Raw genomic sequence first — 57,118 nt, 5'->3', positions numbered from 1 at the left:
CCGATGCGCGCCTCACCCGCTCTCGCCGCTTTCATCAGCCTGCTGGATGGCGCTTTGCCGGTGGCGCTCCTCTTCTCGGCAGCGCTCGCCTTCGTCTCATCGTCCAGCCTGGCGGTTGTGGTGCTCATCCTGTCGCTCGCCTCGGCCGGCTTGATCTCAGCCGAACTCGTGATCGTGCTCGTGCTCGGCGCCAATCTCGGCGGCGCAATACCCCCTGTCGTCGCGACGATGTCCGGGCCGGTTTCGGCGCGACGCGTCACGTTCGGCAACCTTGCTGTCCGTACGCTCGGCTGCATCATCGCCTTACCGCTCGCCGGCTACGGCGCGGAATTCATCCAGATGCTGCCCTTCGGACCGTCAAAGCTGCCCGTCGACGCGCATCTGCTCTTCAACGTTCTGCTCGCCGCCCTCGCCTGGCCCTTCTCCCGACCGCTCGCCACGCTGATGACCCGTCTGGTTCCGGATCAGGCCGAGCCGGACACCGCGCCCAAATATCTGGACGCCCATGAGCTTTCGACGCCCGTCATTGCTCTAACCAGCGCTACCCGCGAAGTGCTCGGCATCGGCGATCTCATCGAGCGCATGCTGATCCGGGTCTCCGAGGCCTTCGAAGGCAATGACTCTTCCAAGCTTTCCGAGATCGCGACCCTCGAAGAGCGCGTCGACAAGCTGCAGCAGGCGGTGAAGGTTTATCTCTCGAAGCTCGGCCGCGAGGGGCTCAGCGACGAAAACGCCCGCCGCTCGATCGTCGTCATCGATTATGCCATCAATCTCGAACATATGGGCGATATCATCGAGAAAGGCTTGCTGGAGCAGGTATCGAAGAAGATCTCGCTCGGGCTGAGGTTTTCCGACGACGGTCATCAGGAATTGCGTAAGCTGTTCGACCTGACGATCGACAATCTCCGTGTCGCCCAGACGATCTTCGTCACTCGCGATTTCAATCTTGCGCGTCAGATGATGGAGACGAAGGTGGAGGTCCGGCGCATGGAGAAACAGTCGGCCGAACACCATCTGGAGCGCCTGCGTGACGGACGCGCCGACAGTCTGCAGACAAGCTCGCTGCATCTCGATATGCTGCGTGACCTGAAGAGGATCAACGCACACATCGTCTCGGTGGCGCATCCGATCCTGGATGAAAGCGGCCTTCTGATCGAAAGCCGCGTGCGCGCCGTCGCGGAGTGACGGTCAGTCGGCCGAAGGCAGGCGGCGCATGGTGAATTCGATTTGGTCACCGTCGAGCTGACGCCAGCTTTCCACCTCGGTCCAATAGGCGGCTTTCGGATATTCGTCGAACCATTCGCGCGCCTTGGCGCGGGCGTCGAGGAGGCCGAGGCAATATGTCTCACGCACGAAATGGTCTTTCTTACGGGCAGGATTTTCCGCCCGGTGTCTCGCCATTCTGCGTTTCAGACCGTCGAAGGACGGAGGTCCTGGAATTTTTGCCATCAACCCTACCTCTGTCGAAAAGATAGTATCGAAACCCTTGTTTTGCGAGTCGAATCTCGATGCCTTGGCCGCAGCTTGGCGAGGGGCGGCGTCGCCTGCTAGATGTGGCGGGTAACAAGGAATGAGCGAGTCGCATCCTCAACGGATGCCGGCCGCGGAGGCGTGACATGGAAAGACCGGAACTGCCAATCGGCTTGCCTGAGAATATCGAAGAGAAGAAGACGGCCGCCCGCAACTGGTTCGAAGGGCTGCGCGATACGATCTGCGCCTCCTTCGAAGCTCTCGAAGACGAGTTGCAAGGCCCCCTCTCCGATCATGAGCCAGGCCGCTTCGTCGCCAAGGAGTGGTCGCGTGAAGAAGGCGCCGGCGGCGGTGGCCGCATGTCGATGATGGAAGGCCGCGTCTTTGAAAAGGTCGGTGTCCATACATCAACGGTCCATGGCGAATTCTCTCCGGAGTTCCGGGCGCAGATACCGGGCGCCAAGGACGACCCGCGCTTCTGGGCCTCGGGCATCTCGCTGATCGCCCATCCCGTCAACCCCAACGTTCCGGCTGTCCATATGAACACGCGCATGGTGGTCACGACAAGCCGCTGGTTCGGGGGTGGCGCCGATCTGACGCCGGTGCTGTCGCGCCGCCGCACCCAGGAGGACGAGGACAGCCAGCTCTTCCACAAGGCCATGGAGATCGCCTGCCGCAATCACGCCGTCGCCGATTACGGCGCCTACAAGGCCTGGTGCGACGACTACTTCTTCCTGAAGCACCGCAACGAGCCCCGCGGCATCGGCGGCATCTTCTATGACTGGCTGCATTCGAGCGAGGAAGCCGGCGGCTGGGACGCCGATTTCGCCTTCACGCGCGATGTCGGCAGGGCTTTCGCCATGGTCTATCCGAAGATCGTTCGCTCCAACTTCAACAAGCCATGGACGGAAGCCGATCGTGACGAACAGTTGATCCGCCGAGGCCGTTACGTCGAATTCAATCTGCTGTATGATCGCGGCACGATCTTCGGCCTGAAGACCGGCGGCAACGTGGAATCCATTCTCTCGTCGTTGCCGCCTGTCGTGCGCTGGCCGTGAGACTGTAAAATCTCATCGATAATTCGAGCTGAGGGACCTTCATAAAAATTCAGTGAGTCCTAACTTTATATGTACGTGCGTAACAATCGGAGGAGGATTGTCATGACGACAAAAAGCGGCTCGCCTGCGTCCACGGATGCCCAGGAAACATTCCGTGCCATCGACACACCCGAGTTCCTGATCCGCATTGCCGAGAAACTGCGGGCCAAGAGTGGCTCCGATCTGCCGCTGTGCTGCTTCATCGAGCAGGTCAAGCTGCAGCTGGCCGGCGGAAAGTCGCCGGAGGATCTGCAGAATGACGCAGCCAACAGCAACACGCCCGGCCATCTCTCGGAAACCTACAAAGCTTGGGCAATGCCCGACTGAACCGCCTTGTCCGGTCGCCACCTCCTGCCGACCGGAACCTTCTCTTCGCACGTACATTTCATCAATCGCGTGAAAGCGCGATGGCCGTTGCGTCCCAGACAGAGGAGAAAACCATGCGACTTTTCGAATGCGGCACGCTCGTTCCCGGCTGTGCCTGGCACACCCGGGCGGATAATGACGCAGAGGTGGTTCGCCGCGCAGTCGAGCACCTGAAGACTGCTCACGGTGAAACGATCATACGCGAAAACATGGTTGATAACATCAAGGCACGCATCCGCGACGAAGCCACCGCCGCCTGACGGCCGGTCACCGAGTGCTGGCAACAACGATCGAAGCCGCGCCCGCATCCATCCGATGCGACGCGATGTCGACTATTGCGCGCGTTCCTGCAGCCGGGCGAGCAGCGCCGTCCGATCCGAGATGAAATTTTCCTCCACCCACTGATTTTCCAGCACCGCAAGCAGTTCGCCGACGCGAGGGCCGGATGCGACGCCCGCCGCAAGCACGTCGCCGCCATTCAGAGGAAACTGCGGCTTCTTCCAGTTCGCGGCCTGATCCATGAGCTTGCCGAGCCGCGCCGAACGCGCCATTTCGCCAAGATCGCCCTCAGCCTTGCCGCGTGCAACGGCAAGGGCAAGCTTCAGTCGGGTCACGATGCCGTCGAGGCCGTTACGGTAAAGCAGCCGTTCGAAAGCAGCCGGCGAGATTTCATCGTTGATCGGCGCCGCCATCGCCCAGGCCTTGAGAGTGGCCGCTTCCGCATTGGAGAGTTTCAGCCGGGCCGCAAGCGCCTCCAACCGCGCCGCATCGGGCGGCACGATGGCCATAAGGCGCAGCAGCGGATCAGGCGTCCAGCCGAGCGCCTTCTCGGTGGCGACAAGCGAAGGGATGGCATCGATCCCCCAACGTTCCGATTCCGGCAGAATTTCCGTCAACACCGCCACCTGCCGCATCCAGAGAAGTGCCCGGCCGGGATCGGCAGCACCGAGCAGTTTTCTGAGCTCCGACCAGACGCGTTCGGCCGACAGCGTCTTGAGTTTCGACCGCGCCGCCGCACAGGCCTTCAAGCCCTCCGCATCGGGCCGCCCGGAGCCGTAATAGGCAAAAAAACGGAAGAAGCGCAGAATGCGCAGATGGTCCTCGGCAATACGCCTTGCCGCATCGCCGATGAAGCGGATGTTGCGCGTTTCGATATCGGCAAGTCCGCCGACGAGATCAACCACTTCGCCCTCGGCATCGGCATAGAGCGCGTTGATTGTCAGATCTCGCCGTTCGGCATCGGCCTTCCAGTCGGTGCTGAAAGCGACCTTGGCGTGGCGCCCATCGGTTTCCACGTCGGTACGCAGCGTCGTCACCTCGAAAGGCTTGCCATCGATGACGAGCGTCACCGTGCCGTGCTGCAGTCCTGTCGGCACCGCCTTGATGCCGGCCGCCACCGCCCGCTCCATGACGATCTCAGGCCTCAGCGTGGTGGCGATGTCGATATCACTGACCGGCAGGCCCATCAGGCTGTTGCGCACCGCGCCGCCGACCACTCGCCCTTCCCCCGCATCGGCATTGGTAAGCGCAAGGACCCGGCCGAGAGCCGGGTCGCGGAACCATGCTTGGTCGGCAATGCCGGTCATGCATAAAGCCTTTCGTAGAGCGTGCGGACGATGCCGGCGGTGATGCCCCAGATCATCCTGGTTTCATAGGGCATGCGGTAGAAATGCCGGTCGATGCCGTCGATGACGCGCCTGTCGCGGCGGTGATTGGCCGGATTCATCAGGAAGGAAAGCGGCACCTCGAACACGTCGTCCACCTCGGCCGGATTGAGCCTCAACGCGAAACCCCGCTTGACGACGCCGAGTACGGGAGTAATGCGGAAACCGGTCGAGGCGAGATAGTTCGGCAGCCTGCCGACCGTCTCGACGAAGGAACCGGCCAGGCCGATCTCCTCCTCCGTCTCGCGGATCGCCGCCATTTCGGGCGAGATATCGGCCGGATCGATCGAGCCGCCGGGAAAGGCGATCTGGCCGGAATGTTTGCGCAGCGTCGTCGTGCGCTTGGTGAAAATCACACGCGCTTCCTGGCCATCGTCGACGACAGGCACGAGCACCGCGGCGTCGCGCAGCTTGAAGGTCGCCACCTCCTCCACGATATCAGGATTGAGGACATGGTCGCCGTGATCGCGCCAGGCATGATCCACCGGCCCGCCGTTCTGGTTGAGCGCGCGGCGGCGGAATTCGGCTGCTGAGAACAGCGGATAACGTTGGGTGATCGCATCGTTCATCGGCTAAGCGCATCCAGTTCATCGGCCGGCATGACGGGGAAGACCCCTCCGGCGGAGCGAACGGCAAACATCGCCTGCCCCTCCACCTCGAGCGTCTCGCCGAGCGCGACCAGTTCATACATCACCGCGCGTGACACCAGCGCCTCCAGCCGCCCGCGCACATGCAGATAGGGTTTCAATTCGGCATTGCCGCCCGCAATTGCAAAGCGCAGCCGATGCTCTCCTCCCGCCTCGACGACATCACCGACATTGGTGCGGAATGTGAGCACCTGGCGGCCCTCGCGCACAGTCACGCTCATCTCCACAGCGATGAACGGCGCGTCGATGACCCTGATCCCGACCTTTTCCACAGGAGTTACGAGATAAGTCTTTTCGTCCTCGTCTTTGCGCAGGACCGTCGAAAACAGCCGCACCAGCGCCGGTCGGCCGATCGGCGTACCCATGTAGAACCAGGTGCCGTCGGCCCTGATCTCCATGTCGATATCACCGCAGAAAGGCGGATTCCACCGCTCGACCGGTGGTAGCCCGCGTTTTTTACCGCTGTTTTCGGCAGACGCGCGCGAGATGAGCGCGGCAAGCCCCGCCGCATCCGCCTGTCCGCTGATTTCTTCGGCTGCCATTCTTCCGTCCCGGTTTGTCCTTAACGAAGTGAAGTCACGAGATAGTCATTCGTAACGAACTTGTCAGCCCGTCGCATCTCCATAACTCTATCGAGTATGAGGCAGATGTATAAGTCCGCCGATTCGCTGCCGAATGATTTCAGCCGTTGGAGATGCCCGTGGGTATGATGAAGACCGAAGCCAGCCTCGATGAAAAGGCGATCGTCGCCGCCGCCGAAAGGGCGCTCTCCGATATCGCCGCCATCCGCGGGGAAGTCTCGAAAGTGATCTTCGGTCAGGAAAGCGTCGTCGAGAACACCATTCTTGCTGTGCTGTCAGGCGGTCATGCCCTGCTCGTCGGCGTCCCCGGCCTTGCCAAGACCAGGCTGGTGACGACGCTCGGCGAGGTGCTGGGCCTTGCTGCCAACCGCATCCAGTTCACACCCGACCTGATGCCTTCGGATATTCTCGGCTCCGAGGTGATGGATCAGGACGACAGCGGCCGCCGTTCCTTCCGTTTCATCAAAGGCCCGGTCTTCGCCCAGCTCCTGATGGCCGACGAAATCAACCGCGCCTCTCCGCGCACACAGTCGGCACTTCTGCAGGCGATGCAGGAATATCACATCACCATCGCCGGCCAGCGCTATGACCTGCCGGCTCCCTTCCACGTGCTCGCCACCCAGAATCCGCTGGAGCAGGAAGGCACCTATCCCCTGCCCGAGGCCCAGCTCGATCGCTTCCTGCTGCAGGTCGACGTCAACTATCCCGAGCTCGCCGCCGAGCGACAGATCCTGCTCGAGACCACAGGCCTTGGCGAAACCCGGCCGGAAGCCATCATCGATGCGCAGCGGCTGATCGAAATCCAGACGCTGGTGCGTCAGATGCCGGTGAGCGAGACGGTCGTCGACGCCATCCTTTCGCTGGTGCGATCCGCCCGCCCCGGCCAGGGGAATGCCTCGACCGACAAGAACGTCGCCTGGGGTCCGGGCCCGCGCGCCGGCCAGGCGATGATGCTCTGCGCGCGCGCCCGCGCGCTCTACGAGGGCCGCCTCGCCCCGTCCCTCGATGATATCTTCGCGCTTGCCGAACCGATTCTTCAGCACCGCATGGCGCTGACTTTCGCCGCCCGCGCCGAAGGCATGTCGGTGCGCGACGTCATCGCCGGACTGGTCAGGCAGGCAAAGGGATAAGGAAGCCGGACGCGTGGCATCTATCGGACAGACCGTCAACCCGACGTCAGGCAGCGATGCCCTTTCCCGCGCCAGGCAGCGGGCCTCGCTGATGCCGGACTGCCTGGTGGAGGCCAAGCGCATCGCCAATACGGTGATTGCCGGCTGGCACGGCCGCCGCAAGCGCGGCATCGGCGAGAATTTCTGGCAGTTCCGACCCTATGCCGAGGGCGAGAGCCTGTCGCGCATCGATTGGCGCCGCTCAGCCCGCGACGACCACACCTATGTGCGTGAGCGCGAATGGGAGGCGGCGCACACGATCTGGCTCTGGTGCGACATGTCGCCCTCGATGATGTACAAGTCGAGCTACGGTAGCGTCTCCAAGGAAAGCCGGGCGCTGGTCGTGATGCTGGCGCTTGCGGAAATCCTCGCCCGCTCCGGCGAGCGCATCGGCTGCCCCGGCATCATGGAACCCGTCTCTACCCGCAACGCCGCCGAACGCCTGGCATCGGCGCTCATGCACGCGCCGCTGACCGGCGGACTGCCGGAAACGGGAATGATCCGCGGCTGGAGCGACCTCGTGCTCATCGGCGATTTCCTCGACGACGCTCCTGTTATCATGGAGCGGCTCGGCCCGCTTGCCCGCCGCGGCCTGCACGGCCATGTGGTCGAGATAGCAGATCCCGCCGAAGAGATCTTTCCCTATAGCGGCCGCACCGAATTCATCGATCCGGAGACCGGCGCCAAGCTCATCTCCGGCCGCGCCGAACACATCCGCGATACCTATCGTAACGCCTACCTCGCCCGCAGGGACAGCCTCGGCCAGTCGCTGCGCCATCTCGGCTGGACCTTTACGACCCACCGCACCGATCATCTTGCCTCGGAGGCGTTGGTTGCGGTCCACATGTACCTGTCCGGCATGCCGGCCAAGGCAACGCATGGGGGGCTGCTATGAACGCCCTTCCCTTCGCTTTCGCCTATCCCGCCATTCTCGGCGCCCTGATCGCCTTGCCGGTCATCTGGTGGCTGTTGCGGCTGACACCGCCCCGTCCGAAAACGGAGGTCTTTCCACCGCTGAAGATCCTTGCGTCGGTGCTGAAACGCGAGGAAACGCCGGCGCAAAGCCCCTGGTGGCTGACGCTTCTGCGCATGCTGCTCGCCGCCATCATCATCTTTGCGATTGCCGATCCGGTCTTCAATCCGCGCACCAATTCTCTGGCATCGGGCGGCCCGCTCGTCCTCTTCGTCGACAACGGCTGGGCGGCATCGCCCGATTGGGAGCAGCGCGTCCAGACCGCCGACGCGCTGGTGGACGATGCCGAATCCGCCGGCACGCCGGTAGCGATCGCCTTCACCGCCGATCCCACAAACGATGCCGTGCCCGGCACGGCAGCGATTGCCCGCGACAAGCTGCGGGCTGCCGAGCCGCGGCCGCTGGTCCCCGATCGCGAGCGCGCCTTCCAGGCGCTGCGCGCGGCGCTCAACGGCGTCAAGCCCGGCACCCTCGCCTTCCTGACCGACGGCGCCGCCGCCAAAGCCGATGATCCGACGGTGCGCAGGCTCGCAGAGCTCCAGCCCGCTGATCTGCGCCTGATCGAGGGCGATGCCACGAAGACGGTTGCCGTCACTGCGGCCAGCAATGCGGCCGATGCCATGACCGTCAAGGTCACGCGGCTCGATAGTTCGCGCGCCGCATCTGTTGCGCTGAACGCCGTCGATGCCCAGGGCCGCTCGATTGCCAACGGCAGGGTGGATTTCCGTCCCGGCCAGAGCGTCGCCACGAGTTCGATCACCGCTCCCTTCGAGATGCGCAACGATTTCGCCCGCATCAGCGTCGACAACGGCGCGACGGCGGGCGCGGTCCACCTTCTCGACGACGCATTCAAGCGCCGCCGCGTCGTCCTGCTGTCCGGTACCGGAGCCGATGAATTCCAGCCGCTGCTCTCGCCGCTCTACTATATCCAGCGGGCGCTGCAGCCCTATGCGGACATCATCCAGCCCAGCGATTCCGATCTGGCGGTCGCGATACCGAAACTTCTCGCCAGCAACCCTTCGATCATCATCATGGCCGATATCGGCCGCCTGCCGGAGGAGACCTACGAACCTCTGACACGCTGGATATCGAATGGTGGCATGCTCCTGCGTTTCGCCGGCCCGCGCATGGCGGCGGCACCTGCCGACGATCCGCTTATTCCCGTCATCCTCCGCCAGGGAGAACGGGCGCTGGGCGGAACCTTGTCCTGGAGCGAACCGCAGTCGCTGGCCGAATTTCCGAGCATCGGCCCCTTCGCGGGCATACCGCGTCCCGCCGATGTAGTCGTCAAACGGCAGGTGCTCGCCGAGCCGACACCCGACCTTGCCGAACGCACCTGGGCGAGCCTCGCCGACGGCACGCCGCTGGTGACGATGAAGCAGCTGGCATCCGGCCAGATCGTCCTCTTCCACGTGACCGCGGAAGCGACCTGGTCCGATCTGCCGATCTCGGGCACTTTCGTCGATATGCTGCGTCACCTCCTGCAGATATCGCGCTCAGGCGGTGTGACGTCCGAGGCGCGCAGCAGCGCGCGTGTCTCCGAGACCCTTCCGCCCTACCGCATGCTGACGGCCAAGGGCGTGCTCGTCTCCGAGACTGGCTCGGCGCGACCTCTGATCCCCAGGGCCGGAGCCGAACCGACGGCGGATTTCGACAATCCGCCCGGCCTCTACGGTTCGGAAGATGGTTTCACCTCATTGAACGTGCTGCCCGAGAACGCCGAACTGAAGCCGCTCGATACCGCTGGAACCAATGCCGTGCGCGAAGGCTTGATCGGCGGCGAAAGCTGGTCGGCAAAGCCGGCTCTTTTCCTGGTCGCCTTTCTGCTGCTGCTCGCCGACAGCCTGGTCGTCCTCTTCATGAACGGCGCTTTCTCGCGATTGCGCCCGGCCGCTCGCACCATGGGCGTGATCGCAGTCATAGTCGGCGCAGGCTTCCTGCTGCAGCCCGGCGCACTTCAAGCCAACGACTCCCGGCCCGATGACGACCTCATTCTGCAGAGGCTTGACAACACGCATCTCGCCTATGTCGTCACCGGCGAGCAGGAAGTCGACAATATATCCGAGCGCGGCCTTGAGGGTTTGACCCAGTTCCTTACCTTCCGCACGACGCTGGAGCCGGCGCCGCCCGTCGGCCTTGACCTCACCAGGGACGAACTCACCTTCTATCCGATCATCTATTGGCCGGTTTCGGCAACGGCGCCCATGCCGTCATCGGCCGCGATCAGCCGCATCGACGCCTACATGCGCAACGGCGGCACCGTGCTCTTCGATACGCGCGACCAGATAAGCGCTTTGGACAATGGCGGCAATGTTAGCTCCAACGGTCAGAGGCTGCAGGAAATCCTCGCCAATCTCGATATCCCGCCGCTCGAACCGGTACCCTCAGATCACGTGCTGACGAAATCCTTTTATCTCCTGTCGAGCTTTCCCGGCCGCTATGCCGGCAGCCCGCTTTGGATCGAGGCCCGGCAAGGTGGCCGCGAAACGACCGAAAAATCGGCGGCGACGGCCGATGGGGTTTCGCCGATCCTGATCACCGGCAATGATTTCGCCGGCGCCTGGGCAGTCGACGAAAACGGCACGCCGATGCTGCCGACTGTGCCCTCGGATGAAGGACAGCGTGAATATGCCTACCGGGCCGGCGTCAACATCATGATGTACATGCTGACCGGCAACTACAAGACCGACCAGGTTCACGTTCCCGACCTCCTCGAACGGTTAGGGCAATGAGATGACCTTCGATTTTTCACCCTTCCTGCCCTGGCCGATTCTGGCCGCACTGGCCGTCGTCAGTGCTCTCATCGCCGCCTTTGCGATCTGGCGCGGCATTCGCGGTGCCTGGATCAGGACACTGGCCGCCCTCGCCCTGCTGACCGCCCTTGCCAATCCGGTACTGCTGCAGGAGGATCGAGATCAGCTATCGACGATTGTCCCCGTCATCGTCGACCGTAGCCAGAGCCAGCAGACGCCCGAGCGCACGAAGATGACCGATGACGCGCTTGCGGCATTGAAAGGGCAGCTTGCCCGCTTCCCCCAGATAGAACCCCGCTTCGTCGATGTCGAAGGCGACGTCAACTCCGACGTTCCGTCCACCCGCCTGTTCGATGCGCTGGCAGCCAACATCGCCGATGTCCCGGCCGCCCGCATCGGCGGCGCCATCATGCTGACCGACGGCGAAGTCCATGATGTCCCGGCCGCTAATCAGGCGCTCGGCTTCGATGCGCCGATCCATGGTCTCGTCACCGGCAAGCCCAAGGAATTCGACCGTCGGATCGAAGTCATCAAGGGACCGCGCTTCGGCATCGTCAACGAGGAGCAGCAGGTCGTCCTGCGCGTCTTCGACGATGGTCCAAGCCCCGGCGGCACGGCCGACGTCACGGTGAAGCTGAACGGCGACGAGATCGCTACCTTGCAGGCAACGCCCGGTCAGGATACGCCCTTCTCCTTCAAGGTGCCGGCTGGCGGCAGCAACGTGCTCGAATTCTCCGTCGCCGCGCTTCCCGGCGAAGTCACCACCGCCAACAACCGCGCCGTCCACGTCATTGACGGCATTCGCCAGAATCTGCGCGTCCTGCTCGTCTCCGGCGAGCCGCATGCCGGCGAGCGCGCTTGGCGCAACCTCCTGAAATCCGACGCCTCGGTCGATCTCGTTCACTTCACCATTCTGCGTCCGCCGGAAAAGCAGGACGGCACGCCGATCAACGAGCTGTCGCTGATCGCCTTCCCGACGCGTGAGCTCTTCATCGATAAGATCAAGGATTTCGACCTGATCATCTTCGACCGCTATCAGGACCGCGCCAACGTGCTGCCGATGCTTTACTATGACAACATCGCCCAGTACGTGGAGAACGGCGGCGCGCTGCTGATCGCCGCCGGTCCGGAACATGCGAGCCCAGAGTCGATCGCGATGACGCCGCTCGCCTCCGTGCTGCCGGCAGAGCCGACGGGCCGGATGATCGAAAAGGCCTTCTATCCTCGCCTCTCGGAGGAAGGGCGCAAGCATCCAGTCACGCGCGGCTTGGACGGCTCCGGCGAGGACCCGCCGCATTGGGGCCGCTGGTTCCGCAGCGTCGATGTCGAACGACCGCAGGGCGAAACGATCATGGTTGGCGCCGACAACCATCCGCTGCTGGTGCTGAACCGCGCCGGCCAGGGCCGCGTCGCCATGCTGCTCTCCGATCAGGGCTGGCTCTGGGCGCGCGGCTTCGAAGGCGGCGGTCCAAATGTCTCGCTGTATCGCCGCATCGCTCATTGGCTGATGAAGGAACCAGCGCTCGAGGAAGAAGCGTTGACGGCGCGCGCCTCCGGCCGAACGCTTGAAGTCACGCGCCAGACGATCGGCGACAATCCTGGTAACGCCACCGTGCGTTATCCCTCCGGCAAGACCGAAACCCTGCCGCTCACCCAGACAGAACCCGGGCTCTACAAGGCCGAGAAACGCATGAACGAGGTCGGCCTCTTCGAAATCCGTAACGGCAAGTTATCGACGCTTGTGCATATCGGCGCCGTCGATGCGCCGGAATTCAAGGCGATGATCTCGACCACCGACGTGCTGAAGCCTGTCGTCGACAGGAGCAAAGGTCTCGTGACCCGTGTCGCCAGCGAAAAGGGCGCGATCAGCGTTCCGCCGATCCTGCCGGTGCGCGGTCAGGTCCGCGTCTCCGATAACGAGCGTATGATGATTCGCATGACCAACGAAACGGTCCTGAAGGGAATCAACACGCTGCCGCTCTTTGCCGGCTTCGCCGGCGTCGGCATCCTGCTGCTCGCTTTCGGCGCCATGTGGTGGCGCGAAGGGCGATAGTCGCATGCCGGAATTCGAGCTCACGGCATCGCCTTCGGCTGTGGAACTCGCGGTAATCACCGATGCGCTCTCGGCCTTCAATAACAGCGATGTCGGCCCTTCGGACCGCCAGCCGCTGGCCGTCCTCATCCGCGACACCGACGGGAAGGTGACCGGCGGCCTGTCGGGCTTTACCGCCTGGGGCTGGCTCTTCACCCAAATGCTTTATATTCCCGATACGCTGCGCGGAACGGGCATAGCCGGCAAGATCCTCGCAAAAGCGGAAGACGAGGCCAAGGCGCGAGGATGTCGTGGCGCCTGGATCGATACCTTCAACCCGCAGGCTCTCCGCGCCTATCTGCGCCAGGGTTATGAAATCTTCGGCGAGCTTGAGGATTTCCCGGAAGGCCGCACCCGCAGCTTCCTCCGGAAAAATCTCTGATCATCCGCGCCAAGCGATTATGCCTTTCAGCCGCTCGTGCACGCCTTCGGCGATCGGAACGACCAGCACCCGGCCGGGATCGACGGGACCTGGAAAGGCAAGTGCGTTATAGGCCACCTTCTCAAAGCCGAGCGGACCGTAATAGGGCGGATCGCCGACGAGGATAACGGCTTCCGAACCCTTGTGCCGCGCAGCTTCCACTGCGATCCGCACCAGTTCCCGGCCGATACCTATATTTTTGTGCGAGGGTCGAACGGCAAGCGGGCCAAGAAGATGTCCCTTCACCGTGCCGGCCAGCACCGGCGTCATGCGCACGGAGGCGATGGTCTCGCCGTCGTCAGCGCAGATGAAGGAGAGCGACAGGTCATGCGGCCCCTGCTCGCGGATACGCGCGGCCGCCCGCGCGAAGCGGCCCGGACCGAAGGCTTCTTCATTGATGTGTTCGATGGCGGCGTCGTGGGACGCGTCTTCGGTGAGATAGACGAGATCGTGCTTGTACATGATGACAGAAACCGGTTGGACAGATTGATGGGTCTCGAACACGCCTTCGGCGTTCGGGAGCATCAGCGTCGTCGCGGGTTTCTGGAAATGAACATCAGGCAAGCGTTCCTCAAATCGTGAAAAGGCCGATAGCAGGAAAAATTTCCGGCGTCCAACGCAAAATGCACACCCGATCCTGCTCGCGTGGGAGCGTGACGCACTGTTCAATCTTTACCGCCTGCAAAGCCCGACTATCTCAGCTAACTTCGATTCCAACACGCCAATCAAGGGAATGAAGATCATGGGAATGCTTGTGGACGGCGTCTGGCATGACGTCTGGTACGACACGAAGGAGAGCAAGGGCCAATTCAAACGGCAGCCCTCGCAATTTCGCAACTGGGTGACGGCAGACGGCGAGGCCGGGCCTTCCGGAAGCGGCGGCTTCAAGGCCGAGGCCGGGCGGTATCATCTCTATGTCTCTCTCGCCTGCCCTTGGGCTCATCGCACCTTGATCTTCCGCAAGCTGAAGAAGCTGGAGGAGCTAATTTCGGTTTCTGTCGTGGATCCGCTGATGCTCGAGAATGGCTGGGAGTTCAAGATCGGTGACGGCGCTACCGGCGATCATCTCTTTGGCGCTGGGACGCTCTGGCAGATCTACGTCAAGGCGGATCCGCACTATTCCGGCCGTGTCACCGTTCCCGTCCTCTGGGACAACCAGACCGGCACGATCGTCAATAACGAGTCGGCCGAGATCATCCGCATGTTCAACAGCGCCTTCGACGGGTTGACGGGTTCAAAGGCCGATTTCTATCCGGAGGATCTGCGTGCCGAGATCGACACGCTGAACGCCACAGTCTACGACACCGTCAACAACGGCGTCTACAAGGCGGGCTTCGCCACAACGCAAGAAGCTTACGAGGAAAATGTCGGCAAACTGTTCGAAACACTCGACATTCTCGACCAACGCCTGGGCAAGGGCCGCTACCTTTTCGGCGACAGATTGACCGAGGCCGATTGGCGCCTCTTCACCACACTGGTGCGTTTCGACCCGGTCTATGTCGGCCACTTCAAGTGCAACATCCGCCGCATCGCCGATTATCGCAATCTGCCGGGCTATCTCAGGGACCTCTATCAGACGACAGGCGTTGCCGAGACGGTAAACCTGCAGCACATCAAGCAGCACTACTACCGCAGTCACAAGACGATCAATCCGACCGGCATTGTCCCGGTCGGCCCGGCGCTCGATCTCGACAGCCCGCATGGCCGCGCTACAACGCCGCGCGTCTTTTTAGACGCGCAAAGGACGCTGTAGAACTTTAAATTGCTGAATGCAGCCTGAAGCTTCTCACCAGCGGTGGTCGGGCTCCTGCTCGCCCCGAAGCTCGGCGAGGCGGCGATACGTCGCCTCGGTCGTGCCCTCGGGCAGGCTGTCGAGCGAAAAGAACCCGCTGTCGGAAATCTCCCAATCCGGCGGCCGCGGTGCCGTCTGCTCGACGGTTACGCGATAGAATACGACATGGTCGCGCCGCGTGGTCGTGGTATTGAAATAGACTTGGACCAGCTGCGGTTTTCCGATGATTCTGAGGTTGCCCTCCTCGCGCAGTTCCTTGACCAGCGCTTCTTCCGCCGTCTCGTTGCGCTCCAGCCCGCCGCCGGGCATATGCCAGCCGCCGATATAGCTGTGGCGCACGAGAAAGATCCGGCCGTCCGCATCGAAGCAGGCGGCCCTGACGCCCATCGTCATGCCGCGGGCGAAGGAGAAATAGACATGCAGGAGGCGCAGGGCCAGCCGGATGTGAGGGGGCCGCTTCTCTTTATCCACCATCGTTCCGTTACGGCTCTTCATCGCGCCGGATGTGTTTGATTTGTCAATAAGCTGGTCTATGTCTCGTAGCATGTTCAAGCTCGCGCATATTTCCGACGTCCACCTCGGACCACTGCCCCGTCTTTCCATTCAAGAGCTGTTTTCCAAACGCATAACCGGCTTTGTGAACTGGCATCGAAATCGACGCAAGCACCTTTTCGCCAGCACCCTGGATCTGCTGCTCGATGACATCCGCGCCCATCAGGCCGATCATTTGGCCGTCACCGGCGACCTCGTCAACCTGGCGAGCGGCATCGAGATCCGCGCCGCCGCCGCCTGGCTGCGCGCGCTCGGCGATCCCGCCGAAACCTCGGTCGTTCCCGGCAATCACGACGCTTATGTGCCGGGTGCCTATGAGAAATCCATGCGCGCCTGGTACGATTATGTCCGCGGCGATCTCGCCTCGCCGCAATGGCAGGAAGACCGCCGTATCTTTCCCTATCTGCGTGTCCGCGACAAAGTTGCGATCGTCGGCTGCTCCACGGCCGTCGCCACGCCCCCCTTCGCCGCCTCCGGCTTTTTCAGCGCCCGCCAGGCCCGCGACACGGTGAACATGCTGCGCGCGGCCGGCGAAGCCGGTCTCTTCCGCGTGGTCATGATCCATCATCCGCCGATCCGCGGCGCCACCGCCTTCCACAAACGCATGATTGGCATCCGTCGCTTCGCGGCCGTGATCTCAACCGGCGGCGCCGAGCTCGTGCTGCACGGCCACACGCATCTGAATACGCTGCATTGGCTGCGCGGACAGGTGCAGCCGGTGCCTGTCGTCGGCATCGCGTCGGCCTCGCAGGGGCCGGGCAGCATAAAGCCGCCGGCGGCCTACAACCTCTTCTCCATCGATGGCTCTCCGGGCGCCTGGGAGCTCACCGGCGAGCGCTTCAGCCTGAACAGGACAGGCGATGCGATGATGCCGGAAAGCATCGATATTTTCGCGCCTTAGCGCTGACTTCGGACTCTGTTTATGCGGCACTTGAATCAATCTCGGAAAGCGCTTCGCCACCGTCGCAACATTTGTCATGGAGGCGGCCTACCCTCTTGGTATTTTTACCGGTAAGCGTACAATCCAACCGACTGCATCGCCTCAGAACGGAGCCGCCAATGACTTCCCCCTTCCACCGCCTGTGCAGAACAACACTTGCCGCCGGCTTTGTCTTCGGCATGGCGAGCGCCGCCTTCGCGGTCGGCGACAGCAACGACGACACCAATCCGCCGCCGAAGACGCAGACGACCAAGACCTGCACCGGCGGCAAGGTCTGGGACAAGGCCAAGAAGGAATGCGTCACCCCGAAGAAGAACAGCTTCAACGACGACGATCTCTATAAGTTCGCCCGCGAATTCGCCTATGCCGGCCAGTATGAGAATGCCATCGCCGTGCTCAATCTTGCCCTTAATCAGAACGACCCCCGCATTCTGAACTATCTCGGCTATGCCAACCGCAAGGCCGGTCGCATGGAGCTCGGCATGTCCTATTACCGCAAGGCATTGCAGGCGGATGAGAATTATATTCTCGCCCGCTCCTACATGGGCATGGCACTGGTGGAACAAGGAGACATCCAGGGCGCGCGCGTCCAGCTCGTCGAAATTCGCGACCGCGGCGGCGAAGACACCTGGGCCTACCGCGCTCTGCTGCAAAGCTTGCACGGTTACAAGACATATTGACGCAAGCTTTGCGGGCTAGATTGGGAAAACCCCTTGGGAAAGGGGATAAGATGACCGAATGCTTGCGAAGTGCAGTGGATTTGCTTCATAAAGCATCTGCATCTCCGGTGCCGACAAAGCCGGTTTCGCGTCCGATGGCGAAGCTTTCGTCCGCGAAACCATTGTGAATGCTTCTTGGATAGACAATGCGTCAGCCCGCAACGACCATCGACCTCCGGCGTGATCTCGTCGGCCTTCTGCCCCACCTTCGCCGCTTCGCGATCACGCTCGCGGGCGAAGCTGGTGTGGCCGACGAACTTGTCCAAGCCGTTTGTCTGCGCGCCATTGCCAGGGGGCATCAGTGGAATGGCGAGGGCCGACTGGAAAGCTGGATCTACACGCTTGCCCGCCAGCAGTGGACGGAGGACAGCCGCAAGCGGAAGCCGAAGGCGTCGGCACGCGGCAACGTCACCGATATCAGAGAGGCTGCGCGTGAACGCTCGGCCTCGGTCGATCCCGACGCTATCCATCGCATGATCGCCGAAATGCCGGACGGTGTTTCCTCGATCTTCCTGCTCGTCGATGTCGAAGGTCACAGCTATCAGCAAGCGGCCGACATCATGGGCATTTCGACGGCAAGCGTCGTCTCCCAGCTGGCCACCGCAAGGCTGCATTTCGCCGGACTTGCCGGCACCCACCCCATCCACAGGTACTGAATTGCTCGATCTTAGGAAATTGCCGCTCGAAGCCCAGCTCACCGCCCTTCTCGACGGCGAGGTCTCTCCCGAACAGCGGCATGAACTGGAACAGCGCCTGGCTAGCGACGAGAATGCGCGTCGTCTGCATGAAAAGCTGCGCCATGGCGCCGATTTCGGCCGCCGCCGCCTGGACGATGTCTTGAAGGAGCCGGTGCCGCTCGCCCTCGTCCGCTCGATCAAGAGCACGCAGCCGCCAAAGACTCCGATCACTCAGCGCGCCATGCGCCCCCAGGTGAAACTGGCTCCCAGCGGCCCACAGGCGCTGGCAGCCGCTCTTATCCTCTTCGTCGTCGGTTGCGGCATCGGCTATTTTGCCGGCACCACCCCGGATGCCGACGAGATCGCCACCACGACCGCTACGGCGCCCGCCAATACCAACGACTGGCTCGGCGACGTCACCGCCTATCAACGCCTGCTGATCCGTCAGCCCCGTCACCTCGTCGAAGTGCCGGCCTCACAGGCCGAAGAAATCTCCAGCTGGCTGACGACCGCCATCGGCGTGCCTTTCCGTGTGCCGGATCTCAGCACCGAATCCTGGACCTTCCAGGGTGCCCGCGTCATTCTCGGCGACAATCGCCCCGTCGGTCAGCTCGTCTATTCCAACAGCGACGGCGACATCATCTCCATCTGCTTCCGGAAGGACGCGCAGCCGCCTGAGACCGACGACTTCAAGGAAACGATCAAGGACGAGATTGGACTGGTCACCTGGCACAATGCCGGCACCTCCTACGTTCTCGCCGGCCCCTCCGCCGAAGCCACCCTCGGCCAGCTCGCCATGAAGATCGCCACCGCGATCTGATCGGCAAGTCGACGATTTGACGCGATAGGAAAATTGACGATCAGCGCCAGCCGCCCCCTCATCCGCCTGCCGGCACCTTTCCCCGCTGGGGAGAAGGTGGCCCGCAGGTCGGATGAGCCGCACGGCACGCCTTTCATTGCTTTCGCGTACGCTCAGCGAAGACGCAACGAAGTCAACCCGATCGTCAGGCCGCGCCGCACCGAGACGATCACGGCCTGAACCTATTCGATCAGGCCTTGCCGGCCTTCACCTCGAGCACCCGGTTGGCAGCCGAGACGATCGCCTCCAGCGATGCCGCGACGATGTTGGTATTGATGCCGGCGCCGAAGAGTTTGCCGCCGGGATAGGAGGTCTCGACATAGGAGATCGCCGCCGCATTCGAGCCGTGCTGCAGCGAATGCTCGGAATAGTCCTCGACCGACATCTCGATGCCGAGATAATGCGACAGTGCGTTGATGAAGCCGTCGATCGGGCCGTTGCCGCGCCCTTCGATGCGCTTGATCTCGCCATTGTCGGTGATTTCAGCTGCTACGATCCGCTGGCCCTTGTGCTCGGTGTCGGGATAGGTGTGGTGGTCGACGAACTTGAGGCGCGCCTCCGGCTGCGTCACGTAACGCTCGATGAAGCGATCGTAGATGCGCTTCGAGGGAAGCTCCTTGCCCTCGACGTCGGTGATGCGCTGGATGTCCTCGCGGAATTCGACCTGCAGGTTGCGCGGCAGGTTGAGCCCGTAATCCTGCTGCAGGATATAGGCGATGCCGCCCTTGCCCGATTGTGAATTGATGCGGATGATGGCCTCGTAGGAACGGCCGACGTCACGCGGATCGATCGGCAGGTACGGCACTTCCCAAACCGGGTGGTTGGCGACCTGTGCTGCCTTCATGCCCTTGTTGATCGCATCCTGATGCGAGCCGGAGAATGCGGTATAGACCAGCTCGCCGACATAAGGGTGACGCTCGGCAATCGCCATCTGGTTCGAATATTCGAACACTTCCTTGATGCGCTCGATGTTCGAGCAGTCGATCCCGGGATCGACGCCCTGCGTGAACATGTTGAGCGCCATCGTCACGACGTCGACATTGCCGGTGCGCTCGCCATTGCCGAACAGCGTGCCTTCGACCCGGTCGGCGCCTGCCAGCAAGGCCAGCTCGGCGGCGGCGATGCCGGTGCCACGGTCGTTATGCGGATGCAGCGAGACGATCAGGTTCTCGCGATTGTCGAGATTGCGGCACATCCATTCGATCTGGTCGGCATAGACGTTCGGCGTCGCCATCTCGACGGTGGACGGCAGGTTGATGATGAGCTTGTTGTCCGGCGTCGGCTTGACCACCTCGATGACGGCGTTGCAGATCTCCAGCGCCACCTCCAGCTCGGTGCCGGTGAAGCTCTCGGGCGAATATTCGAAACGATAGCCGCCGCCGGCCTTGGCGGCCATGTCGGTGATCATCTTGGCGGCGTCGACGGCGATCTGCTTGATGCCCTGCACATCCTTGGCGAAAACAACGCGGCGCTGCAGCTCGCTGGTCGAGTTATAGAAATGCACGATCGGCCGGTTTGCGCCTTCCAGCGCTTCGAAGGTGCGGGTGATGAGCTCCGGGCGGCACTGTACCAGCACCTGCAGCGAGACATCGGCGGGCACGTTGCCCTCTTCCACGCACCAGCGGGCGAAATCGAAATCCGTCTGCGAGGCGGAGGGGAAACCGATCTCGATTTCCTTGAAGCCCATCTCGAGCAGCAGATGGAACATCCGGGCCTTGCGATCGTGGCCCATCGGGTCGACCAGCGCCTGGTTGCCGTCGCGCAGATCGACCGAGCACCACACAGGCGCCTTGGTGATGGTCCTGGTCGGCCAGGTGCGGTCGGGAATATTCACCTGCGGATAGGGCCGGTATTTCATCGCGGCATCGGGCATGCCCTTCGCGGAGGATCGGCTGTTGGTATTGTCCATTGTCTTCTCTCCTCGTCCCGGCATTTGCCCCGCCTCATAGCCGATCGCGTCGGACTTGGCGATAAACAAATGCGGACCTTCGTCGGTCGTTCGGTCAATTTTGAAAGTGAATCGCGAGGAGCGATGCCGGGCGGGCTTTCGGCCGCCGGGCGCTCCTCAACGGACCCGGCAACCGCGCGTAAGGCCGAGGAGAAGAAGCGAGGTCACGGCGCTCGAGACGTCACGCAGGGCGATGCGGCCGCGTGCAATCGTATCGGAAATCTTAGCGCCAGAGGTCTTCATGGCCGCGCTTATAACCTTGGGCGGTGAAGCTGGCAAGCCCTCGCGGTCCGCCGGCTCTCCGTTACTTCTGCCGAGCGCGATCTTTCGACATCTTCACCAGCCGCGACAGCGCCAGCATCAGCCCGCCGGCGATCAATCCCCAGAAGGCGCCTGAGATGCCGCCGAAGGAAACGCCGGATGCGGTGACGAGGAAGGTGATCGCAGCCGCTTCGCGCGAGTCCTGCGCCTGGAAAGCCGACATCGCCGAGGATGAGAAGGCCCCGACGAGCGCCAGCCCCGCCACCGCCTCGATCAGAATGGGCGGCGCCAAAGCGACGAAGGCCGTCACCGCGCCGGCGAGCAACCCGAGGATCACATAACCGACGCCGGCGATCAGCGATGCCCAATAGCGCCGCTTGGGATCGGCATGGGCGTCATGCCCGGCGCACATGGCCGCGGTGATGGCCGCCAGGTTGACGGCGTGGCCGCCGAAAGGCGCCGACAGCAACGAAAAGAAGCCGGTGACGGCAAAGAGCGGACCTGGCTTCGGATCGTAGTGATTGACCTTTAGGACGGCGATGCCGGGAATGTTCTGCGAGGCCATGGTGACGATGAAAAGCGGCAGCGCGATCGAGATGAAGGCGGCGAGGTTGAACACCGGCCGGACGAATTCCGCAGCCGGCACCAGCGATCGTTCGAGCGAGGCGAAGGCGCCCTCGGGAATGTCGACGCCGAAGGCGAGCACCAGCACGAAGGCTGCGAGCGCGGCCGGCACCGCCCAGAGCCGCTTGAAGGCGCCGACGACGATCCAGGAAATGACGATCGGCAGACCGAGCAGCGGATTGAAGCCGATCGCCTTCACCGGCGCAAAGCAGAGACCGATCAGCACACCTGATAGCATCGCATTGGCGAGCGGCGCGGGAATGGCGGCCACAGCCCGGCCGAGCGGCTTAAACAGCCCGGCAATGATGATCAGCACGGCGCAGACGAGGAATGCGCCGACCGCCGCATTGAAGCCGCCCTCGATTGCGCCTGTGCTTGCGAGCAGCGCCGCCCCCGGCGTCGACCAGGCGATGCTGATCGGCAATCGAGTCACGGCGCTGAGCACGATCGCGCAGACGCCCATGGAGATCGACAAGGCCATCAGCCCCGAAGCGGCCTGCGCATCCGTCGCGCCCACCGCCTGCAGCCCGTGCAGCACGACGGCGAAGGAGCTGGCGGAGCCGACAAAAGCGGTAAGCAGCCCCATGAACAGGGCCTGGACGGAAAAATCTTTGAGCATGGCGGACTCTGAGCTGCGGGAATTGCGCATGGAGCATGATGGTTGCCGCCCGCGCAAGTCCAGATTGAGAGCTTTCCGCCCAGCTCTGCCGGTCGATGACCGCAAGCGCCGTCCGAAAGCAAAAACGCCCCTGCCTGCGGTCGGCAGGCAAGGGCGTTTCGAAGATTTCGGCCGAGAAAACTCAGATGTCGGCTTGCGACGTCACGATGCGCGAGACAAGGCCGTAGTCCTTCGCCTCTTCGGCCGAGAGCCAATAGTCGCGATCCGTGTCCTTGGCGATCTTCTCGAGCGGCTGGCCGGTGGCCTCCGCCATGATCTTGTTCAGGCGCTCGTTCATCTTGATGATCTCACGTGCCTGGATCTCGATGTCGGATGCCATGCCGCGCGTGCCGCCCGACGGTTGGTGCAGCAGGAAGCGCGTGTTCGGCAGGCACAGGCGCCTTTCCCTGGGAGCCGCGACATAGATCAGCGCGCCGGCCGAAGCGACCCAGCCGGTGCCGATCATCCAGACCTTCGGCTTGATGAACTTGACCATGTCATGGATGGAATCGCCGGATTCGACGTGACCGCCGGGCGAATTGACATAGATGCGAATGTCTTCGTCGCTCGCCGCGGCAAGTGCGACGAGCTGCGAGCAGACCTTCTGCGCCAGTTCCTGGTTGATCGGTCCATAGATGAAGATCGAACGCGACTTGAAAAGATTCGCCTCCGTTTCCTTGCCGAGCGGCAGTTCCTTCGTCTTGTCGTCCTGTTCTTCGTCGTTCATTCGAACCTCTCGGAGATGAATTCGGGTTCCTCGCACATAGTGCGACTCAATGCCTAAAACAATGCGGGAAAAACACAAGGCACCGAAGCGGTGGAGATATCCTTAAGAAGCCGCGCACCGTTCCGCAAGCCTTACTGAAATGTAACGGTGGAAGGCTTTGAAAAGCCGGAATCGGTTCCTACCTCACGTCTCACATGGCAACCGCCAAACGAGATCAACAGGAGACCGGACATGTCACCGGAAGAACGCCAATTGCTGACCGCCCTCTTCGACCGCGTGCGCACGGCGCAAGCCCAGCCGCGCGACCGCGAGGCCGAAGCCCTGATCGACCAGGCGACGCGCGAGCAGCCGTCCGCCACTTATTATCTCGCCCAGGCCGTCATCGTGCAGGAAAAGGGATTGGAAGCGGCCGCCAACCACATCAAGGAACTCGAGGAGCGCGTCCGGCAGTTTGAAGCCGGAGCCAGCGAGCACCACCAAGCCGAACAGGGCGGCGGCTTCCTGAGCTCGATCTTCGGCAATACCCAGACACAGCAGCCCGCGCCTGTCCCCTCCAACCCCGGCCCCTGGGGGCAGCCGTCCCGCGCCTATGACGAGCCGCGCGCCCACGATCGCCAGGCGCAACAGCAGCCCACCGGCCCCTGGAGCCAGCAGGCCTATGCGCCGTCTGCCGGCGGCAGTTTCCTGCGCGGCGCGCTCGGCACGGCAGCCGGCGTTGCCGGCGGCATGCTGCTTGCCAACTCGCTGAGCGGCATCTTCGGCAACCATATGTCTTCGCTCGGTTGGGGCTCGCCCTTCGGCGCCAACCCGTTCGGCAATGTGGCCGCGCCAACCGAAGAAACAACCGTCATCAACAATTATTATGGCGATGACGACGTCCGCCAGGCTTCGGACAATGCCGGCCACGATGACGACGACAACCTGCAGCAGGCCGATTACGACGATGGCGACGATTACAGCGATGACTCGTCCGGCGACGTTACGGATGTGTGAACTCTAACAGGCAGAAAAGGGCGGCAGCTGCTATTCAGTTGCCGCACCGTTGCCCAGCCCTTTGCTTTGGCTCAGGGCGTTCGCCGCTGCAATCGATTCACTGGATCGATTGCTGCCGCCTTTGGCGGCACCGCGGCTCACCCACGTCCACGATAGGTGGCGACGCCCTGCTCCGGCAGCCACACACCTTCCGGCGGCTTGCCCGTCTGCCAGAAGACGTCGATCGGAATGCCGCCACGCGGATACCAGTAAGCGCCGATCCTCAGCCATTTGGGGTCGAGCAGTTCGACGATGCGCTTGGCGATGTAAATCGAGCAATCCTCGTGGAAGGCGCCGTGATTGCGGAAGGAAAACAGGAAGAGTTTCAGCGACTTCGATTCCACCAGCCATTCGCCGGGGATGTAGTCGATGACGATATGGGCGAAATCCGGCTGCCCCGTCATCGGGCAGAGCGAGGTGAATTCCGGTGCGGTGAAGCGCACGACATAGTCGGTGCCGGCATGATTGGACGGCACTTTTTCCAGCACCGCCTCTTCCGGCGATTTCGCGGTTTCGGTTTGCTGACCCAGCATCGACAGGCTGGAAACATCGGTATTCGGCATCATGCCTCCTTGACGACTTTGACGCGGATGCCATGGGCCTTTTCGCCCTCCGGCTCCACATGAATGGCTATCTTGGCGCCCTCATGCACCGCTCTGATGGCATCCTCAAGGCGATCGCATATATCATGCGCCTGCCGCACGGACATAGTGCCGGGCACCACCATGTGAAAATCGATGAAAGTGACGGCGCCCGCCCGCCTCGTCTTCAGGTCGTGCACGCCGATCGAACCCGCCGCATGGGTGGCGATCGCCTGCTTGATCGCTTCCTCCTCCTGCGGCTCGACCGCCTGATCCATCAGGCCGCTGATCGATTGCGAAATCACCTTCCAGCCTTGATAGAGAATGTTGATGGCAACGAGGATGGCAAGCACCGGGTCGAAAATCGCGTAACCCGTCGCCAGCGCCAGCAGCAGCCCGGCGAGCACGCCGACGGATGTCACCACATCCGACATGATATGCTGCCCATCCGCCGCCAGTGCCGCCGAGCGGTGTGTGCGCCCGGCGCGGATCAAAAGCCGCGCCCACACCGCATTGATGACGCCAGCCGCCAGATTGAGCGCAAGGCCGAGCACCGGTGCATCGAGCATGCGCGGCGCAGCGAGATAGCCGACCGCCTCGTTGACGATCAGCAGCGCGGCGACGACGATCAGTACGCCCTCGGTGACGGCAGAGAGATATTCCGCCTTGTGATGGCCGAAGGGGTGGTCGTGATCGGCCGGCTTCTGCGCATAGCGGATGACGAAAAAAGCGATGAAAGCGGCAACGACGTTGACCGTCGATTCGAGCCCGTCCGACAACAGCGCCACCGACCCGGTGACCCACCAAGCCACCATCTTCAGTCCCATGACGCCGAGCGACAGCGGAATGCCCCACATCGCCAGCTTCCGAACCGTAAGGTCGCCGTTGTCGTTCATATCGTCCTCCTGCGGTTGCGAATGAATTGCAGGGTCCAAGCCATTGAAATGCAAAACCGCCCACGCGAATGTCGCGCAGGCGGCCCAGTTGAGGGTGATATGGGTGATGATGGAGGATTTGTCAAAGAGAATGACGCGTCCTTCACAGCTGTGGCCGCGTCCCGATGGGAAAGCGGCGCAGGCACACGATACGCGATCCTCTACACCGCCGAGGGAGCGGGATCGGACTGGAGAGATTGCGGCCACCGCAGAAGAGCGGCGTGGCCTGCCGACGTCAGGGCGTAGACGCCCTTCTCCTGGCGCTCGAACCATCCATAGACGTTGTCGCGCAGGATCGGACCGGCCTTTGGCGTAAGCGCCTTCATATCCCGCGGGCGCACAATTCCCCGATCGAGCGCGGCCGCGCAGAGCAGCGCCTGCTGGCGATAGGCCGTCATGATCGGCGCCCGCGAGCCGCCGCCAACGGCAGGATCGCCGCGACGGCGCCGATGCTCCTTGACGAGGCACGAGCGCCGCTTGGGATTGGTGCGCGGCATCGGCGAGATGGAACTGACGATGACGCTGACCTCGCCGCCATCCGAGACGCCGAGCATGCCGATGCCGAGCCGCCGGCAGAGGTCGCGATAACGCTTGTCCGTCTCTCGCCCGCGCCCCTTGGCCGAAACGCGCGCCGCGATCCAGACCTCATCGCTCATCGCCGCGCGATCCACCGCCTGGAGAAGCAGTTCGAGGTTGAAGGTGAGCTTCAGTTCGCAGACAACCACGACCGGCGGCTCGCCATCGCTCAGGCCGACGAGATCGCATCCGCCGACCTCTCCCTTGACGACATAACCGGCCGCTTCGAGGAAGGTTTTGACCGGCAGGTAAAGCGACGTTTCCACTGTGAAAACGTCGCCTCAGGCAGCGTTGAGATCGGCAATTTCGCCATATCGGGCGAGCAGTCGCGGCGAAGACATGTCGCCGGTTTCCTCGTCGACGATCACGGCATAGGCCGCCACGCCGACAAACCGTTCAGCCATCGCCGAGGCGATCTTTTCGGCGCTGACGGAATTCGATGCCTGGCGCATTTCGCCGGGCACAAGATTGCCGCGGTTCTTGCGGTAAGGGAGCACGATGAACTTTTCAGCATTGGCCACGGTGATGGGTCCCGGTTGATCGTTCCTGAAATGTTCTGATTTGACTGACAAAGTCAACCGCCTCGAAAGATCTTTGCGGTGTTGTACCATGCGTAACTGTTGTATCCAGTCCGGAATGCCCGCCCCGCCTTCGAGGCTTCGCCCTACGGGCTACGCACCTCAGGGCGAAGCCTCGAAGGACACGTTCGACGCCGCTCCCGCCCTTCCCGCAAACAGGAAGGGCGAACCGGAATTGCGATCAAGCCGCCTTCGTCTTCACCTTGCGCGCCAGATGCGCCACGACGTTCTCGATCATCCGCATGCCGGCGTCGCCGCCAAGCGTCATGATCGATTCCGGGTGGAACTGCACCGCGGCGATCGGCTCCTTGGCGTGCTCGATGCCCATGATCGTGCCGTCTTCGCTTTCAGCCGTGATGATGAATTCACGCGGCAGCGTCGAGGGATCGGCAAAGATCGAGTGATAGCGGCCGACCGTCACTTCCTTCGAAAGGCCGGAGAAGACGATGCCCGGTTCCAGCACGCGGATGCGCGACGGCTTGCCGTGCATCGGCAGCGCCAGATGGCGCAATTCCCCACCATAGGCTTCGGCGAGCGCCTGCAGGCCGAGGCAGACGCCGAAGATCGGCAGGTTACGCGCCCGCGCCTTCTTGATCGTCGCTTTGCAGTCGAAGTCCTTGGGCGTCCCCGGCCCGGGCGACAGCACGACGAGATCGGGGTTCAGCCGATCGAAGATCTCCTCCGGCACTGGCGTGCGCACGGTCGAAACCGTCGCTCCCGTCTGGCGGAAATAATTGGCCAGCGTATGGACGAAGCTGTCCTCATGGTCGACGAGCAGGATGCTGACGTCCTTGCCGACGCTTGCGACGTCGCGCTGAATCTTGCCGGAATTGCCGATCTTGGCGTCTCGGATGGCGGAAAGCATGGCGGAGGCCTTCAGTTCGGTTTCGGCTTCTTCTTCCTCTGGGATGGAATCGTTGAGCAGCGTCGCGCCGGCGCGCACCTCGGCGATGCCATCCTTGATGCGCACGGTGCGCAGCGTCAGGCCGGTGTTCATGTCGCCGTTGAAGCCGACCATGCCGATCGCCCCACCATACCATGCACGCGGGCTCTTTTCATGGCTCTCGATGAAGCGCATCGCCCAGAGCTTCGGCGCACCGGTGACGGTGACGGCCCAGGCGTGGCTGAGGAAGCCGTCGAAGGCATCCATGTCGTCGCGCAGCCGCCCTTCGATGTGGTCGACCGTGTGGATGAGGCGCGAATACATCTCGATCTGCCGGCGGCCGATCACCTTGACCGAGCCCGGCTCGCAGACGCGGCTCTTGTCGTTGCGGTCGACATCCGAGCACATGGTGAGTTCGGATTCGTCCTTCTTCGAATTCAAAAGCTTCAGGATCTGCTCGCTGTCGGCGATCGGATCGTCGCCGCGCTTGATTGTGCCCGAGATCGGGCAGGTCTCGATGCGGCGGCCGGAGACCCGCACGAACATCTCGGGCGAGGCGCCGACCAGATATTCCTGATTGCCGAGATTGATGAAGAAGGAATAGGGCGACGGATTGATCGCCTTCAGCCGTCTGGAAATATCGGAAGGCTTGCTTTCGCAGCGCTCCATGAACTTCTGCCCCGGCACAACTTCGAAAAGATCACCCTTGCGGAAGCTTTCCTTGGCTTTGACGACGAGTTCGGCATATTCGCCCGGCCGGTGGTCGCTCTTCGGCGGAATGGCATCGGTCTGCTTGAAAGGCTCGGGCGCGATATCTTCCGCCTTGCCTTCGGTCGTCACGCCGTCCTTCGCGAAATCATAGCGGTCGATCCAGGCCTTGGCGGCATAGTTGTCGACGACGAGGATTTCGTCCGGCAGGTAGAGCACCATGTCGCGCTGGTCGGAAGGCCGCGTCAGCTTCAGATCGATCGCATCGAATTGGAAGGCAATGTCGTAGCCGAAGGCGCCGTAGAGCCCGAGGCTCGCATCGGCCTGCGAATAGAAGAGGTCGGTGACGGCGCGCAGCACCGTGAAGACGGTCGGCATCTTCGAGCGCTCTTCCTCGGTGAACACCCGGTCCGGCGCCTTGACGGAGAGGTCGAGGCGGCGGGCGGAGGAAGCGCCGAGCACGACGTCGGACACCGTCTTCAGCCGCTCCCTCACGAAGCCGAGGAGCACCTCGCCGCGCTCGTTATAGGCCTCAATCCAGACGTCACGGCCGAAGGAGGAGATGCCGAGCGGCGGATCGACGACGGCGGTATCCCAGCGCGTATAACGGCCCGGATATTCGTAATTCGACGAGAACACAGCGCCGCGGCGTTCGTCGAGCTTGTCGATATAGGAGGAGACCGCATCGCCGTAAGGGATCGCCCGCCGCTGCCTCGTGACGGATATGCCGCCCTTGGTCTCGTAGATTTCCGCACCATCATCCCGCAGGATCGTTACCATTGTTCCACTCCATTATCGGGGCCCGGACGACAGGCGGCGATAAAACAAAAAAGCCGCCTCGAAGTTTCGGGCGGCTCACTCGTCGTCGTCATTGGACACGATTGGTCGAGGCCGCCTCAGCGAGCCCACCACCAAACAGCAATGTTCAAGGACGTGATCATGGAAAAATTGTTAGCCTGAGATCAGCCGCCGCGCAAGAGGCGATTGCGCAATGAAAAAGGGCGGCCCGAAAGCCGCCCCTCCCAGCCGTGAAGGTGTGTCGCCGCCGGCAGTCAGAAGGTCTTCGTGAGCGACACCTTAGTCGAAATCGAAGGCATCGCCGCCGCCATTGGCATTGGCGGTTCGAAAGCACCCTGGCGTTGTCAACATAAGCCACGGCATTATTTTGGAAATCCATCAAGCCTTGGCGACCCTCAAAAACGTTGCACAATTGCAACGAAAATCGCTCTCATGCGTTGCTTCTAGCCACCAATACTGGGAACCGGATGGATTGAGAAAATTTTCGACATTAGCGATCCTGCTTGCCGCTACCGCCTTTCTTGCCGGCGCCCGCCTGCCCCCGCGCGGCCCATTGCCCGAGCCACGGCCCGATGCCGGGCAGACGACCAGTCCTACCCCACCGTCCTCGGAAAAAGTGGAACCCTCCGTGCCTGAACGGGTGCCTGCCCCTCAGCCGAAACCTGACGTAAAGGAGCCGGAGACATCAGCACCGGCCCAGTCGCCTGCTCCGCCAGCCGAACCGGCAAAGCCTGAGCCTGCAGAACCTATTCAGGGCCCGCCGCTTCCGCCGGGCCAGCTCGAAAGCCCACAGACTCCGCCGGAAGAAAAGCCGCTCGGCGAGCAGACGCTTGAAGAGCAGCATCTGACGATCGAATCCGAAAGTGACGCCGAGCATGCCGAATGCACTACCTCACTCAAGGAGTTGGGTGTGGTCTTCAAGGAAACGCCGCGCATCGATGACGGCAACGGCTGCGGCATCGACAAACCGATCATCGTCTCCGAGGCTCTGCCCGGTATCGCCCTCAAGCCGGAGGCAACGATCCGCTGCCCGGTGGCACTCGCACTTGCCCGCTGGATGAAGGAGAGCGTCATCCCTGCCGCTTCCGCCGCCCTGCCTGAGCAGGGCCGTATCACCGCCGTCAACCAGGCTACTGCATATATGTGCCGCCTGCGCAACAGCGCCGAAACAGGCAGGATCTCCGAACATGCCCGCGGCAACGCCATCGATATTGCGAGCTTCCATTTCGAAAAGGGCGATGACGTCGCCGTGCGCTCCCGCCGCGAGGATCCAACACTTACCGGCGCCTTCCAACGCGCCGTCAGCGCCGCCGGCTGCCTCTATTTCACCACCGTCCTCGACCCCGAAAGCGACGCGGCCCACGAAACCCATTTCCATCTCGACGTCATCGAAAGGAAGGGCGGCTATCGTTATTGTCATTGACGGTTGAAGGGCTAGAATCCCGTCATCAAGCGACAACTGGCGGGGAACGGAGACGGTGCGGCATATCCTCTTCTCCCCTCGGGCCCCGAGGGGAGAAGGGAGGATTCAGAGGCCGCATCCGTCCCTTCACCACGCCTGATCAGAACAACCCCTCGATAAAACCCTGCTCATTTAGAAAAATCCGCTCCGCCGACGGCGATTTCGGCAGGCCCGGCATCGTCATGATCTCGCCGGTGATGGCGACGACGAAGCCGGCGCCGGCCGAGAGCCGCACCTCGCGCACCGAAACGATATGGCCTTCCGGCGCGCCGCGCAGGTTCGGATCGGTGGAGAAGGAATATTGCGTCTTCGCCATGCAGACCGGCAGCTTGCCGTAGCCCTGCTCCTCCCATGTCTGCAGCTGATCGCGCACCGCCTTGTCGGCGGTCACCTCGCCGGCATGGTAGATCTTCGAGGCGACGATCTCGATCTTCTCGAACAGTGAAATGTCGTCCCCGTAGAGCGGCTGAAATTTCGCTTGACCCGATTCGGCCAGTTCCACCACCTTGTGCGCCAGTTCCTCGATGCCGGCCGAACCTTTGGCCCAATGCTGGCAGAGGATCGCTTCGGCGCCGAGCCGCGAGACGAATTCCTTCACCGCCGCGATCTCCGCATCGGTATCCGTGACGAAATGATTGATCGCGACGACGACGGGCACGCCGAAGCGGCGCACATTGGCAACATGGCGGCCGAGATTGGCGCAGCCCTTCTTCAGCGCCGCGACGTCCTCCGTGCCGAGATTCTCCTTCTTCACGCCGCCATTCATCTTCAGCGCCCGGATGGTCGCGACGATAACGGCCGCGTCCGGCTTCAGCCCGGCCTTGCGGCATTTGATGTTGAAGAATTTTTCAGCCCCGAGATCGGCCCCGAATCCCGCTTCCGTCACCACATACTCTCCGAGCTTCAGCGCCGTCTTCGTCGCCGTCACCGAATTGCAGCCATGAGCGATATTGGCGAACGGACCGCCATGCACGAAGGCCGGATTGTTCTCCAGCGTCTGCACGAGGTTCGGCTGCATCGCGTCCTTCAGCAGCACGGCCATGGCGCCGTCGGCTTTCAGATCGCGCGCATGCACCGGCGTCTTGTCAAAGCGGTAACCGATGATGATGTCACCGAGCCGCCGCTCCAGATCCTTGAGATCGGTGGCGAGGCAGAGGATCGCCATCACCTCGGAGGCGACGGTAATGTCGAAGCCGCCCTGGCGTGGAAAACCGTTGGCGACGCCGCCGAGCGAGGAGACCATGCTCCTCAGCGCCCGGTCGTTCATATCCATGACCCGCCGCCAGGTGATGCGGCGGATGTCGATATTCTCTTCGTTGCCCCAATAGATGTGGTTGTCGATGATCGCCGCCAGCAGATTGTGGGCCGAGGTGATCGCGTGGAAATCGCCGGTGAAATGCAGGTTGATATCTTCCATCGGCACGACCTGCGCATAACCGCCGCCGGCCGCCCCGCCCTTGACGCCGAAACAGGGACCGAGCGACGCCTCGCGAATGCAGACGATTGCCTTTTTGCCGATCCGGTTCAGCCCGTCGCCGAGGCCGACGGTCGTCGTCGTCTTGCCCTCGCCGGCAGGCGTCGGATTGATCGCAGTGACGAGGATCAGCTTGCCGTCCTTCTTGCCTGCCTGCGCCGCAATGAACTCGGCGCTGACCTTTGCCTTGTCGTGGCCGTAGGGGAGGAGCTGCTCGGCCGCGATGCCTAGCTTCGCCCCGATCTCGAAGATCGGCTTCTTGGCCGCGGCGCGCGCGATCTCGATATCCGATTTGATTGCTGGCATGGATGTTCCCCGTCCCGGCCCGCGCAGGCGCGAGGGCATTTGTCCTCGTCATTGAGATATCGAAATATCGGCAAGCTGTGAATAGCGCTCGCCTTGCGGCCACGCTGGATCATGGAAGGTATGGTGCGTAGATTCAAAATGTTACAGCGCCCTTTGCGCGTCTGATAAAACGCGCGGCGCTGTAGGGCATTGGAGACTTTCCTTCGCCTGTGGGCCACAGACATGGGAGCCGGGCTCTTCCCCATAAGGAATAACGCCATTGATGATGCCTAGCTCGAGCGCCTGAGAACGAAGCACAAGCTTTCGCTCAATTGATGTCGCGAGCATCATCGTCTCGTAGGTCTCGGCAGTGACGCCCATCTCATCGAAATAGGCGAAGAATTTCATGTATTCAAACGCCGTCGGTCTGACGAGGCCGATAGCGGAATATCCGACGATCCGCGGCGTTCCGCTCATCAGGACAAGAGTACAGGTCGAAAGGCAGTACGCACGGCCGGCAAAGACTTCGCCTTCAGTCAGTCCGCTTTCGGCGATGCTGGCTTTGCAACGCGGGTCCTGCTTCGGACAATTCGGCAACTGCGTTCTGCCGATCGACGTCTCCAGACCTGCAGCACGGATCAAACGCCCCATTGCAAAAGCCGCATCCATATCCCCGCCATTGGACTGAAGGACGATCGGGAGTTTCCTTTCGCCAAGCGCCTTCAGGATCGCTTCCAGCTGAGCCGGCGTATCCGGCGTGATGTCTCCATCCGCCGAAATCCATTGCGTGCACTCTTCCTGGCAATTGCCGTTGGACATCAGGAGAAAATCCATGGGCCGAGTTTTCGGCAGGCTCTCGCTTGCGCCTCCGGAGGCATTCTGCGCCGGTGCCTCGGATACCGGCGCCTCAGCCAGAGGCGGCTGGACCGCCCGATGTCCGTGGCAGACAGCCTCGGCGGCTGCATCCGGTGCGCAAAGCGGCATTCCCGGCCGCTCGCTGTAAGACAGCATGTCGGTCATGAGGCCTATTCGAATTGCCTCTGCGGGCGGCACGATCTTGATGCTGTCCGGCGTGGCGCTCATCATATGATCCACCAGATCCTTATCGACCCCCATCTCCTTCAAATAGGCCATTAGGGCGTTGCTGGCCTTCTTGCCGAGCTTGGTGGAGCTGCTCTGCCCGGCCGACTTGCGCCCGACTTCCTTGCGGGAGATTTCCTTCTTCTTGCCGTTCACGATCTTGTATTCGATACGGTAGGAAACGCGCACCCCGTTATAGATCGTCGTGATCTGGTGAACACCGATGAAAGCCCATTGTGACGCGACACGCGACGTGCCGCCCGCAAACGCCAGCGGGCAGGCGGAAAAGCAATATGCGCCGTCCGAATAGGTGTTACCAAGCGCGGTCCCGTCCTTTGCGATGGCGGCATCGCAGCGCAGATCGTCCGGCGGGCAATCCTTCAGCCTAGTGCCGCCTACCGCCGTTTCCAGACCCGCTTTGCGGATCATACGGCCCATCGCATAGGCGGCATCGACATCCCCGCCCTCGGAACGGAAGACGATCGGCGGCTTTCGGTTACCGATCTTCTTGAGGATTTTTCGCAGTTGCGCGGGCGTGTCGGAGGTTATGCGTCCCTCTGCCGATATCCATCCCGGACAGTCCTCCATGCAGAGGAGATGGTGCACGAGGATGAAGCGCATCGGCGGCTGCCCTGCCGCCTTCTGCCCGGCTGCCTGCGAGGTCGCGACATCGACCGGCAAGTTCAACAAAAGAAAAACAAGTACTGGCAGAGAAAACAGATGCTTAAAATGCAGGCTGGATGCAAAGCGCACGATTAAATCGCCTCAGTTATACATGATAATACGCCTATCAATTGCATCGTGCCGCAGCAAGCCAGTTTTGGCGCGTCTCGCCGCCCAGGCTCTTCCGGCCCGATTCTCTTCCTGCCCGGAGCAGCCGGTATCCACAGCTGTCCCGCCGCAGCAGAAGTCAAAGATACCACAACGCTACTTGCGCAAGCCGCAACTCAACCGAGGCGCGCGCAGTCGTGACTATTTCTGCGCCTTTCGACCTAATCGGCTTGAGATAAGGCAATTGGGGCTAGCGTCCGGCGGTGTTTGAGTATTTGATAGCGTTAACATTGAGGCTGCCGGGAGCGTACAAATGTCTTACATGACTACCTCTGAAAGACAGTCGTTGCTTTCGGCGGAACTTGCTGTTGCAGGAACACGCGGCCTGTTTGCACAAGGACTCGGCAGAGTCTCCGCGGCCTTCGGACTGTCCTATGCGACGCTGATGCACGCTCCCTCGCCGGAAGACCTCCTCCTGAAACCGCTGCTGATCGAAAGCTCGCTTCCCGCGGCCTATATCAGGGATTTCGATCGCGCCAACATGATGCGTGGTTGCCCTTTCGGCATACGGTTGAGGGAGTCAGCCGTGCCGCAGGCCTGGCACCTCAACGATGCCGTCAATGGACAGGCCTTTCCGGTCGAGCTGCGCGCCTTGATGCTGCGCCATGCGATACCTGCGGGCGTTGCAATGCCAACCATTGCAGTCGATGGCCGGCGCCTGGTCTTCTGGTTCTGCGGCGAACGTGCGGCGCTCGGCCAGAGCGAAGTCAACGAGCTGGCGATCATCATCCTGCATGCCCTCGACGCATTCAATGCGGTCAAGCGCAACGAGGAAAACGCGCACAATGCGCTGTCGGCGCGTGAACTTGAAGTCGTGCGCTGGACGGCACAGGGCAAGACCTCGATCGAGATCGGCCAGATCCTGACGCTCTCCGATCATACGGTGAATGCCTATATGACCAATGCGATCAAAAAACTCGATTGCGTCAATCGCACCCAGTTGGTAGCAAAAGCAATTCGATTGAAGCTGATCAGCTGAAAAATCAGAAGAGGGTCAGCACGTCGTCCCGTGAATTGGGGGAATCGTGTCTCTTCGCTTCGAACAGCCTGTCGTCGACAAGATAGCACAGTCCCGCGCCCATATCGGCATCACCGATGCGGAAATCGTTCAGATGATTGCTGCCTATCGCCTTTTCGGCTTCTGGCATCGACATCGAAACCGGACATTTCTTTGCAAGCGAGGATGTGCACGCGATCTTCGATCTTCCCTATAGCGACAGGCCGGTCAATCTGGCCGAACTGATGTCTCGAATTCACGCCGAAGACCGCAGCCTGATCGCTCAGACCTTCGAGGAGGCAAGCCTTCACGGCATCGGCTTTCGTTTCGTCTATCGCGTCGACGGCTCGGCGGTTACAAGTTGGTGCGCAGCATCGGCCGCTTCCGTGACGATGCCAGCGGCGGCGGCATCGTCGGCGTCACCTATGAATTCGTCGAGAAGCTGCGCGTCGTTGGCTTCGAGGTTCATGCGGCGCGCCGCTGACGCGCAACGCTCTAACGATCGAGCACCGACCGGATCTCGACGAGGTTCGAGCGCACCCTCAAGATATAGAAGCCCATGGTCGCGAGGTGGCTCGGCATGATCCAGCCGTCTTCGCGGCCGTTCGAGATGATCGAGGGCTGGATGCGCAGTGCCGCCTGGAACTGCCTCGTGGTGCCGCTCCAGATCGCGCCGAGATTGCGTTCCTGCACCACCTGCGAGAAATCCGCCTGCGCAGCGGTCAGGATGGCGTAATAGGCATAAAGCTGGCCGTAGGCGAACCAGAACCGATCGTCGGCACGCGTGTCGAACCAGCCGCGATTATGGTGTTCCGAGCGCTCGGCGAGCATGTCGGAGGTGGAGCCGAGATCGTTGGCGATGCGATCGATGAACTGCATCAGATTGTCGGCGCGGCCGTCGAAAATAACGTTGCAGGCGGACAGATCAGTATTGAACTTGCGTAAGCTGCCGATCGCCGAGCGGTAGTAGGAAGGCGTCGGCGTTTTAGGCCCGAAGGGATTGAGCCCGAAATACCAGCTATATTCGTCGAACTGCAGATTGCCGCGTGCGCTCTGCAGATCGTTGTTGATGCCAGACGTGCCGCGCACGCGCCCGAGTGTATCGACAAGCTCCGCCGAGGTACGCCGGACTGCCTGGTTGATGCCGCGCTGGAATGAGGCCTTGTTGTCGAGGAAGGGCGTGTGATCCCAGTCGATCCCGAAGAAGCCCATTTTGTAGAGCAGCATGGAAGAAATCCATGCGTTCTGGTTGACGTTGAAATCGGTAAGGTCAGCCGTGACATCGACAATGGCTGAGCGCTGACAGGTCTTGGTGGCCGCGCCGCTCGCGCCCTCGGCGGACGGCAGTTCCTGCCCGGCGGCAATCTTGCGTTCCGAAAACCGGTATTGGTCGACAAAGGCGGTGTTGAAGTTCGACCAGACCTGCGTCTGCCAGAAGAAATAGCCGTAAAGTACGGCGAAGAGCGCCACGAATGCGATAATCGGCAGCCGGATCAGCCAGCTCCGGCGCTGGTACCAGCCATGCGCGGCAAGAAAGGGCCAGAAGGCCCAAGCGAAAAACAGGCGGGCCCAGCGGCCGATCGTCTGGCCCATCAGCCTGAAAAAACCGGCTATCCGGTCAAGCATCGTCGTCTCCTGTCAGGCGAGGCGAACAAACAGCGCCGCGCTTTTTTAGGCGCGCTAAGGACGCTGTAGCACTTAGAGTTACTGCGCCGCCCCGCTGCATCCACATATGCGCTCGTCAGGCCGAGCACAACACGAGCGCCTCGATTTTTACGAATGAAAGCAGCGCGGACGGCGCGAGGCACGGATCAGGAACGCAGGAAAGGCAGGCTGAAGCGGAAGGACCTGCGAGCGGGATCGATGAGCGGCGCTCCCGGCGTTTCCGGCGCCGGCTCGGCATAGGCCGGAAACTTTCCGGCGACGTCGAGGTCGGCCCGGCTCTTGCGCCGCTCCAGATCCTGGGCGACCAGCATGCCCTTCTCGAACAGCCTGATCGGTGCTGCTATATCGGGGAAGAGCTCCGGCTTGATCCTGACCTTCATGCCCGGCCGGTCGGTATCGACCTGCGCCTGATAGATGATCAGCCGCTCCTCGACATCGATCATCAGCTTGCGCAGCAAGACGTTGCAGGCACCGATCCGGCCATTCAACGAATCGACGAAAGCCTGGAACAGGCCGATGAAGCGCTCGCGCCGCTGGCTGTCGTCCCGCATCTCGTGCTCCTCCGCGGAAATTTGTTCGGCCTCTGCCTTCAACGCCCGCCGCTCTGCCTCCATCTGTTCCCAGTGCGCCCTGTTGCCATAGACGCCGATACGGCCCTGCGTCGTCAGTGCTTTGGCGTTGAGCTCCTTCATCTTCAGCCGGGCGATGTCGATGGAATCGACCAGCCGGCGCCGTTGCTCGACAATGCGCACGAGACCATGTTCGGCTATCTTGTGGCGTTCGATGATAGAGGTGCGCTGGCTCACGATCAGCCTGGCGAGCGCGTCCGATTTCGCCAGGAGATCGAGCAGCCGCTCGATGACAGGCGCCTCGCGCACCCGTTCAGTATACATGCGCCACATCCGATGGCGTGATGTCCAGCCGGCCATTTTCTCGCGCAGCGTCAATCCGCGGAAACTGTCGAGATCGGCCGAAACCTCTGCCGTCATGCGGTCCAACGTAAAGACCAGCTCGGCAAGCAACGCATCGAGCGCCGCGCCATCGGCGATATGGGCCTGGAAACGCGCATTCTGTTCGAGAAAAACCTCGTCGGCCGATCGTGTTTCTTCGCTGTCAAAGCCGCGGATGCAGGCTTCGCAATAGGCTCCCTCGGCCGCAATCTTTTCGGCAAGGCCGCCTGCGGCTTCGTACTGACTGTCGAATGGCGGAGCTTTGCGCACCTCATCCCTCCGGAGAATCTCCTGCCCAAGCTAGCCGCTCCAGACGCCGAAGAAAACCGGCCCTGTCACCGCCTCACACCGGCTCGGCGATCCAGGCCCCGTTCATTTCGTCATCCCAGTGCCTGCGGCAGAGCGAGACATACTTCTCATTGCCGCCGACGTCGATCTGCGCGCCTTCATGCAGCACCTTTCCCTGCGCGTCCAGCCGCACCACCATCGTCGCCTTACGCCCGCAGTGGCAGATCGTGCGCACCTCGCGCATTTCGTCCGCGATCGCCAAAAGCTCCTGTGAGGCCGGAAACAGCTTGCCCTGAAAATCCGTCCTCAGCCCGTAGACCATGACGGGGATGCCGAGCCGGTCGACGATGCGGGCAAGCTGCCAGACATGGAGAGGCGTCATGAAATGCGCCTCGTCGACGAAGACGCAGGAGATCGGCGCCCCTTCGCCGCTCAGCGTCATGACCAGCCGGAACAGATCCTCGTCCGGCTCGAAGGGAATGGCGCTCGCCTCCAGCCCGATCCGCGAGCCGATGACGCCGCGGCCGGCGCGCTCGTCGAAGGCGGCGATCAGCTGCACCGTCCGCATGCCGCGCTCCTGATAATTATAGGAGGCCTGCAGCAGCATCGTCGACTTGCCGGCGTTCATCGTCGAGTAGTTGAAATAGAGCTTTGCCATCCGATTTCTCCTTGATCGGTTTATTGAAAGCTCGGATTGGCAAAGAAAAGCCCCGCAACGGCGATAATCACAGGAATTGACGCCCAAAACCCGCCGAAAGCCGCGAAAACCCGCGACTGCGAAAAATCTGCAGACGTCGCAATCGCACCCGTCGATACGACGCAAACACACTGAGGTCGCTTGTCAAACTCGGCTATTGGTGATTGGCTTGGGGACCTAAAGACTGGGAGTCTAAAATGAAAACAACAAGCACATTCAAACTCGTCACTGCAACTGCCGTCGCCGCCCTCTCCGTTGCGACCGCCGCTTTCGCCGCCGATCCAGACAGCTGCTCCACCGTCCACTTCTCCGACGTCGGCTGGACTGATATCACCGCCACCACGGCGACCGCATCCGTCGTCCTGAAAAGCATCGGCTACCAGACCGACATCAAGGTCCTCTCGGTGCCGGTCACCTACACCTCGCTGAAGAATAAGGACATCGACATCTTCCTCGGCAACTGGATGCCGACACAGGAAAAGGACGTCCGCCCCTATATCGATGACAAGTCGGTCGAATCCTTCGGCCCCAACCTCGTCGGCGCCAAGTACACGCTCGCCACCAACGCCAAGGGTGCCGAGCTCGGCATCAAGGACTTCAAGGATATCGCCGCCCATAAGGACGATCTCGACGGCAAGATCTACGGTATCGAGCCCGGCAATGACGGCAACCGCCTCGTCATGGATCTGATCGAAAAGAACACCTTCGGCATGAAGGATATGGAAGTCGTCGAATCCTCCGAACAGGGCATGCTCGCCCAGGTCGCTCGCGCCGAAAAAGCAGGCAAGCCCGTCGTTTTCCTCGGCTGGGAACCCCATCCGATGAACACCAACTTCAAGCTGACCTACCTCACGGGCGGCGACGACGTCTTCGGTCCCGACTTCGGCGGCGCCAAGGTCTTTACCAATGTCCGCGCCGGCTACCTCGGCGAATGCCCGAATGTCGGCGCCATGCTGAAGAACCTGACGTTCTCCCTCGACATGGAGAACCAGATCATGGGCAAGATCCTCGACGACGGCAAGGAGCCGGAAGCTGCGGCTACCGAATGGCTGAAGGCCAACCCGTCGGCGCTCGAGCCCTGGCTCGCCGGCGTCAAGACCCGCGACGGCAAGGGCGACGCGCTGGCGGCCGCCAAGACCAGCCTCGGCCTTTGATCGCATGAACGGGGCGGCTCGCCGCCCCGCTTCATTTTTGTCCGATTGTTAGTTTTTTCTGGATAGGCGCGCTCTTGAATTGGATCACCGACTCTAAGATTCCCATCGGCCCATTGGCCAAATCCTTCGTGGACTGGCTGACCTCGAATGGCGAATGGTTCTTCAACCAGCTTGCCTTTCTGCTGTCGCACGTCATCGACGGCCTGCTCTTCGTGCTGCAAAAGCCGCATCCGCTGATTGTCATCGCGGTCATTTCCGCCCTCGCCTTCTGGCTTCGGCGGTCGATCGCGATCACGCTCTTCACATGTCTTGGGCTGCTGCTCATCATGAACCAAGGATACTGGAAGGAGACGACGGAGACGCTCGCCCTCGTGCTCGCCTCCACCTTTGTCAGCATGGTGATCGGTATTCCGCTCGGTATCGCGGCCGCCCGCCGCGCCTGGGTCTACGCAGCCATGCGCCCGGTACTCGATCTGATGCAGACCATTCCGACATTTGTCTACCTGATCCCGGCGCTGATCCTCTTCGGCCTTGGAATGGTTCCGGGCCTGATCGCGACCGTCATCTTCGCAATCCCCGCTCCCATCCGGTTGACACGTCTCGGCATCATCTCGACGCCGCCCTCCCTTGTCGAAGCCGCGGTCGCCTTCGGCGCACGGCCGATGCAGGTGCTGCGCAAGGTCGAGCTCCCCTTCGCCGCGCCGCAGATCATGGCGGGCCTCACCCAGACCATTATGTTGTCGCTATCGATGGTAGTCATCGCCGCACTCGTCGGCGCCGATGGTCTCGGCGTGCCGGTCGTGCGTGCGCTGAACACCGTCAATGTCGCAAAAGGCTTCGAAGCCGGTCTCTGTATCGTCATCCTGGCGATCATTCTCGACCGCATGTTCCGCACGGCGGGTGAAGGAGACGGCGCATGACCGCGGTAAGCTTCAAGGATGTCAGTATTATCTTCGGCGACCGACCGGAAGCCGCCCTTGCCATGGCCGACCAGGGCAAAACGCGTGACGAGATCGGCGCCGCGACCGGCCTGGTGCTCGGCGTCGCCAATGCGTCGCTAACGATCGAGGAAGGCGAGATCCTCGTGCTGATGGGCCTTTCCGGTTCGGGCAAGTCGACCTTGCTGCGGGCCGTCAACGGGCTCGCTCCCGTGGTGCGCGGCGACGTCGCGGTCTCCACGACCACCGGCCTCGTCAACCCTTACAAATGCAATGCCAAGGCGCTGCGCGAACTGCGAACCCACACCGTCTCCATGGTGTTCCAGCAGTTCGCTCTCCTGCCCTGGCGCACCGTCGCCGAAAATGTCGGCTTCGGTCTCGAACTCGCCGGCATGCCTGAGGCCGAACGCAAGGCCCGCGTCGGCGAGCAGCTCGAACTTGTCAACCTGACGAAATGGGCGAACCGCAAGGTCAACGAGCTGTCAGGCGGCATGCAGCAGCGTGTCGGCCTTGCCCGCGCCTTTGCTACCGGCGCCCCGATCCTGCTCATGGACGAGCCGTTCTCGGCGCTCGACCCGCTGATCCGCACCCGCCTGCAGGACGAACTCCTGGAGTTCCAGCGGCGGCTGAAGAAGACCATTCTCTTCGTCAGCCACGATCTCGACGAGGCCTTCCGCATCGGCAACCGTATCGCCATCATGGAGGGCGGCCGGATCATCCAGTGCGGAACGCCGCACGACATCGTCAAGAACCCCGCGGACCAGTATGTCGCCGACTTTGTGCAGAACCTCAATCCGATCAACATGCTGACCGCCGCCGACGTCATGCAGCCCGGCCTCGGCCAGACGGCCGCCGGCATGAGCGTCAGCGCCACGGCCCGTGCCGCGACCCCGCTCGTCGATGTCCTCGATGTACTCGCCCGCCAGCCGGGCAGCATCGGCATCGTGGAAAACGGTACTGTCATCGGCACCATCACCGCCCAGGATATCGTCGCCGGCCTCACGCGCCATCGCCGCAAGGAGGACGCTTGATGTTTTCGATCCGCTTTGCCACAAAGCGGGTATGAAAGATCAGCCCTCGCCCTTACGCGAAACCGACGACGAGGCCCGCAGGCTCGCCCGCGTGCTGTTGCGCTCCGCACGGTACGCAGCGATTGCCGTTCTCGATCCCGACACCGGTTTTCCCTTTGCCAGCCGTGTCCTCCTCGCCACCGATATCGACGGCGTCCCCGTCATCCTGGTTTCGAAACTTTCGGCTCACACAAAGGCGCTCGCAAGAGACCCGCGCGCCTCGTTGCTGACCGGCGAGCCCGGCAAGGGCGATCCGCTTGCCCATGGCCGGCTGACGACCCAATGCATCGCGGAGCCGATTGAGCATGGTCATCGGTTTCACGAGCGCATTCGCACGCGTTTCCTCGATCGCCATCCCAAGGCAAATCTCTATATCGATTTCCCCGATTTCCTCTTCTTCCGTCTCAAACCGGAGCAGGCGAGCCTCAACGCCGGCTTCGGTCGCGCCTACCATCTCGACGGCGGGGATCTCATCATCCAGTCGCCGGCAAACGAAGAGATCGCCGCCAAAGCGGCCGAAACAGTGCGAGATTTAGTAGAACGCCATCCCGATGTGGCGGGAGCCCTTGCAGCGCGCTTAAAAGCCCCGAAATCGGCTTCTTGGCGCATCTGCGGCATCGATCCGGCGGGTTTTGAGATCATTTCCGGCGACTTTTTGCTGCGATACGAATTCGAAACGCTCGCTGTGGATTCCGATCACATTTGTTCAAACATATCTAAAATAGCATACTCGATACCTTAAATTTAGGTATATACAATCTTCGAGCCCAGTTGCTAATTTTGCCGCGGGCTCCGGCAGACAGCCCTTACCAGATAGATGATGTACGTTTCGCATTAGGAAGATAACAATATGGAAACCCCCGATTTGGCTGACCACACGAATGTGGCGGCAGCCCTATTGTCAGCCATGGCCAATCCCAAAAGATTGCTGATCCTGTGCAGCCTGGTGAAGGGCGAAGTCGCCGTCGGCGTGCTTGCCACACAAGTCGGCCTCAGCCAGTCGGCGCTTTCACAGCACCTTTCGAAACTGCGTGCGCAGAAGCTGGTCAAGACTCGCCGCGACGCCCAGACCATCTACTATTCGAGTACTTCCGAGCCTGTCATGAAGATCCTGGCGACGCTCGAAGACATCTACGTCGTTCCGAGCAGAAGCAGATCCGCAGCCTGATGATAGCGCTGACATAAGCGTTGGCCGCTGCCGCGCCGAAGGAAATGCTCACCGGAAGTCTCGGCAACGTATTCCAGCAGCTGAACTCAAAACGACCGGCAAATCTCGCGATTTGCCGGTTGTGCTTTTTTGTCGGGACATTTCTCGTTGACGCGTTGGGAAGCCCTGATAATTTGACCGGGCAGTAAAAATTCGGGCGACAAGCCCCCGGGAACGGGCCGCCAAGGGCCAGGAGAACAGCATGTCCAACCGCCTCAATGCACCGAACGATCTTCGTGCCTTTTGGATGCCATTCACGGCAAATCGCCAGTTCAAGAAGGAGCCGCGGTTATTCGTCGGCGCCAAGGACATGTATTATACCACCCATGACGGTCGTCAGGTGTTGGACGGCACGGCTGGCCTATGGTGCGTCAACGCCGGCCACTGCCGCCCGAAAATCACCGAAGCCATCCGCGAACAGGCGGGTGAACTCGATTACGCGCCGGCTTTCCAGCTCGGCCATCCCAAAGCGTTCGAACTGGCGAACCGCCTGGTCGATATCGCTCCGGAAGGCATGAACCACGTCCTCTACACTAATTCCGGTTCCGAATCCGTCGAGACTGCCCTCAAGGTGGCGCTTGCCTATCACCGCGTGAAGGGTAACGGTTCGCGTTTCCGCCTGATCGGCCGCGAGCGCGGCTATCACGGCGTCAATTTCGGCGGCATCTCCGTCGGCGGCATCGTCGCCAACCGCAAGATGTTCGGCACGCTCCTGACCGGTGTCGATCACATGCCGCACACCCACCAGCCCGGCAAGAACAACTTCACCCGCGGCGAACCTGAGCATGGCGGCGACATCGCCACCGAACTCGAGCGCATCGTCACGCTGCATGACGCCTCCACGATCGCCGCCGTCATCATCGAGCCGGTGGCGGGCTCCACCGGCGTTCTGATTCCGCCGAAGGGCTACTTGCAGAAGCTGCGCGAAATCTGCACCAAACACGGCATCCTTCTGATCTTCGACGAAGTCATCACCGGTTTCGGCCGTCTCGGCGCCCCCTTCGCCGCGCAATATTACGACGTCAAGCCCGACATGATCACCACCGCCAAGGGGCTGACCAACGGCGTCATTCCGATGGGCGCCGTGTTCGTCACCTCCGAAATCCATGACGCCTTCATGAACGGGCCGGAGCACATGATCGAGTTCTTCCACGGCTATACCTATTCCGGGAACCCGATCGCTTCCGCCGCAGCCCTCGCCACGCTCGACACCTATAAGGAAGAAGGTCTGCTCACCCGCGCCGCCGAGCTTTCGGATTATTGGGCCGACGCGCTGCATTCGCTCAGGGACTGCCCCAACGTCATCGACATCAGGAACACCGGCCTGATCGGCGCAATCGAACTCGACCCGATCGCCGGCGAACCGACGAAGCGCGCCTTCACCGCCTTCCTGAAGGCCTATGAGAGCGGGCTTCTGATCCGCACCACCGGTGACATCATCGCACTCTCCCCGCCGCTGATCATCGAGAAACAGCATATCGACGAGCTCTTCGGCAAGCTGCGGACCATCCTTCAGAACAACATCTGAAGACGCCCACGAGGCCCTCTACCAAAGACCCGCGATGGACAATGTTCTCGCGGGTCTTTTCGTCTGAAAATGCAAACCTCAGCTCACAGAAGCGACGGAAAGGCAGAGGGCGAACTTTTTCAGGAGCTGGCGATCAAAATGCCCCTCGGCGCCGAACATCCATTTCAGTGCCTGGCTGGCACTCCACGGCGCCTTATATGGCCGCACAGAGGTAATGGCGTCATACACATCGCAGATCGTGGCCATCCGCGCGTGGAGGCTCACCTCGCTGGCTGGCAAGCTGCGCGGATAGCCTTTGCCGTCGATGCGTTCGTGATGATTGAGGCAGACGTCGAGAACGATGTCCGACATGCCCTCCTGCTGCGACAGGATCGCGTGCCCCTTCTCCGGATGGCCCCGAAGCAAGCCGATTTCATCTTTTTCCAGAGGCCCTGCCTTGTTCAGCACCTCAAGCGGAACTTCAAGCTTGCCGACATCGTGCAGCAAACCCGCGGTGCCAAGCATCTGAATCGTATGCTCGTCGAGTGCGAGATGGCGGCTGAAAAGGATCATCAGCGCGCTGACCGAAATGGAATGCAGGAAGGTTACCTCGTCCTTTGATTTCAGGCGCGTGACGCTCAGAAACACCGCAGGGTTCTCATCCATCGACTTGGAGACGGACGAGATCACCGGCGCCACGCGATCTATGCTGACTCCATCGCCGTTCCGCAACTTTGCGAAAGCCTCTTCCAACAACGGTACTGATTTCTGAACGGTCTCGCGCGCGGCCTGAATGTCGATCTCGACGTCACGGCTCGGCAGGCCGTTGGTATCGAGCCCCTTGCTGGTATTGATGACGACGCCGGCAGTGCCGCATTTACGAATTTTTGCAGCATCAATCTCCCGCCGCAGGGAAAATCTGCGCTTGGACAAAAACGGATCCTGCCACAGGCCCTCGATAACCTCCACAAACATTCCGATACACACCTGACCGGCGTCGATACGCTTGAGCATCAGATCTCTGTTTCCCGATAGGTCTATCTAATTCTTTGTATAGTTCTCTTTTTCAATGCGGCGGTATTCGGGGTCTCCTGGATACTACTGCCATTGGCCAAACTAACGGTTAATAGGAAAGTTAAAGACAACCTTATGGATGTGATTTTGTCCGGAGGCAGGTCGTGACCATTCGCCGCCTCGCCTCTGAAAACCACGGAAAAACGAAGGAAATGATCCGTCCGACTGAGTTTTCGGCTGGATCGGCCGAATTTTTCTTCCATTTTGTTATGAACTTGCGCAATCTCATCAAAATTTCTAGAAATCTTGCCATGAGCCCTCCCCGAGTCAAACATGGCCGGCGGGTTCGCTGATCGCACCGTTACCGATCGTCCTTGGCGCAGCCTCTGGAGGCTGTTGAATGATCGGGAAAGCCGGCGCGGCACATCATCGCGGGTCGACGACCCCATCCAAGGAGACAGACAATGACCCTCAAGACATTGACGGCGACCCTCGTCGCGTCACTCGCCTTTGCGCCCTTTGCTCATGCCGATATCACCATTGGCCTGATCGCGCCGCTGACCGGTCCCGTCGCCGCCTACGGCGACCAGGTGAAGAACGGCGCTCAGACTGCCGTCGATGAGATCAACAAGAAGGGCGGCATTCTCGGTGAGAAAGTCGTGCTGGAACTGGCCGACGATGCCGGCGAACCGAAGCAAGGCGTTTCCGCCGCCAACAAGGTTGTCGGCGACGGCATCCGCTTCGTCGTCGGTCCGGTGACATCGGGCGTTGCGATCCCCGTGTCGGATGTTTTGGCTGAAAACGGCGTGCTGATGGTCACCCCGACCGCAACAGCTCCCGACCTCACCAAGCGCGGCCTCACCAACGTGCTGCGCACCTGCGGCCGCGACGATCAGCAGGCCGAAGTCGCCGCCAAATACGTGCTGAAGAATTTCAAGGACAAACGCATTGCCATCGTCAACGACAAGGGCGCCTACGGCAAGGGTCTTGCCGACGCCTTCAAGGCGACGCTGAATGCCGGCGGCATCACCGAAGTCGTCAATGACGCGATCACCCCTGGCGACAAGGATTTCAGCGCGCTCACCACCCGTATCAAGTCCGAAAAGGTCGACATCGTCTATTTCGGCGGCTACCACCCGGAAGGCGGCCTGCTCGCCCGCCAGTTGCATGATCTTTCCGCCAATGCGATGATCATCGGCGGCGACGGCCTCTCGAACACCGAATTCTGGGCGATCGGCACCGATGCGGCAGCAGGCACGCTGTTCACCAATGCTTCCGATGCCACCAAGAACCCGGACTCAAAGGCTGCCGCCGAAGCGCTTACCGCCAAGAACATTCCAGCCGAAGCCTTCACGCTCAACGCCTACGCCGCGGTCGAAGTTTTGAAAGCCGGCATCGAAAAGGCCGGCAGCGCCGAGGATGCGGAAGCCGTCGCGGCCGCTCTGAAGGGTGGCATGGAGGTTCCGACCGCTATCGGCAAGCTCACCTACGGCGAGACCGGCGACCTGACCTCGCAGAGCTTCTCGCTCTACAAGTGGGAAGGCGGCAAGATCGTCGCTGCGGAATAAACCAAGATATAGAGATTGCAACCGGGCGCTATAAGCGCCCGGTTTCGTCTGTGGCATCGCATGTCGCTGCAGATCGGTTATAAGTTCCGGAATCGGTTGCAATGTGAGCGGTGCCATGACCAGCAGACTCGAACGTCTCATCGACCAGGGTGTGGGCCGTGTCCCCGCCGACATCGTGCTGAAGGGCGGCAGCTTCTTCGATCTCGTCACCGGCGAAATCGTCCGCTCCGACATCGCCATCGGCGCCGACCGCATCGTCGGCACCGCGGGCGACTATGCGGGCGAGACCGAGATCGACATCTCGGGCAGGACAGTTGTTCCGGGCTTCATCGACACACATCTGCACATCGAATCCTCGCTGGTGACGCCGCACGAATTCGATCGCTGCGTCTTGCCCTATGGCGTCACCACCGCCATCTGCGATCCGCATGAGATCGCCAATGTGCTCGGTGCCGAGGGCATCGAATTCTTCCTCGAATCCGCGCTGGAGACGATCATGGACATCCGCGTCCAGCTCTCTTCCTGCGTGCCGGCAACGCATCTTGAAACTTCGGGCGCCGACTTGCCGATCGAGCGCCTGCTGCCCTTCCGCGATCATCCCAAGGTGATCGGCCTTGCCGAGTTCATGAATTTCCCCGGCGTGATCCACAAGGATTCCGTCTGCATGGCCAAGCTCGACGCCTTCCAGGGCGGCCATATCGACGGCCATGCGCCGCTTCTGTCCGGCAAGGATCTCAACGGTTATCTCTCGGCCGGCATCCGCACCGAGCATGAGTGCACGACCGCAGCCGAAGCACTGGAAAAGATCCGCAAGGGCATGCACATCCTGGTGCGCGAGGGCTCGGTTTCCAAGGACCTCGCCGCGCTCATCCCGATCATCACCGAGCGGCTTTCACCTTACCTCGCGCTCTGCACCGACGACCGCAATCCGCTCGATATCGCCGAACAGGGCCATCTCGATCATATGATCCGCACGTCGATCGCCAGCGGCGTCGAGCCGCTCGCCATCTACCGCGCCGCCTCGATCTCTGCCGCCCGGGCCTTCGGCCTTAGAGACCGCGGCCTGGTGGCCCCGGGCTGGCGCGCCGATCTCGTGGTTCTCGACAGCCTGCAAAGCTGCCGTGCAGAGATGGTTTTTTCCGCCGGCCGCCGCGTCACCGACGCACTTTTTGCGACGCGCAAACCGGTCGCCCTGATCGGTCTCGACAGCGTCAAGGCCCGGCCGGTCAATGCCGCCCATTTCGGAGTACCGGTCGCCGAGGGCGAAACATCGGTCATCGGCGTCATGCCAGGCAAGATCATCACCGAGCATCGCCGCTACCGCCTGCCGGCCAAGGGCAACGAGACGACGGTCGATCTAACCAACGACATCATCAAGGTCGCCGTCATCGAGCGCCACGGCAAGAACGGCAACCATGCCAATGGCTTCGTCCAGGGCTTCGGCCTGAAGAAGGGTGCGATCGCCTCCACCGTCGGACATGACAGCCACAATATCTGCGTCGTCGGGGTCAATGAGGATGACATGGCGCGCGCCGCAAATCGCCTCGGAGAGATCAAGGGCGGCTTCGTCGTTGTTGAGGATGGCAAGATCACCGGCGAAATCGCCCTACCCGTCGCCGGCCTGATGAGCATCGAGCCTTACGAGACCGTGCGCGACACGCTGCACCATCTGCGCCAGGCCGCGTTGGCACTCGGCGCCACGCTGGAAGAGCCCTTCCTCCAACTGGCCTTCCTGCCGCTGCCCGTCATCCCGCATCTGAAGATTTCCGACCGCGGCATGGTTGACGTGGACAAGTTCGCGCTGATCGGGTGAGTAGCGCCGGGGTTGGGAGTGCTTACTGCCAGGCCTCGGGCAATTCACTCTCAACAGGTTTCGCAACGGGCACCTTCCCGAGCAGCTTCGCGAGCCTACCAACCCGCGCACAAAACCCGTCCAGCGCCGCAAGCGTCACCGCTCCGGCACCCTCCACAGCCTCGTATCCCGGCATGGCCAACGGCTCTCCGAACACCATACCGTCAGGCAGGCGGAATTCCGCCGGTTTGCGCGTCAGGTTGAAAACGAACAGCAGTTTCTCTCCGTCCTTTTCGCGGGTGAAGGCGAGCAGATCCTGATTGGTGCCGATGAAGGTCATCTCGCCGTCAACAAGCGCAGGGTGGCTCTTCCGGAAGGCGAGCGTCCGGCGGTAGTGGTGCAGCACCGAGCTGTCGCTATCCTCCTGCGTATCCACGGAAAGCGCAGCCTGCTCGTAAGGCACCGGCAGCCAGCTCTTTTCAGCCGAGGTGAAGCCCGCATGCGCCTTGCCGGCTTCCCAAGGCATCGGCGTGCGGCATCCGTCGCGGCCCTTGAAGGCAGGCCAGAAGCGGATGCCGTAGGGATCGCGCAGATCCTCGAAGGCAAGCTCCGCTTCCGGCAGTCCGAGCTCTTCGCCCTGATAAAGGCAGATCGAACCACGCAGCGCCGCCAGTACGGAGATCGCGAGCTTGGCGATGACGGGCCGCTCCTCCTCGGTCAGCGCAAACCGGCTGACATGACGCATGACGTCATGATTGGAGAAAGCCCAGCAGACCCAGCCGTCGGTCACCGATTTCTGGAAGGCTTCGACGCAGCCCCGGATATGCGCGGCGGTAAAATCGGGCCCCAGCAGATCGAAGGTGTAGCACATGTGCAGCTTGTCGTCGCCGCTCGTATAGGCGGCCACCGTCTTCAGCGAGCGCGCGCCGTCGCCGACTTCGCCGACGGTCGTGCGATCCTCATAGCGGTCGAGCAGCGCCCGAAAGTGCTTGAGGAAGCCGATATTTTCCGGCTGCGTCTTGTCGTAGAGGTGGTTCTGCATGCCGTAAGGATTGGTGTCGGGCGCATCGAGGCCCCCATCACTGGTATCGGGCTCGTGCGGCGGATTGCTTCTGAGCTCTCTGTCGCAGAAATAATAGTTGACCGTGTCCAGCCGGAAGCCGTCAACACCGCGGTCGAGCCAGAACTTCACCGTCTCCAGCACCGCCTCCTGCACTTCTGCGCTATGGAAATTGAGGTCAGGCTGCGAAGTCAGGAAATTGTGCTGGTAATATTGCCGGCGCACGCCGTCCCATTCCCAGCCCGGACCGCCGAAGATCGACAGCCAGTTGTTCGGCGCCGTCCCATCGGGCTTCGGATCGGCCCAGACATACCAGTCGGCCTTCGGATTGTTCCGGCTCGCCCGGCTCTCGACGAACCAGGGATGCCGGTCGGAGGTGTGCGAGATCACCTGGTCGATGATCACTTTGATGCCGAGCCTGTGCGCCTCGGCCATCATCTCGTCGAAGTCGGCGAGCGTGCCGAAAATTGGGTCGACATCACAATAATCGGAAACGTCATAGCCCATGTCGGCCATTGGAGACTTGAAGAAAGGCGAAAGCCAGATCGCGTCGACGCCAAGGCTGGCGATATGCGGAAGCCGGCGGGTGATCCCCTTGAGGTCGCCAAGCCCGTCGCTGTTGGTGTCCTGAAACGAGCGCGGGTAGACCTGATAGATCACCGCTCCGCGCCACCAGTCCGCATTCCCGCCTGCCTGCAATGCCATCGGCTACGTCTCCTGCCTTGTTCGCGCTCGCCACACTAAAGCGGACGAAACAAAAGACAACCATGTGAAGCCGTTATGAATGGAGCCGAAACCGCCGCGACGCTTCGTCGCGATCCAACAAGAGGGAGCCGTATATAGGCTTGTCCACAACCGCAAACGAGCTCCGGATTTGGGGTTGCAACGCAAAGCCTTTGCGATAAGGTGCGGACTGACCTGCACGTAAGAGGTCGAAAATCGGGAACAAATGTCTAATAAAGGCGCAAAGCCTAGAAAGGTGGACCCATGATGAAGCAGTTCACGAAAAAATTTCTCGCTTCCGCAATGCTTGGCACATTGCTGGCGTTTTCGGCGCACGCGGCGACGCTCAACATCCACAATGGCGGCGATCCGCAGTCGCTCGATCCGCAGAAACTTTCCGGCGACTGGGAGAATCGTATTGCCGGCGACATTTTCGAAGGCCTCGTCACCGAAGACGCCAAGGACAATCCGGTCCCTGGCCAGGCCGAAAGCTGGACCATTTCGCCTGACGGCAAGGTCTACACCTTCAAGCTCCGCGACGGCATCAAGTGGTCCGATGGCCAGCCGGTAACGGCAGGAGACTTCGTCTTCGCCTTCCAGCGCCTCGTCGACCCGAAGAACGCCGCCGACTACGCCTATCTGCAGTTCACCATCAAGAACGCCGAAAAGATCAATAAGGGCGAGATCACCGATCTCAGCCAGCTTGGCGTCAAGGCGATCGACGACAAGACACTCGAAATCACCCTGGAAAATCCGACTCCCTATTTCCTCAATGCGCTGATGCACTACACGGCCTATCCGCTGCCGAAGCATGTCGTCGAGGCGAAGGGCCAGGATTGGGTTAAGATCGGCAACATCGTCACCAACGGCCCCTATAAGCCGGTCGAATGGGTTCCCGGCTCGCACGTCACAACAGTCAAGAACGACCAGTGGTATGGCACCAAAGACCTGAAGATCGACGGCGCCAAGTTCTTCGTGCTCGAAGACCAGGAAGCGGCGCTGAAACGCTACCGCGCCGGCGAATTCGACATCCTCACCGACTTTCCCACAGACCAGTACGAATGGATGAAGAAGAACCTGCCGGGCCAGGCGCATGTCGCCCCCTTCTCCGGCCTCTATTATTACGTCGTCAACTCGCAGAAGCCTCCTTTCAGCGACAAGCGCGTCCGCCAGGCTCTCTCCATGGCGATCAACCGCGAAGTGATCGGCCCGCAGATCCTCGGCACCGGCGAACTGCCGGCCTATTCCTGGGTTCCGCCAGGCACGGCCAATTACGGCGAGCCGGCCTATGTCAGCTGGAAGGACCTGCCTTACAAGGATAAGGTCGCCGAGGCCAAGAAGCTGCTCGCCGACGCAGGATTCGGCCCAGATAAGCCGCTCCACGCGGTCCTCAGCTACAATACCAATGACAATCACAAGCGCATCGCCGTCGCGATCGCGTCCATGTGGAAGCCGCTCGGCGTCGATGTCGAGCTCGTTAACGCCGAAACCAAGGTGCATTACGACCAGATGCAACGCGGCCAGGTGGAAATCGGCCGTGCCGGCTGGCTCGCCGATTACAATGACCCGGACAACTTCCTGAACCTCCTGGTGACGGGCGTGCAGATGAATTACGGCCGCTGGTCCAATCCCGATTACGACAAGATGATCAAGGACGGCAACGCCGAGACCGATCTGAAGAAGCGCGCCGAAACCTTCAAGAAGGCCGAGCAGCTGGCGCTGGATGAATCCGCCGCCTTGCCGATCTACTATTACGTCTCGAAGAATGTCGTTTCGCCGAAGATCGAAGGCTTTGTCGACAACATCCAAGACATCCACCGCACGCGCTGGCTGTCGATGAAAGAGTAAGGGAAAACGGTCCTTCCCGCACACTGCGGGAAGGACCGGCCCACGACCATGATCAAATACGCTCTCCGTCGCCTGCTGTCGACGATCCCCGTCATGTGGATCGCCGTGACAGCCTCGTTTTTCGTCCTGCGCCTTGCTCCCGGCGGCCCCTTCGATGGCGAAAGGCCATTGCCGCCGGTCATCCTCAAGAATCTCGCGGCCCACTACAATCTCGACAAGCCGCTGATCCAGCAATACCTGCTCTACGTCGGAGATCTGCTCAAGGGCGATCTCGGCCCCTCCTTCTCCAGCGAGGATTTCAGCGTCGCCCAGCAGATCATGATCGGTCTGCCCTATACTTTCACGATTGGCACGGCCGCTTTCCTGCTCGCCATCCTCGTCGGCGTGACCGTGGGCTGTCTCGGGGCGCTCTACCAGAACAAGACGCCGGACTACATTCTCGGCAGCCTCATCCTGATCGGCGTCGTGCTGCCGAACTTCCTGATCGCGCCGATCCTGCAATTGATCTTCGGCATCCACCTCGCCTGGTTTCCGGTCGGCGGCTGGGGTGACGGCTCGCTCAAATTCCTCGTGCTGCCGATCGTCGTTCTGGCCCTTCCCCATGCCGGGCGCATCTCGCGCATCACCCGCGGCTCGATGATCGAGGTGATGAACCAGAACTTCATCCGCACCGCCAAGGCCAAGGGCATCGGCCCGCGGCTGACGGTGATGCGCCACGCGCTGAAGCCTGCATTGATGCCTGTCGTCTCCTATCTCGGACCGGCTGCAAGCTACCTTCTCACCGGCTCGCTGGTTGTCGAGAGCATCTTCGGATTGCCCGGCATCGGCCGCTACTTCGTCAATGCGGCGTTGAACCGCGACTACGGCATGGTTCTCGGGACGGTCATCTTCTACATGGTGCTGATCGTGTTCCTGAACCTTCTCGTCGATATCGCCTATGCGTGGCTCGATCCGAAAGTGAGAAACCGATGATCCTCAATCCCGCAAAACGCGAGCTGCTCGCAGAGGAGCTTCTGCAGGCCGAAGGCCTGGCGCCAGAAGGCCGTTCGCTCACCAGGGATGCGCTCCGCCGCCTGGCGCGCAACAAGGCGGCAGTGCTGTCAATCGTCGTCCTGGGGCTGCTGATCCTCGCCGCCTTCCTCGGCCCCTGGTTCATTCCCTTCAACTACGAGGACCCGGATTGGGCGGCCTTCCGCATCCCGCCTTCGATCGAGACCGGCCATTATTTCGGCACCGATCCGAACGGCCGCGACCTTCTCGCCCGGGTGCTCTATGGCACCCGCGTCTCGCTGGCCGTGGCGCTGACGGCAACCGTCGTCTCTGTCGTCATCGGCGTGCTCTATGGCGCGATATCGGGCTATATCGGCGGAAGACTGGATGCGATCATGATGCGCTTCGTCGACATCATGTACGCGCTTCCTTACATCCTCTTCGTCATCCTGCTGATGGTGATCTTCGGCCGCAACGTCTATCTGCTCTTTGCCGCGATCGGCGCGCTGGAATGGCTGACCATGGCCCGTATCGTCCGCGGCCAGACGTTGTCGATCAAGCATCGCGAATTCATCGAGGCGGCGCGTGCCTCCGGGCAGCGGCCGTTCAAGATCATCGTCAAGCATATCATCCCGAACCTCGTCGGGCCGGTGGTCATCTTCGCGGCGCTGACCGTGCCTGAAATCATCGCCACGGAAAGCTTCCTCTCCTATCTCGGCTTCGGCGTGCAGGAACCGCTGACCTCGCTCGGCACGCTGATCGCCGAAGGAACCGACGCCATGGAAAGCATGCCCTGGCTGCTGATCTTCCCGGCAAGCTTCCTCGTCGCCCTGCTGCTCAGCCTGCTTTTCATCGGTGATGGCCTGCGCGACGCGTTCGACCCGAAGGATCGATAGAATGCTCCAAGAAAAAGACATCCTGCTCGAACTCAAGGATTACTCGATCACCTTCGCGACGCCCGACGGCGAGGTGAAGGCGGTCTCCAACATGAACCTCACCGTCCGGCGCGGCGAGCGCATCGCCATCGTCGGCGAGTCCGGCTCCGGCAAGAGCCAGACCTTCCTCGGCATCATGGGCCTGCTTGCCAAGAACGGCAGGACGACAGGACAGGCGCTGCTCGAAGGCAAGGACGTGCTGTCGCTGAAGTCGCGCGAGCTCGACCAGATCCGCGGCAAGGACATGGCCATGGTCTTCCAGGACCCGATGACGGCGCTGAACCCGTCGCTGAAGATTTCCCGACAGCTGACGGAACAGCTGGAGGTTCACCGCGGCCTGACGGCGCGCGCGGCATCCGACGCTGCCCTCGACATGCTGAAGCGCGTCGGCATCCCCGACCCGACGCGGCGCTTCCACCTCTATCCGCACGAACTCTCCGGCGGCATGCGCCAGCGCATTGTCATCGCCATGGCGCTGCTCACCAAGCCGAAGCTCCTGATTGCCGACGAGCCGACGACGGCGCTCGACGTCACTATCCAGGCGCAGATCCTCGATCTCTTCAACGATCTGACGGCGGAGATGAACACAGCGCTCATCATGATCACCCACGATCTCGGCGTCGTCGCCGGCCTCGCCGACCGCGTCGCCGTCATGTATGCCGGCCGCATTGTCGAGGAGGCGCCTGTCGACGAACTCTTCGATAGTCCCGCCCATCCCTATACGGCGGCGCTGCATGCCTCGATCCCGCGGCCGGACCAGGATGTCGATGACCTCGTCGTCATCCCCGGCCGCCCGCCGAACCTGCAGCACCTGCCGAAGGGCTGCAATTTCTCGCCACGCTGTTCGCAGGTCCAGGACGATTGCATCGACCGCCCGCCGCCGCTCGAAACCCTGGCGCCGCGCCACTGTGCGGCCTGCTATCACCCGTTCCCGCGTCGTGAGGAGTTGCTGAACCATGGCTGACCGATCGCTGCTGAGGGTCGAAAACCTCACCACCCAGTTCGAACTGCCGGCGAAAGGCCTCTTCAAGCCGCCGGTCTTCCTTACGGCCGTCAACAATGTCAGCTTCGATCTCGCTGAAGGTCGCACGCTCGGCGTCGTCGGCGAATCCGGCTGCGGCAAATCCACGCTTGGCCGTTCCATCCTGCGGCTGTTGAAATCGCAGAGGGGCCGCATCCTCTGGCAGGGCCGCAATCTTCTCGACCTGTCGGAGGAGGAGATGCGCGCCGCGCGCCGCGACATGCAGATCATCTTCCAGGATCCGATCGCCTCGCTCGACCCGCGCATGACGGTCGGCGACATCATCGCCGAGCCGCTCACTGTCTTCGAAACGAAGCTTTCGAGGGCCGAGCGTACCCAGCGCGTGCGCGAAATCATGAGCGCCGTCGGCCTCGTGCCTGAGATGATCAACCGCTATCCGCACGAGTTCTCCGGCGGCCAAGCGCAACGCATTGGCATTGCGCGTGCGATCGTCACCAAACCGAAACTCATTGTCTGCGATGAGCCGGTTTCGGCCCTCGACGTTTCGATCCAAGGCCAGGTCATTACGCTCCTGCGTAGGCTGCGAAAGGAATTCGGCCTGACGCTGATCTTCATCAGCCACGACCTCTCCGTCGTGCGCCTGATCTCCGACGACGTGCTGGTGCTCTATCTCGGCCGCGTGGTGGAATCAGGCGACTGCGCTACCGTCTTCGATCATCCCGCCCATCCCTATACGCAGGCGCTCTTTTCCGCAGCCCCGATCCCGGATCCGAAGCTCGCGCGCCTGCGCACCCGCATCCGCCTGCAGGGCGACCCGCCCTCGCCGCTCAACCCGCCGAAAGGCTGCGTCTTCTCTCCTCGCTGCTGGAAGGCGACCGACATCTGCCGCACCGAAATGCCGCCGACCGAGGAGGTTCGTCCCGGCCAGAAGGCCGCCTGCTATCATATGGACAGGCCGTGAATGGAACGAGGGCCGCATGAAGCGGCCTTCGCTTTTTCCAAACGCTTGTCACGTTCCCTTCGCGGCGAAACGGCCAAAACACAGATACTTCGGAATCTATAGCCTCCGATAACAAAGATTTAGATGCGAATATGTTATCCCCATCCTCGCCTAATCATGGGCTTGGGGAACCGCATAAATGAAATCGAAACTGTCCGGATTGATCGCGCTTGCCGCCGCCATCATCGCCACCTCCGCCGTATCGTCACATGCCGAAGATTTGAAATTCCAGCTCACCAACGGGACCAATTCCGTCCTGACGCGCTTCTACAGCTCGCCGACCGGCGTCAACAACTGGGAAGAAGACGTCTTCGGCGAGGATGTCCTCAATCCGGGCGAGACCGTGAACATCACCATCGCCGACGGCCGCACCGTCTGCAAATACGACATGCGCTTCGAATTCGACGAAGACTCGAACCTCGACACCACCGAAGACACGCAGGATCTTTGCGAGCTCGGCAGCTACACCATCCACGAATAAACACCTTCGCGCTCGCCGCCTTCGCTTGCCCGCGAAGGC

General features: G+C 61.7%; 53 protein-coding genes and 1 pseudogene (1 of these 54 only partly in view). 33 read left to right on the top strand and 21 right to left on the bottom strand.

Annotated elements, in window-relative coordinates:
- Window positions 1-1,185, top strand: partial view of a Na/Pi cotransporter family protein gene (locus GGD53_RS05020; RefSeq protein ID WP_184454130.1) — the 3' portion only. It extends 462 nt beyond the left edge of the window; only the last 1,185 of its 1,647 coding nucleotides appear in the window; the start codon falls outside the window, past its left edge; its stop codon occupies window positions 1,183-1,185.
- Between the two features lie 3 nt (window positions 1,186-1,188).
- Here the strand turns inward: GGD53_RS05020 and GGD53_RS05015 are convergent, their stop codons facing one another.
- Window positions 1,189-1,449, bottom strand: a complete 261-nt coding sequence (locus GGD53_RS05015; RefSeq protein ID WP_064804101.1) for a hypothetical protein — start codon at window positions 1,447-1,449, stop codon at window positions 1,189-1,191.
- Window positions 1,450-1,616: 167 nt separating this feature from the next.
- On the opposite strand from GGD53_RS05015, the gene hemF reads away from it, so the two are divergent.
- From hemF to GGD53_RS05000, 3 genes are all read left to right on the top strand, one after another.
- Window positions 1,617-2,528, top strand: coding sequence for an oxygen-dependent coproporphyrinogen oxidase (gene hemF, locus GGD53_RS05010; protein ID WP_184454127.1), 912 nt, complete (start codon window positions 1,617-1,619; stop codon window positions 2,526-2,528).
- Between the two features lie 102 nt (window positions 2,529-2,630).
- Entirely contained in the window at window positions 2,631-2,894 is a 264-nt protein-coding gene (locus GGD53_RS05005) for a hypothetical protein (RefSeq protein ID WP_184454125.1), read from the top strand.
- 113 nt (window positions 2,895-3,007) lie between these two features.
- Entirely contained in the window at window positions 3,008-3,193 is a 186-nt protein-coding gene (locus tag GGD53_RS05000; RefSeq protein ID WP_064806262.1) for a DUF1059 domain-containing protein, read from the top strand.
- Window positions 3,194-3,265: 72 nt separating this feature from the next.
- Here the strand turns inward: GGD53_RS05000 and GGD53_RS04995 are convergent, their stop codons facing one another.
- Genes GGD53_RS04995 through GGD53_RS04985 form a run of 3 tightly spaced genes read right to left on the bottom strand, consistent with a single transcriptional unit; the run spans window position 3,266 to window position 5,786 of the window.
- Complete coding sequence (locus GGD53_RS04995) at window positions 3,266-4,519, bottom strand: CCA tRNA nucleotidyltransferase (RefSeq protein ID WP_184454123.1); 1,254 nt, start codon at window positions 4,517-4,519, stop codon at window positions 3,266-3,268.
- Window positions 4,516-5,166 (bottom strand): CoA pyrophosphatase, encoded by a 651-nt coding sequence (locus GGD53_RS04990; RefSeq protein ID WP_184454121.1) that lies wholly within the window; start codon window positions 5,164-5,166, stop codon window positions 4,516-4,518. The genes GGD53_RS04995 and GGD53_RS04990 overlap by 4 nt, the downstream gene beginning before the upstream one ends.
- Window positions 5,163-5,786, bottom strand: a complete 624-nt coding sequence (locus tag GGD53_RS04985) for a DUF1285 domain-containing protein (protein ID WP_184454119.1) — start codon at window positions 5,784-5,786, stop codon at window positions 5,163-5,165. Before GGD53_RS04985 ends, GGD53_RS04990 begins: the two co-directional genes overlap by 4 nt.
- Before the next feature lie 158 nt (window positions 5,787-5,944).
- On the opposite strand from GGD53_RS04985, the gene GGD53_RS04980 reads away from it, so the two are divergent.
- The 5 genes from GGD53_RS04980 to GGD53_RS04960 are packed head-to-tail and all read left to right on the top strand — an operon-like array spanning window position 5,945 to window position 13,194.
- The gene (locus GGD53_RS04980) at window positions 5,945-6,955 is read left to right on the top strand and encodes an AAA family ATPase (RefSeq protein ID WP_184454117.1); all 1,011 of its coding nucleotides are present in this window, start codon (window positions 5,945-5,947) and stop codon (window positions 6,953-6,955) included.
- A 13-nt stretch (window positions 6,956-6,968) separates the two neighbouring features.
- A complete protein-coding gene (locus GGD53_RS04975; RefSeq protein ID WP_184454115.1) occupies window positions 6,969-7,889 on the top strand; it encodes a DUF58 domain-containing protein in 921 nt (306 codons plus the stop codon).
- Entirely contained in the window at window positions 7,886-10,699 is a 2,814-nt protein-coding gene (locus GGD53_RS04970; protein ID WP_184454114.1) for a DUF4159 domain-containing protein, read from the top strand. Before GGD53_RS04975 ends, GGD53_RS04970 begins: the two co-directional genes overlap by 4 nt.
- Window position 10,700: 1 nt before the next feature.
- A complete protein-coding gene (locus GGD53_RS04965) occupies window positions 10,701-12,773 on the top strand; it encodes a hypothetical protein (RefSeq protein WP_184454112.1) in 2,073 nt (690 codons plus the stop codon).
- A 4-nt stretch (window positions 12,774-12,777) separates the two neighbouring features.
- Window positions 12,778-13,194 (top strand): GNAT family N-acetyltransferase, encoded by a 417-nt coding sequence (locus GGD53_RS04960; RefSeq protein WP_184454110.1) that lies wholly within the window; start codon window positions 12,778-12,780, stop codon window positions 13,192-13,194.
- Here GGD53_RS04960 and GGD53_RS04955 read toward each other — a convergent pair whose 3' ends face one another.
- Complete coding sequence (locus GGD53_RS04955; RefSeq protein ID WP_246717699.1) at window positions 13,195-13,797, bottom strand: GNAT family N-acetyltransferase; 603 nt, start codon at window positions 13,795-13,797, stop codon at window positions 13,195-13,197.
- 178 nt (window positions 13,798-13,975) lie between these two features.
- On the opposite strand from GGD53_RS04955, the gene GGD53_RS04950 reads away from it, so the two are divergent.
- Window positions 13,976-14,986: a glutathione S-transferase family protein gene (locus tag GGD53_RS04950; RefSeq protein WP_184454108.1), complete on the top strand. Its 1,011-nt coding sequence runs from the start codon at window positions 13,976-13,978 to the stop codon at window positions 14,984-14,986.
- A gap of 33 nt (window positions 14,987-15,019) precedes the next feature.
- Here GGD53_RS04950 and GGD53_RS04945 read toward each other — a convergent pair whose 3' ends face one another.
- On the bottom strand, window positions 15,020-15,499 hold the full coding sequence (locus tag GGD53_RS04945) for an NUDIX domain-containing protein (protein WP_184454106.1): 480 nt from the start codon (window positions 15,497-15,499) through the stop codon (window positions 15,020-15,022).
- A gap of 70 nt (window positions 15,500-15,569) precedes the next feature.
- Here GGD53_RS04945 and GGD53_RS04940 point away from each other — a divergent pair, with 70 nt between their 5' ends.
- From GGD53_RS04940 to GGD53_RS04925, 4 genes are all read left to right on the top strand, one after another.
- Window positions 15,570-16,478: a metallophosphoesterase family protein gene (locus GGD53_RS04940; protein WP_184454332.1), complete on the top strand. Its 909-nt coding sequence runs from the start codon at window positions 15,570-15,572 to the stop codon at window positions 16,476-16,478.
- A gap of 158 nt (window positions 16,479-16,636) precedes the next feature.
- The gene (locus GGD53_RS04935; RefSeq protein ID WP_184454104.1) at window positions 16,637-17,197 is read left to right on the top strand and encodes a tetratricopeptide repeat protein; all 561 of its coding nucleotides are present in this window, start codon (window positions 16,637-16,639) and stop codon (window positions 17,195-17,197) included.
- A gap of 185 nt (window positions 17,198-17,382) precedes the next feature.
- A complete protein-coding gene (locus tag GGD53_RS04930; protein ID WP_184454102.1) occupies window positions 17,383-17,892 on the top strand; it encodes an RNA polymerase sigma factor in 510 nt (169 codons plus the stop codon).
- Between the two features lies 1 nt (window position 17,893).
- A complete protein-coding gene (locus tag GGD53_RS04925; protein ID WP_184454100.1) occupies window positions 17,894-18,733 on the top strand; it encodes an anti-sigma factor family protein in 840 nt (279 codons plus the stop codon).
- Window positions 18,734-18,962: 229 nt separating this feature from the next.
- Here the strand turns inward: GGD53_RS04925 and leuA are convergent, their stop codons facing one another.
- From leuA to GGD53_RS04910, 3 genes are all read right to left on the bottom strand, one after another.
- The gene (gene leuA, locus GGD53_RS04920) at window positions 18,963-20,681 is read right to left on the bottom strand and encodes a 2-isopropylmalate synthase (RefSeq protein WP_184454098.1); all 1,719 of its coding nucleotides are present in this window, start codon (window positions 20,679-20,681) and stop codon (window positions 18,963-18,965) included.
- Between the two features lie 343 nt (window positions 20,682-21,024).
- Window positions 21,025-22,254, bottom strand: a complete 1,230-nt coding sequence (locus GGD53_RS04915; RefSeq protein WP_184454096.1) for a benzoate/H(+) symporter BenE family transporter — start codon at window positions 22,252-22,254, stop codon at window positions 21,025-21,027.
- Between the two features lie 151 nt (window positions 22,255-22,405).
- Complete coding sequence (locus GGD53_RS04910; protein WP_011426306.1) at window positions 22,406-22,990, bottom strand: ATP-dependent Clp protease proteolytic subunit; 585 nt, start codon at window positions 22,988-22,990, stop codon at window positions 22,406-22,408.
- 231 nt (window positions 22,991-23,221) lie between these two features.
- Here GGD53_RS04910 and GGD53_RS04905 point away from each other — a divergent pair, with 231 nt between their 5' ends.
- Window positions 23,222-23,983: a DUF2076 domain-containing protein gene (locus GGD53_RS04905; RefSeq protein ID WP_184454094.1), complete on the top strand. Its 762-nt coding sequence runs from the start codon at window positions 23,222-23,224 to the stop codon at window positions 23,981-23,983.
- A 137-nt stretch (window positions 23,984-24,120) separates the two neighbouring features.
- Here the strand turns inward: GGD53_RS04905 and queF are convergent, their stop codons facing one another.
- From queF to GGD53_RS04880, 5 genes are all read right to left on the bottom strand, one after another.
- Window positions 24,121-24,585: a preQ(1) synthase gene (gene queF / locus GGD53_RS04900; RefSeq protein ID WP_064810998.1), complete on the bottom strand. Its 465-nt coding sequence runs from the start codon at window positions 24,583-24,585 to the stop codon at window positions 24,121-24,123.
- On the bottom strand, window positions 24,585-25,499 hold the full coding sequence (gene emfA / locus GGD53_RS04895) for a CDF family cation efflux transporter EmfA (protein ID WP_184454092.1): 915 nt from the start codon (window positions 25,497-25,499) through the stop codon (window positions 24,585-24,587). The genes queF and emfA overlap by 1 nt, the downstream gene beginning before the upstream one ends.
- Window positions 25,500-25,699: 200 nt before the next feature.
- Window positions 25,700-26,380, bottom strand: coding sequence for a DUF2161 family putative PD-(D/E)XK-type phosphodiesterase (locus GGD53_RS04890; protein WP_184454090.1), 681 nt, complete (start codon window positions 26,378-26,380; stop codon window positions 25,700-25,702).
- A 15-nt stretch (window positions 26,381-26,395) separates the two neighbouring features.
- The gene (locus tag GGD53_RS04885) at window positions 26,396-26,635 is read right to left on the bottom strand and encodes a hypothetical protein (protein ID WP_003561395.1); all 240 of its coding nucleotides are present in this window, start codon (window positions 26,633-26,635) and stop codon (window positions 26,396-26,398) included.
- A 238-nt stretch (window positions 26,636-26,873) separates the two neighbouring features.
- Window positions 26,874-29,063 carry an anthranilate synthase gene (locus tag GGD53_RS04880; protein WP_184454088.1) on the bottom strand — a complete coding sequence of 730 codons (2,190 nt, stop codon included), beginning with the start codon at window positions 29,061-29,063 and terminating at the stop codon, window positions 26,874-26,876.
- Between the two features lie 430 nt (window positions 29,064-29,493).
- Here GGD53_RS04880 and GGD53_RS04875 point away from each other — a divergent pair, with 430 nt between their 5' ends.
- Window positions 29,494-30,504 (top strand): extensin-like domain-containing protein, encoded by a 1,011-nt coding sequence (locus GGD53_RS04875; RefSeq protein ID WP_184454086.1) that lies wholly within the window; start codon window positions 29,494-29,496, stop codon window positions 30,502-30,504.
- Between the two features lie 139 nt (window positions 30,505-30,643).
- Here the strand turns inward: GGD53_RS04875 and GGD53_RS04870 are convergent, their stop codons facing one another.
- On the bottom strand, window positions 30,644-32,323 hold the full coding sequence (locus GGD53_RS04870) for a formate--tetrahydrofolate ligase (protein WP_184454084.1): 1,680 nt from the start codon (window positions 32,321-32,323) through the stop codon (window positions 30,644-30,646).
- A gap of 141 nt (window positions 32,324-32,464) precedes the next feature.
- On the bottom strand, window positions 32,465-34,135 hold the full coding sequence (locus GGD53_RS04865; protein ID WP_184454082.1) for a hypothetical protein: 1,671 nt from the start codon (window positions 34,133-34,135) through the stop codon (window positions 32,465-32,467).
- A 331-nt stretch (window positions 34,136-34,466) separates the two neighbouring features.
- Here GGD53_RS04865 and GGD53_RS04860 point away from each other — a divergent pair, with 331 nt between their 5' ends.
- The gene (locus GGD53_RS04860) at window positions 34,467-35,192 is read left to right on the top strand and encodes a helix-turn-helix transcriptional regulator (RefSeq protein WP_184454080.1); all 726 of its coding nucleotides are present in this window, start codon (window positions 34,467-34,469) and stop codon (window positions 35,190-35,192) included.
- A gap of 46 nt (window positions 35,193-35,238) precedes the next feature.
- Window positions 35,239-35,694, top strand: a pseudogene (locus tag GGD53_RS04855) (diguanylate cyclase).
- 11 nt (window positions 35,695-35,705) lie between these two features.
- Here the strand turns inward: GGD53_RS04855 and GGD53_RS04850 are convergent.
- The 3 genes from GGD53_RS04850 to GGD53_RS04840 form a co-directional block, all read right to left on the bottom strand.
- A complete protein-coding gene (locus GGD53_RS04850; RefSeq protein ID WP_184454078.1) occupies window positions 35,706-36,836 on the bottom strand; it encodes a DUF2333 family protein in 1,131 nt (376 codons plus the stop codon).
- Window positions 36,837-37,021: 185 nt separating this feature from the next.
- Entirely contained in the window at window positions 37,022-38,095 is a 1,074-nt protein-coding gene (locus GGD53_RS04845) for a hypothetical protein (protein WP_184454076.1), read from the bottom strand.
- Window positions 38,096-38,168: 73 nt separating this feature from the next.
- Window positions 38,169-38,771, bottom strand: a complete 603-nt coding sequence (locus tag GGD53_RS04840; protein ID WP_011426320.1) for a thymidine kinase — start codon at window positions 38,769-38,771, stop codon at window positions 38,169-38,171.
- A 236-nt stretch (window positions 38,772-39,007) separates the two neighbouring features.
- Between GGD53_RS04840 and GGD53_RS04835 the strand changes: the two genes are divergently transcribed.
- The 6 genes from GGD53_RS04835 (at window position 39,008) to GGD53_RS04810 (ending at window position 44,707) form a co-directional block, all read left to right on the top strand.
- Window positions 39,008-39,964 (top strand): choline ABC transporter substrate-binding protein, encoded by a 957-nt coding sequence (locus GGD53_RS04835; protein WP_184454074.1) that lies wholly within the window; start codon window positions 39,008-39,010, stop codon window positions 39,962-39,964.
- Window positions 39,965-40,038: 74 nt separating this feature from the next.
- Entirely contained in the window at window positions 40,039-40,884 is an 846-nt protein-coding gene (gene choW, locus GGD53_RS04830; protein ID WP_088393198.1) for a choline ABC transporter permease subunit, read from the top strand.
- On the top strand, window positions 40,881-41,933 hold the full coding sequence (gene choV, locus GGD53_RS04825) for a choline ABC transporter ATP-binding protein (RefSeq protein ID WP_064804161.1): 1,053 nt from the start codon (window positions 40,881-40,883) through the stop codon (window positions 41,931-41,933). The genes choW and choV overlap by 4 nt, the downstream gene beginning before the upstream one ends.
- Window positions 41,934-41,964: 31 nt before the next feature.
- Window positions 41,965-42,714 (top strand): HugZ family protein, encoded by a 750-nt coding sequence (locus GGD53_RS04820; RefSeq protein WP_184454072.1) that lies wholly within the window; start codon window positions 41,965-41,967, stop codon window positions 42,712-42,714.
- A gap of 108 nt (window positions 42,715-42,822) precedes the next feature.
- Window positions 42,823-43,140 (top strand): ArsR/SmtB family transcription factor, encoded by a 318-nt coding sequence (locus tag GGD53_RS04815; protein ID WP_184454070.1) that lies wholly within the window; start codon window positions 42,823-42,825, stop codon window positions 43,138-43,140.
- 241 nt (window positions 43,141-43,381) lie between these two features.
- A complete protein-coding gene (locus GGD53_RS04810) occupies window positions 43,382-44,707 on the top strand; it encodes an aspartate aminotransferase family protein (RefSeq protein WP_064804165.1) in 1,326 nt (441 codons plus the stop codon).
- Window positions 44,708-44,785: 78 nt separating this feature from the next.
- Here GGD53_RS04810 and GGD53_RS04805 read toward each other — a convergent pair whose 3' ends face one another.
- Window positions 44,786-45,700, bottom strand: coding sequence for an HD-GYP domain-containing protein (locus tag GGD53_RS04805; RefSeq protein ID WP_184454068.1), 915 nt, complete (start codon window positions 45,698-45,700; stop codon window positions 44,786-44,788).
- A gap of 164 nt (window positions 45,701-45,864) precedes the next feature.
- On the opposite strand from GGD53_RS04805, the gene GGD53_RS04800 reads away from it, so the two are divergent.
- The 3 genes from GGD53_RS04800 to ade all read left to right on the top strand — a co-directional run bounded on the left by GGD53_RS04800 (window position 45,865) and on the right by ade (window position 49,081).
- Window positions 45,865-46,053: a hypothetical protein gene (locus GGD53_RS04800; RefSeq protein WP_184454066.1), complete on the top strand. Its 189-nt coding sequence runs from the start codon at window positions 45,865-45,867 to the stop codon at window positions 46,051-46,053.
- 111 nt (window positions 46,054-46,164) lie between these two features.
- Complete coding sequence (locus tag GGD53_RS04795; protein ID WP_184454064.1) at window positions 46,165-47,268, top strand: branched-chain amino acid ABC transporter substrate-binding protein; 1,104 nt, start codon at window positions 46,165-46,167, stop codon at window positions 47,266-47,268.
- 115 nt (window positions 47,269-47,383) lie between these two features.
- Window positions 47,384-49,081, top strand: coding sequence for an adenine deaminase (gene ade, locus GGD53_RS04790; protein ID WP_184454062.1), 1,698 nt, complete (start codon window positions 47,384-47,386; stop codon window positions 49,079-49,081).
- Window positions 49,082-49,103: 22 nt separating this feature from the next.
- On the opposite strand, the gene GGD53_RS04785 is transcribed toward ade, so the two are convergent.
- The gene (locus tag GGD53_RS04785) at window positions 49,104-50,825 is read right to left on the bottom strand and encodes an alpha-glucosidase family protein (protein WP_184454060.1); all 1,722 of its coding nucleotides are present in this window, start codon (window positions 50,823-50,825) and stop codon (window positions 49,104-49,106) included.
- 285 nt (window positions 50,826-51,110) lie between these two features.
- Between GGD53_RS04785 and GGD53_RS04780 the strand changes: the two genes are divergently transcribed.
- The 6 genes from GGD53_RS04780 to GGD53_RS04755 all read left to right on the top strand — a co-directional run bounded on the left by GGD53_RS04780 (window position 51,111) and on the right by GGD53_RS04755 (window position 57,079).
- The gene (locus tag GGD53_RS04780) at window positions 51,111-52,691 is read left to right on the top strand and encodes a peptide ABC transporter substrate-binding protein (RefSeq protein WP_184454330.1); all 1,581 of its coding nucleotides are present in this window, start codon (window positions 51,111-51,113) and stop codon (window positions 52,689-52,691) included.
- A gap of 48 nt (window positions 52,692-52,739) precedes the next feature.
- Window positions 52,740-53,663 carry an oligopeptide ABC transporter permease OppB gene (gene oppB / locus GGD53_RS04775; protein ID WP_184454058.1) on the top strand — a complete coding sequence of 308 codons (924 nt, stop codon included), beginning with the start codon at window positions 52,740-52,742 and terminating at the stop codon, window positions 53,661-53,663.
- Window positions 53,660-54,577 (top strand): ABC transporter permease, encoded by a 918-nt coding sequence (locus GGD53_RS04770; RefSeq protein WP_184454056.1) that lies wholly within the window; start codon window positions 53,660-53,662, stop codon window positions 54,575-54,577. The genes oppB and GGD53_RS04770 overlap by 4 nt, the downstream gene beginning before the upstream one ends.
- A 1-nt stretch (window position 54,578) precedes the next feature.
- A complete protein-coding gene (locus tag GGD53_RS04765; protein ID WP_184454054.1) occupies window positions 54,579-55,580 on the top strand; it encodes an ABC transporter ATP-binding protein in 1,002 nt (333 codons plus the stop codon).
- On the top strand, window positions 55,573-56,559 hold the full coding sequence (locus GGD53_RS04760; RefSeq protein WP_184454052.1) for an ABC transporter ATP-binding protein: 987 nt from the start codon (window positions 55,573-55,575) through the stop codon (window positions 56,557-56,559). Before GGD53_RS04765 ends, GGD53_RS04760 begins: the two co-directional genes overlap by 8 nt.
- 178 nt (window positions 56,560-56,737) lie before the next feature.
- Window positions 56,738-57,079 (top strand): hypothetical protein, encoded by a 342-nt coding sequence (locus tag GGD53_RS04755; protein ID WP_184454050.1) that lies wholly within the window; start codon window positions 56,738-56,740, stop codon window positions 57,077-57,079.
- Window positions 57,080-57,118: the final 39 nt, after the last annotated feature.

The sequence above is a fragment of the Rhizobium aethiopicum genome, from assembly GCF_014197535.1.
In the GTDB taxonomy this organism is placed as follows: Bacteria; Pseudomonadota; Alphaproteobacteria; order Rhizobiales; family Rhizobiaceae; genus Rhizobium; species Rhizobium aethiopicum_A.
The sequence above is the reverse complement of the archived record's forward strand: the minus strand, read 5'-3'. Positions and strand labels throughout refer to the sequence as shown.

Excerpts from the sequence above, each read along its gene's own strand:
- GGD53_RS05015 (WP_064804101.1), bottom strand. The coding sequence starts at position 1,449 with ATGGCAAAAATTCCAGGACCTCCGTCCTTCGACGGTCTGAAACGCAGA.
- hemF (WP_184454127.1), top strand. The coding sequence starts at position 1,617 with ATGGAAAGACCGGAACTGCCAATCGGCTTGCCTGAGAATATCGAAGAG.
- GGD53_RS05005 (WP_184454125.1), top strand. The coding sequence starts at position 2,631 with ATGACGACAAAAAGCGGCTCGCCTGCGTCCACGGATGCCCAGGAAACA.
- GGD53_RS05000 (WP_064806262.1), top strand. The coding sequence starts at position 3,008 with ATGCGACTTTTCGAATGCGGCACGCTCGTTCCCGGCTGTGCCTGGCAC.
- GGD53_RS04995 (WP_184454123.1), bottom strand. The coding sequence starts at position 4,519 with ATGACCGGCATTGCCGACCAAGCATGGTTCCGCGACCCGGCTCTCGGC.
- GGD53_RS04990 (WP_184454121.1), bottom strand. The coding sequence starts at position 5,166 with ATGAACGATGCGATCACCCAACGTTATCCGCTGTTCTCAGCAGCCGAA.
- GGD53_RS04985 (WP_184454119.1), bottom strand. The coding sequence starts at position 5,786 with ATGGCAGCCGAAGAAATCAGCGGACAGGCGGATGCGGCGGGGCTTGCC.
- GGD53_RS04970 (WP_184454114.1), top strand. The coding sequence starts at position 7,886 with ATGAACGCCCTTCCCTTCGCTTTCGCCTATCCCGCCATTCTCGGCGCC.
- GGD53_RS04965 (WP_184454112.1), top strand. The coding sequence starts at position 10,701 with ATGACCTTCGATTTTTCACCCTTCCTGCCCTGGCCGATTCTGGCCGCA.
- GGD53_RS04960 (WP_184454110.1), top strand. The coding sequence starts at position 12,778 with ATGCCGGAATTCGAGCTCACGGCATCGCCTTCGGCTGTGGAACTCGCG.
- GGD53_RS04950 (WP_184454108.1), top strand. The coding sequence starts at position 13,976 with ATGGGAATGCTTGTGGACGGCGTCTGGCATGACGTCTGGTACGACACG.
- GGD53_RS04945 (WP_184454106.1), bottom strand. The coding sequence starts at position 15,499 with ATGGTGGATAAAGAGAAGCGGCCCCCTCACATCCGGCTGGCCCTGCGC.
- GGD53_RS04940 (WP_184454332.1), top strand. The coding sequence starts at position 15,570 with ATGTTCAAGCTCGCGCATATTTCCGACGTCCACCTCGGACCACTGCCC.
- GGD53_RS04935 (WP_184454104.1), top strand. The coding sequence starts at position 16,637 with ATGACTTCCCCCTTCCACCGCCTGTGCAGAACAACACTTGCCGCCGGC.
- GGD53_RS04930 (WP_184454102.1), top strand. The coding sequence starts at position 17,383 with ATGCGTCAGCCCGCAACGACCATCGACCTCCGGCGTGATCTCGTCGGC.
- leuA (WP_184454098.1), bottom strand. The coding sequence starts at position 20,681 with ATGGACAATACCAACAGCCGATCCTCCGCGAAGGGCATGCCCGATGCC.
- GGD53_RS04915 (WP_184454096.1), bottom strand. The coding sequence starts at position 22,254 with ATGCGCAATTCCCGCAGCTCAGAGTCCGCCATGCTCAAAGATTTTTCC.
- GGD53_RS04910 (WP_011426306.1), bottom strand. The coding sequence starts at position 22,990 with ATGAACGACGAAGAACAGGACGACAAGACGAAGGAACTGCCGCTCGGC.
- GGD53_RS04905 (WP_184454094.1), top strand. The coding sequence starts at position 23,222 with ATGTCACCGGAAGAACGCCAATTGCTGACCGCCCTCTTCGACCGCGTG.
- queF (WP_064810998.1), bottom strand. The coding sequence starts at position 24,585 with ATGCCGAATACCGATGTTTCCAGCCTGTCGATGCTGGGTCAGCAAACC.
- emfA (WP_184454092.1), bottom strand. The coding sequence starts at position 25,499 with ATGAACGACAACGGCGACCTTACGGTTCGGAAGCTGGCGATGTGGGGC.
- GGD53_RS04880 (WP_184454088.1), bottom strand. The coding sequence starts at position 29,063 with ATGGTAACGATCCTGCGGGATGATGGTGCGGAAATCTACGAGACCAAG.
- GGD53_RS04870 (WP_184454084.1), bottom strand. The coding sequence starts at position 32,323 with ATGCCAGCAATCAAATCGGATATCGAGATCGCGCGCGCCGCGGCCAAG.
- GGD53_RS04860 (WP_184454080.1), top strand. The coding sequence starts at position 34,467 with ATGTCTTACATGACTACCTCTGAAAGACAGTCGTTGCTTTCGGCGGAA.
- GGD53_RS04850 (WP_184454078.1), bottom strand. The coding sequence starts at position 36,836 with ATGCTTGACCGGATAGCCGGTTTTTTCAGGCTGATGGGCCAGACGATC.
- GGD53_RS04840 (WP_011426320.1), bottom strand. The coding sequence starts at position 38,771 with ATGGCAAAGCTCTATTTCAACTACTCGACGATGAACGCCGGCAAGTCG.
- GGD53_RS04835 (WP_184454074.1), top strand. The coding sequence starts at position 39,008 with ATGAAAACAACAAGCACATTCAAACTCGTCACTGCAACTGCCGTCGCC.
- choV (WP_064804161.1), top strand. The coding sequence starts at position 40,881 with ATGACCGCGGTAAGCTTCAAGGATGTCAGTATTATCTTCGGCGACCGA.
- GGD53_RS04820 (WP_184454072.1), top strand. The coding sequence starts at position 41,965 with ATGAAAGATCAGCCCTCGCCCTTACGCGAAACCGACGACGAGGCCCGC.
- GGD53_RS04815 (WP_184454070.1), top strand. The coding sequence starts at position 42,823 with ATGGAAACCCCCGATTTGGCTGACCACACGAATGTGGCGGCAGCCCTA.
- GGD53_RS04810 (WP_064804165.1), top strand. The coding sequence starts at position 43,382 with ATGTCCAACCGCCTCAATGCACCGAACGATCTTCGTGCCTTTTGGATG.
- GGD53_RS04805 (WP_184454068.1), bottom strand. The coding sequence starts at position 45,700 with ATGCTCAAGCGTATCGACGCCGGTCAGGTGTGTATCGGAATGTTTGTG.
- GGD53_RS04795 (WP_184454064.1), top strand. The coding sequence starts at position 46,165 with ATGACCCTCAAGACATTGACGGCGACCCTCGTCGCGTCACTCGCCTTT.
- ade (WP_184454062.1), top strand. The coding sequence starts at position 47,384 with ATGACCAGCAGACTCGAACGTCTCATCGACCAGGGTGTGGGCCGTGTC.
- GGD53_RS04785 (WP_184454060.1), bottom strand. The coding sequence starts at position 50,825 with ATGGCATTGCAGGCAGGCGGGAATGCGGACTGGTGGCGCGGAGCGGTG.
- GGD53_RS04780 (WP_184454330.1), top strand. The coding sequence starts at position 51,111 with ATGAAGCAGTTCACGAAAAAATTTCTCGCTTCCGCAATGCTTGGCACA.
- oppB (WP_184454058.1), top strand. The coding sequence starts at position 52,740 with ATGATCAAATACGCTCTCCGTCGCCTGCTGTCGACGATCCCCGTCATG.
- GGD53_RS04770 (WP_184454056.1), top strand. The coding sequence starts at position 53,660 with ATGATCCTCAATCCCGCAAAACGCGAGCTGCTCGCAGAGGAGCTTCTG.
- GGD53_RS04765 (WP_184454054.1), top strand. The coding sequence starts at position 54,579 with ATGCTCCAAGAAAAAGACATCCTGCTCGAACTCAAGGATTACTCGATC.
- GGD53_RS04760 (WP_184454052.1), top strand. The coding sequence starts at position 55,573 with ATGGCTGACCGATCGCTGCTGAGGGTCGAAAACCTCACCACCCAGTTC.
- GGD53_RS04755 (WP_184454050.1), top strand. The coding sequence starts at position 56,738 with ATGAAATCGAAACTGTCCGGATTGATCGCGCTTGCCGCCGCCATCATC.